This window comes from Streptomyces pinistramenti (genome assembly GCF_020564935.1).
GTDB classification, from domain to species: domain Bacteria; phylum Actinomycetota; class Actinomycetes; order Streptomycetales; family Streptomycetaceae; genus Streptomyces; species Streptomyces pinistramenti.
The window spans coordinates 1-57,671 of record NZ_JAJCXB010000019.1; the positions used below are offsets into that span (position 1 = coordinate 1).

The following is a 57,671-nucleotide window of genomic DNA, read 5'->3' on the forward strand; positions in this document are numbered from 1 at the left end:
GCCTGGAAGAGTGCACGCTGCCGGGCGTGCAGGACGCGTTCCAGTGCGGCGCCGTGGCTGGTCAGATGCAGCTCCTTGCGCCGGCGGTCCCGGGTGCCGGCGGCGACTCGTACCAGTTCGTCGCCGATCAACCGGCGCAGTGGCCCGTTGATGGCCTGCTTGGTGAGGTCCAGGGTGTCGCAGAGCTCCCCGACGCTCATGCCTGGTGAGTAGGCGAGGAACGTGAGGATGCGGTGGTGGGCCCGGCCCATGCCGTGTTCGGCGAGCGCTTCGTCGGCGGCGCCGGTGAAGGCCCGGTAGGCGAAGTAGAAGAGCGTGAAGTCATGATCGAAGGCATCCGGGCGAGAAGGGTCAAGCATGTTGACATATTAGCCCGGCGCTCCGTACGCTCGCCACCTAGGTCAACAACCTTGACCTATTTCTCTCGCGTCGTCGGCCACCCAACCGGTGCTCCGGCGCAACGCTGAACGCCAGAAAGGCCGGTGACCGTGATGCCGGACATCACCGTCGGCGAATACCTCCTCCGCCGCCTGCGCGAACTGGACATCGAGCACGTCTTCGGCGTGCCGGGCGACTACAACCTCGGCTTCCTCGACCAGGTCCTCGACTTTCCCGGCCTGGACTGGGTGGGCACCTGCAACGAACTCGACGCCGGATACGCCGCCGACGGCTACAGCCGGCTCCGCGGCGCCGCCGCGGTGGTGACCACCTTCGGCGTCGGCGAACTGTCCGCCGTCAACGCCGTCGCCGGCTCCTACGCCGAGTCCGTACCCGTCGTCGCCGTCACCGGGATGCCCGCGACAGCGGTGGCGGCGGCCCGCACACCCGTGCACCACACCCTCATGGACGGCGAGTACGACCACTTCGGCCGGATGTTCGCGGAGGTGACCGTGGCCCGCGCCACCCTCACCACGGAGAACGCGCCGGCCGAGATCGACCGCGTCCTGCGCGCCCTGCGCCGACACCGCAAGCCGGTCCACCTCAACCTCCCCACCGACGTCGTCCTGGCCCGCGTCCCCGCACCCGCCGCGCCACTGCCCGCCGCCGACACCCCGACCGACCCGGACCTGCTGCGCGCCTTCCGCAGCGCCGCCGCACACCTGCTGGCGGACGCCCGGACCGTGAGCGTCCTCGCGGGGCACGAGGCGGACCGGCACGGACTGCGCGGCCCACTGGCCGACCTGCTCGACGCGGCCCCGGTGCGCGCGGCCGTGTACTCCACCGGCAAGGGCCTGGTGGACGAGCACACAGCGGCCTTCGCCGGCGTCTACACCGGCGAATTCAGCACAAAGCCCGCCCGTATCGCCGTCGAGGACACCGACTGCCTGATCCTGGCAGGCGCACCCGTCACCGACACCGTGACCGGCGGCTTCTCCCACCATTTCCCCGCCGGCCGCACCATCGACCTGCGCCCCCACCGGGCCACGGTGGGCCGAGCGGAGTTCCCGGGCATCATCATGGCCGACGCCCTGCGTGCGCTGACCGGCCTGATCCGCGAGATGCACCTGCCCGAACCCCCCGGATACGGACAGCCGGTCAATTCCTCACCCCAAGACGAAACAGCGCAGCCGACTCGCGGCACGGCAACCCAAACACTCACCCAGGACCAACTCTGGGCAGCCGTAAGCGACTTCCTTCCCAAATCGAGCGTACTCGTCGCGGAACAAGGCACCGCATTCTTCGGCGCGCAGGAACTCCCCCTCCCCGAAGACACCCGGTTCATCGGACAACCGATGTGGGGCTCGATCGGCTACACCCTCCCGGCCACACTCGGCACCCAACTCGCCGCACCCAATCGACGGTCCGTCCTCGTCATAGGCGACGGCTCACTGCAACTGACCGCACAGGAACTGGGAACCCTGACCCGGCACAGCCTGTCCCCAGTGATCATCATCATCAACAACGACGGCTACACAGTCGAGCGCGCCATCCACGGCGCCACCGCCTCATACAACGACATCGCCCCCTGGAACTACACCGCCCTCCCGGCGGCCTTCGGCGGAGACGACCGCTGCGTCACCCGGCGCGTCACCACACCCGCGGAACTGACGGACGCCCTCTCCCTCGCCACCGCCACCCCGGACCGGCTGGTGCTCATCGAAGCGGTACTGCCACGCAACGACGCACCCGAACTGCTCACCGCCCTCGCCGGCCGCTTCGCCGAACAGAACGACTACGGCGCCTGAACACACCCCGACGGGAAGACACAAGCACCCACGTCCACAACCACCCGCAACCGCCCAACGCACAACACACCGCAACCACATCACCTCGAACCGATCACGCCAAGCGACATCAGGACGCATCAGCGCCGCCACGGCCCGCCCGCACCGTCAGCCGCGGGCGGGCGGGCGGATGCCGTGGTTCCCTCCCCCCGTGGCGGCATGCGTGTCTACGGTGGTGGGGCACGGTGGTACAGAACGTCGGACGGAGGCTCAATGCAGCGACGTGAAGCGGGAGTTGTCCGATGGGGGGACGATCGGCAGTCGGGCGACGGCCAGGTCGGCGGGCCCTACTCCAGTCCCGGTGATCCAGGGAACCCGGCACCCCAGCCGGACGACGGTGACGAGGACTAGCGGCACCATGGCGACAACAGCGCACAGCCTGCGTCAGGCATGTGCCGACGAGATGAGCCGGCACCCACGCGGGTTCGGCGACTGCGACTGGCTGCGCGAGGCGTTCTTGAGCGTGCCGCGCGAGCACTTCGTCCCGGACCGGGTGTGGTGGCCGGCCCCGGGCGAGGACGGCCTGCACACTCTGCTCGACCGGACGGTGCAGCCGCAGGACTGGCTGACGCGGGTCTACGCCCCGGGAGATCCGCTGATCACGCAGATCGACGATGGCGCGGTGCCGCCCACCGGCAGGGCGAAGGGAGCATTCACCTCCAGCATCTCCGCCCCCGGCGTCATCATCGAACTCCTGCGACACCTGGCGCCCCGGCCGGGCGACCGGGTACTGGAGATCGGGACCGGCACCGGCTACACCACAGCCCTGCTGGCCGCCCGCGTCGGTGCGGCGAACGTGGTGACCATGGAGATCGATGGCCGCCTCGCCGACCGGGCCACCGAACGGCTCGCCACGCTGGACCTGCACCCGCACGTCATCACCGGCGACGGCGAACCGGGCCACCTGGCCGGCGGACCGTACGACCGCATCGTAGCCACCGCATCGGTCCGCCGGATTCCCCAGGCATGGCTGGACCAACTGCGCCCCAGCGGCCTCCTGGTGGTGCCACTGGACTCCCCGTTCGGCTGGGACCTGCTGCTACGACTGGAGAGCAACGGCCGGGGCGCGGCACACGGGAAATTCCTGGAACGGGTCGAGTTCATGCGGGTCCGCGGCCAGCGCAAGCCACTGCCCTACGACGGCCTCGGCTGGCCCCCCGAGGCAGATCCCGAGGCGTGGCGGGATCTCCGTGTGACTGCCGGCCCGGAAGGCCAGCAGATCGGTCTCCGTACGGGCGGACAGGAGCCCGGCTGACTGCCACCGGCGTCACGGTCGCCGGGACGGACGCGCCGAGAACACCAACGAGGTGCGGTTCTTGGCACCTTCGGAAAGCGCTCCTTCGGCGACCGGCGAAATGCCGCTCCATGGCGCCGGTAGACGGGGAACTCGGCTGCCTGCCGTCAGCCGGCCGACGATCTCGTCCAGTTGACTACAGCCAGGTCTGCAGGCAGAAGGCCAGGTGGGTGGCGGCCTCGCTCAGCTCCTCTTTGGTCAGCCCGTTGTCCATCCCCGGCTTGAGGCGGAATCCGAGCTGATCGCTGCGGTACAGGGCGATCAGCGCCGTGACCGTCACCAGGCCGCAGCCCACGGCGAGAGCCCGGGGCACTCCCATACGTCGCCGAAGAGGACCAGGTCGGTGAGGTCGGCGAGCTTGGGAGTGACGCCGCCGATCGCCTTCTGCGCTGCGGACTGTTCTTCTGCCATGGCGGCTGCTCCTCATCTGATATTGGTTGGCCGATCACTGGGCTATGAGGCCGGGCCGCCAGGGTGAGGCGGTCGAGCTTGCCGATCTGCTCGGCGGACAGCGCAAGGCCGTCGGCGGCGGGGTTCTCCTCCAACCGCGAGCCCCACTCGGTTCCCGGGGTGGGGGGCAATACCGAGTAAGTCTTGGCTCAGCAACGCGTATGGCACGAAGCCGATGCCCAGCTCACGCACCACGGGCAATTCCTGTGGCTCCACCGTGGCTCGGCTCGATGTGCTGCACAGGGTTCCTCGCTCCATTTTCCGGATTCCCGACCGACCAACCGCCGCGTTCTGCGCCCGCACAGATGTCGGCCAGTCACCGAGAAATCGCACGGTGGGGGCCGCCCCGAAAGCGACAGGGCGGTCAGGCCACGGTCGAGATGTCGATGACGAAGCAGTACCGGACGTCGGAGGCGAGGGCGCCGACGTTGACGAGTGTGCCGCCGACAGCCAGCAGCGACTGGCTGGGTCTCTGGTGGCGTGGTTGCGGTCACCATCCAGAGCGGGACCGGCATCCTTTCTGTTCAGGCTGCGAGAGAGGACGATGGCCTCTCTCGCAGCCTGGGCGATCATGACGGCTACGCGGCCAAGACTGCCGAGCCCGACGACGGCTACACACCTGTCGGGCCCGGCGCCGCAGCGACCCAGGAGGGAGTACGCGGGAATGCCCGCGCACAGGAGCGGGGGCACAGCTTGCGCCCGCTTCCCTCGGGGGCAGTCCGCAGGCACGTACGAGGTGCCTTATCGGTCAACGCCGGAACGGCCCCGGAACTCCCGGTGCGGGGACCACGGTGTGTCCGGGTTCTACCGTCCGTTTTCCTCACCGGTGCCTTCTACCAGGGCAGCCATGCGGGCTTTGTATTCAGCCGGCGGAATCTGCCCAAGGACCGCGAGACGTTCCAGTTCGGCGGCTTCGGTTTTATGGGCGATACTGCGGCCCTGTGCCACTTGCTCTCTCGCATGCTTGACGGCCTTAGCACGCTGCCTGGAGCGGTTCTTCTCCATCTCCTCTGCTATTGCTTTTGCGGTTTGCTCCAAGTAATTGTGATGCCTGCCTGACCACATGCCGCCCCCTCAAATCAGAACCCGGAGTCCCGTTCGTTCTGCCCAAGTCCCCCTCTGCTCACTCTCCTTGAGAGCAGCAGATACTCCACACGCCACTCACTTCACCCAGGAATACGGAGTCTCACCCGGCAAGGACTTCGGGCAGCAGCTCCCATTCGAAGGTGATCGCCCGGCAGGCCATGACTACCGTTACCCAGTGATCCGGCCGGTGCACGATCTCGACCGGATCGCCGGCACGGATCTCGCCGGGCGCGATCACCCACAGCCGCCCTTGAACCCGCCACCGAGTGTGCGCCGCCCTTGCCGTACGTCCCCTACTGGGAGCGCCCCGGTGAGAGCAAAACCAAGACGAAGAAGGGGCCTTCCGTCCCGCCGGGCACAGCGCCGACAAGGCCGGTGCCCTTCGCCCCGGCTTCCCATGCGGCGACACCGCGAGCCTGCGATACCCGGCCGCACCATGAAAGACCTTCCGTCACAACCATCGTGGACGGCGAGGATTCGACCAGGTGGCCCGGCCGGGAATCCAACAACGGGAGCATCGGTGAGCCACAACCACAGGTTGTGCGCCCGTAGGGTCTGGGCGTGGACATCGAAGCCGTGCGCACCTTCGTCGCCGTCGTGGATACCGGGCAGTGCCAGGAAGCCGCCGTGGACCTGCACATTTCTCAGCAGGCCGTCTCCAAGCGCGTGGCGAACCTGGACCGCACTCTCGGCGTGACGTTGTTCGCCCGTACCGCCCGCGGTACCCGTCCCACCCTGGAAGGGCAGGCATTCCTCCCGCACGCCCGCGAAATCCTTCGGGCGGTGGAACGTGCTGCCGCCTCGGTACGCCCCGGTGAGCGGGCGCTGCGGGTGGACGTGCTCAACCGGCGCATCGCCCCGGCCCTGGCCTTGCAGGACTTCTACCGGTCCCACCCGGGCGCGGGCCTGGACGTGATCACGCTCTCGGACACGAACGTGAGCAGGGCCATCGAGGCCGTACTGGCAGGCGAGGTGGGTGCGACTTTCCGTGCCGTGCCCGCGGGTGACCTGCCTGAAGGAATCAGCGCCGACCGCGTCCTGGACGACCCGCTGCAACTGCTCGCGGGACGGGGCCACCCGCTGACCTCGGCCAAGACGCTGACCCCGGCGGACCTGGTCGGGCACCGTATCTGGATCCCGGGCATCAAACAGGGCACCGAGTGGGCCGCCTACTACGACGAGCTCACCGAAGCCTTCGATCTGCGCATCGACGCGATCGGCCCCGACTTCGGGACCGAAGCACTGATGGACGCAATCGCCGACTCCGCCGCGCTGGCCACGCTCGTGGGAACCGGAGACAGATACGTATGGCCGGCAGCCCACGGCCTGCGGCGGATCCCGATCGAGGGTCCTGCGCCGGTCTACCCGCACTCCTTCCTGTACCGGACGGACAACCCGCACCCGGTTCTCGCAGCGCTGCGCAGGCACCTGATCCAGGCACGGCCGATCCTGCCGGCTGAGGTATGGACACCGAGCTGGGCCGGCTCACACTCCTGACGCCGCAGGTCTCCCCGCGCAACTTCGCCGGCGAACCGGTGCCGGTAGGTGCCATCCACATCGACGACGACCGGGGCCGAGCCGAAGGCCGGTGCCCGAACGCGACGGCACCGAGGGCTTCTTCGACCCCACCTTTGCCCTTCCGCCCGCCCGGTGCCGAGGTCCCCGGGCGGGCTCCGGACATCACGCTCCCCTCCTTCGGAGAGCAGTCGCTGTCGGAGCGCAGTGCAGCGGACCGTCCGCCGACCATCGAAGATCACCTGGGGTGCAGAATGACCCACGTGCCGATAACGAACATTCCGAAGGTGGCGACGATCGACGACGCCCAACTGGTCAGCCGCACGCTGGCCTCCGCCTTCGACGACGACCCGATGATGCGCTGGTTCTTCCCCGACGCTTCCTCTCGCGAGGCAGGGCTGGGCCGTTACTTCACGACGCTCTTCACCCGGCAGTACGCCCGTCACGGCGTGTGCGAGCGCACCGACGCGGCGGCCGCCTTCTGGGTACCGCCCGAGGGGCAGGCAAAGGCCGTTCCTGACGCGAACACCATCCAGGAGCTCCAGGAGATCCTCGGCGATCGGGCTCTGCTGTTCCGCGATGCCGCCGAGGCAGCGGCCGAGCACTCAGCGCAGGAATCTCACTGGTATCTGGCAGTGATCGGCGCCGACCCGGCAGCCCGGGGCCAGGGACACGGGGCCGCCCTGCTGCGCTCGGGGCTGGCCAAGGCCGACGCGGCGGGCCTGCCGGTCTGTCTGGAGTCCTCCAAACCGTCCAACCTCCCCTTCTACGAGCGCTTCGGCTTCACCGTGTGCGAGGAGTTCCAACTGCCGGGCGGCGGACCGGTGCTGTGGGCCATGCGGCGCGAGCCCTGCGCCCCGGCTGTCCTCTAAGGATCGTCGGCGGGCTCTTGAGTGCTCGACGGGCCGGGCCGTCGTCCGTGGACCGGGACAAGCCGGGCTCCACGCCGCGTGCCCTGCCCCGACGGCCATCCGCGGTGTGGCGTCACCGAGATCAGGAGTCCCCAGACCGAGTTGGCCGCGGACGTGGGGGCAGGACGTCGGCGCGGTCGGATGGCATGTCGAGGAAGGCAGTGGCCGGCGGATCGGGGTGGGGCGGTACCTGGACCTCCCAGCGCCCCGGCCGGGGGCCGACGGCGAGGTCGCACACCCAGCAGTCATCGCCGCACGGAGGCAGGCCGCGCCGCGCGGGCCGGCCCCTGCCCCCTGGCCACCTTCTTTTCCTGGGCCGTCGACGGATCAGGGGCGGTCCGACACCTACAACGCGCCGAGAGACCTGGCATCCGGTCCGACCGAGCGCGCTTGACCGTCGGCGCAGACGCCATCCCCCACAGCGCCTCCCATGCCTCGGTGCACGCCATGCCCCACAGCCTCGCCCTTGAGTACGCACCCCAGGGCGTCCTCATCAACGGCGTCGCCAACGTCGCACTGTTCATCGCGTCCGACGTGTCCGCGTTCATCACCGGATCCGTCCTCCCGGTGGGCGGCGGATTCACTCTCCGGGCGGGAACCCGCTCAGGGCGTGCACATGATGAACGTGTTGCTTCCGTTGGGGGGCGTTGGTGCGGTACGGGCAGACCGCAGGTGAGTAAGCAGCAACTCGCCGCAAAGTTCGGGGTGTTGTGGCCGCACGTGTGGATGAGCGGCGGCCGCGCCTGTTGCGGGGCGCGGAGGCCCGGCCCCGGGAACTCGCCCCACCGATGGAAAGCATCGTGCGACCAGCCGCCCCCCGACTGCGGCGCGATGGAGCCGGGGCCGGCGCGCAGGACACCTCATCAAGTCCGCGCCCCGAGCCACCGCCACCAAAGATCACCCCCGCGTGTGAATCATCCACACGCCCAGACCCTGCACATCCGTGCCATGCCCCGGATGCAATGATCGAGCCATGTCACGGGACACACGGAGCACTCGCAACAAGGCGTACCTCCTGGACAATCGCCAGGCCGAAGCGGGGAAGCGGTTCACCGCGCTGTCGGCGCTCTTCGACCCGTCGACGTTCCGGCATTTCGAGACGGTTGGGGTCGGCGAGGGATGGCGGTGCTGGGAGGTCGGCGCCGGCGGGCCCACCGTGCCGGCCTGGCTGGCCGAGCGCGTCGGTCCGACCGGGCACGTGGTGGCCACCGACATCGACACCTCCTGGATGCGGGAGACAGTGGGCTTCGAGGCACTGCGCCACGACGTGGCGGCCGAGGCGCCCCCGACCGGGGGCCCGTTCGACCTGATCCACGCCCGGCTCGTCCTGGTACACGTCGCCGACCGCAACAAGGCCCTGCGGTCGATGGTCGAGGCGCTTCGCCCTGGCGGGTGGCTGGTCCTGGAGGACGCCGACCCGGCGTTGCAGCCGCTGATCTGCCCCGACGAGTACGGATCCCAGCAAGAGCTGGCCAACAGGCTGCGCCGCGGCTTCCGCGAGCTACTACAGCAGCGCGGCGCTGACCTGGCGTACGGGCGCAAGCTGCCACGGCTGCTGCGCGAGGCCGGACTGTCCGACGTCCAGGCCGACGCCTACTTCCCGATCACCTCGCCCGCCTGCGCCGTACTGGAGGAGGCCACCGTCCACCAGGTCCGCGACAAGCTCGTCACCGCGGGGCTGGCCACGGACGAGGAGATCGACCGCCACCTGGCCAACATTGCTGCGGGCGTCCTCGACCTGGCCACCTCGCCGATGATCTCCGCCTGGGGCCGGCACCCGGCGGCCTAGGGGCTCTCGAAAGCGGATCCTGATCGCGAGATGGCTCGGGACGCAGTTGAAGGCGGCATCAGCCGCCTCAAGCGGCACCGCGCCGTAGCGACGAGGCACGGCAAGTTCACGATCCGCTGTCAGAAGACGGTCCTCGTCGCGGCCATCGACGAGTGGCCCTTTGCAGTTCGAGACAGGCTTTAAACCAGCCACTTCCCATCACGCATAAGGGTCCGCCCGGTCATCTCGGGAACCGTTCCCCATGCCTGCAGTACCTCGGGGATGACCTGGAAGAAGACGTAAGAGGGGTGATCCCCCCGAGGATCCCAGCCGTCCTTGGCGGCGAAGGCATCGCCCACCTCGGCCGGAAGCTCCTGGCAGGTCAGCATGCGCGCGGTGCCGTGGACCAGGACCACGTCCCGGGTATGGCCGAAGCAAAGGCGGATCTGTCCCGTGGCAGACAGGTTGCGCCCAGTCGGGTTGGAGACGCGGGTGGACAGCCACACAGCCTCGCCATCCCACCAGAAGGCAAGCGGAACGAGGCACGGCTCACCGGTGGCGTCGGCCGTAGCGACCCATACATCGTTGTCCCGCGTGAGCCGTTCCAGCGCCTCGCGCTTGCGCTGCTCTGGGCTGCGGGGTCCGCTGGGACGATCATCAACTGATGCCATGGAGCGAGGCTATGGCTTGAAGCGCCACACGACATCCGCCAGCGGAACTAGGACGCAGGTCCGAGAATCGGCCTCATGCCGGCCGACGGACTCTGCAACTGGCGTGCCAGTACAGCTGGTTTGAGGCCAGGCTCTTGCAGATCTGCCTCTCGAAGATCGGAATCCGCCGCCGCCTGCTGCCGCGCCGGACTTGGCAGGGTCGTTCGGGGATCGTGTGACCGACGCCCGACGACGGAGCCAGGTACGGACCGCGTTCGCGCCGCAGCCCTTGCCGAGGATGTCATGGAGCAGCCTGGTCCGGGGACGGTCCGGACCGATCCGGTTGACAACGGACGGGGGAACTCCCGCTTGGCATCGGTTAGTTCATGATGGTGGCCCAACAGACCATGCTCTGGCCAAAGCCAGTACGCTCCCTCACCCGACCGCTCTGGTCCGCGGAATCGCACAGCGGGTCGTTCCTCCCCGCACCGGTGACCGCGCCTTCGGCCGGGGTGCCGAACGTGCCATCGCGGACGCCGGATTCCTCGCCGAGCGGGCGCGCATGTCGGTTCCTGGTCCAGGTCAGCTACCTGTGAGGGATGCGCCGTCGCGCGCGCCGGCTCAGGGCCGGCAACCCGCATATGACCCAAGTCCGGCGCGGTGAGCCGCGAGAAGATTCCCGCGATGCCGGTGCTCCGACTGACCGACCGCCTTTCCCGTCGGTCGCGGACGTGGGTGTGCGTGTCGGCGGCGGACGTCAGCAACGAGGTAGTTCCTGTGCACGCGCATTGCCTTGCGGAAGGTGTCGCGACGCCCGGCAGGTCGGGGCATGATCCAGCCGAGCGCAGGGCTTCCGTCCATCGAGGTCGAACTCGTCGGTGAACTTGGCTGGATGTGTCGCTCTCCGGGGGCCGAAGGCGGCGTCCCGGCCGTCGCGGATGCCGGTGGTCGGCCGCCTGCTGCTCGACGCTGACGTCGACGTCAGCGTCGATGCCGATGCCGATGTTGCTGTGCATGACGGTCTCCCCTGGCGGCGGCAGGAGTGCACCCCTTGCCTGAACACCTACGCCCGCTTTTGTCTGACGCTCGTCAAATCAGGTCTCGGCGAAGGAAAGAGCGCAGAGTAGGGGGCCACGACGCACGCCTGCCCGTGTTTTCGATCAAGTAGTCCGGATGTTTTCGGTTATCCGGATAAACCTCATGTGGAACAAGATCACTGTATCGAGGTAACAGTCACGGCCTCGTTTGCGTGAGCCGGGCGTATCGGCCCTTTACTGGTCCCCGGAGCTGGACGGGATTCCTGAGCTCCGCCCTCTTTCCTCTTTCATTCGGTTTGGCCCGCGTACCCCGATTCCCCCTTCCCGAAGGAGAGTTCGCCAGATGACCGTTGAGACCAGCCCGGAAGCGCAGCTGGAGCCGCCGCAGACCAGTCTGAGCACTGCGGCTGCCCGCAACCTTGCGACCACGACCAAGTCCGCTCCGCAGATGCAGGAGATCACCTCCCGCTGGCTGCTGCGGATGCTCCCCTGGGTGGAGACCAAGGGCGGCACGTACCGGGTGAACCGCAGGCTGAGCTACACCGTCGGCGACGGGTACATCGAGTTCGTCCAGGACGGCGCCGACGTCCGGGTGATCCCCCGCGAGCTGGGCGAACTGGCCCTGCTGCGCGGCTTCGAGGACGTCGAGGTGCTGACCGCGATTGCGGACCGGTGTGTTCAGCGCGACTTCCGCGCCGGTGAGGTGCTGGTCGAGCGCGGCACCCCCGCCGAGCAGATTCATCTGATCGCCCACGGCCGGGTCAACCAGATCTCCGTCGGCAAGTACGGTGGCGAGGTCTCCGGTGACGTGCTCGCCGACGGTGACCACTTCGGTGAGAACGCCCTTCTGGACGGCGATGCCAAGTGGGACTACACCGCCACCACCGCGACCACCGGCACCCTGCTCACCCTGTCCCGCGCCGACTTCGCCGCCGTGCTGTCCACGGCGCCGAGCCTCCAGGCCCACGTCGAGCGGTTCAGCTCACTTCCCCACCAGCGGCAGAACCGTCACGGCGAGGCCGAGATCGCGATGTCGGCCGGACACACCGGCGAGCCCGAGCTGCCGGGCACGTTCGTCGACTACGAACTCCGCCCGCGCGAGTACGAACTCTCCGTCGCGCAGACGGTGCTGCGGATCCACACGAGGGTCGCGGACCTCTACAACGGGCCGATGAACCAGACCGAGGAGCAGCTCAGGCTGACCATCGAGGCGCTGCGCGAGCGCCAGGAGCACGAGCTGATCAACAACCGTGAGTTCGGTCTGCTCCACAACGCCGCCTTCAAGCAGCGGATTCAGAGCCACTCCGGCCTGCCGACCCCGGACGACCTCGACGATCTGCTCTCCCGCCGCCGCGGCACGAAGCTCTTCCTCGCGCACCCCAGGACGATCGCCGCGGTCGGGCGCGAGTTCAACGCCCGCGGGCTCTACCCGGACCACGTCGACCTCGGCGGGCAACAGGTCCCGGCCTGGCGCGGGGTTCCGATCCTGCCCTGCGGCAAGATCCCCATCAGCAAGGCAAACACCAGCTCGATCCTCGCCATGCGAACCGGCGAGGACAACCAGGGCGTCATCGGGCTGCGCCAGACCGGCCTGCCGGAGGAGTACGAGCCGGGCCTGTCGGTGCGCTTCATGGGCATCAGCGAGCAGGCGATCATCTCGTACCTGGTCAGCACCTACTACTCCGCCGCCATCCTGGTGCCCGATGCGCTCGGCGTGCTGGAGAACGTGCAGATCGGCCGCAGGCACGGCTAGCGGAACCGTTCGACGGCCACGACGGCCCGGACCTTCCCGGGCCGGGCGAGCACCCCCGGGATCCGGGGCAGCCCACCCCATCTCACGAAGGAGCTATGGATGCCCGATCCTGGGCCTTCCCCTCTGCAGTCGAGCCTGCCTGCCGCTGCCGCCCGCCTCGAAGTCGGCACCCGGCCTGCCCTGCCCGGCCCGCCCGCCGTCCCCATCCCCGCCGCAAGGGCCCTCCCCGTGGACGTGTCCGCGCCTGACGGCGGCCCGGGTGGTGACCCGGTGGCGCGGCGCGTGCGGGAGGGTTCTGCCGCGGTGCGGCAACCGCATCCTGCTCTGGAGCGGATCCTGCGCGGCCCCAGTGGTTTGGGTACGGCGAGCCTGCACCCGTGCAGGTCCGAGGTGTCTCCGGCTCCTGCGGCGGCCGAAGCGCCGGTGGAGGGCACGCCGGTCCCGGGCCTCTACCACCACCCGGTGCCGCAGCCCGACCCGGTGCGGGTGGAGGAGGTCAGTCGCCGGATCAAGACCTGGGCGGTGCACGAGGTCCAGGCGTATCCCCCGGAGTGGGAGGACCAGTTCGACGGTTTCTCCGTCGGCCGCTACATGGTCGCCTGCCATCCGGATGCCCCGACCGTCGACCACCTGATGATCGCCACACGGCTGATGGTCGCCGAGAACGCGCTCGATGACTGCTACTGCGAGGACCACGGCGGCTCCCCGGTCGGTCTCGGCAGCCGCCTTCTGCTGGCGCACACGGCTCTTGACCCGTTGCACACGACAAGCGAGTACGAGCCGGCGTGGGTGGAGTCGCTCCGGTCGGACGCCCCTCGGCGTGCTTACCGCTCCGCCATGGAGTACTTCCTCCAGCAGGCCGGCCCCTCGCAGGCCGACCGGTACCGGCACGACATGGCCCGTCTGCACCTGGGGTACCTCGCCGAGGCCGCGTGGGCCCAGACGGATCACGTTCCGGAGGTGTGGGAGTACCTGGCGATGCGTCAGTTCAACAACTTCCGCCCCTGCCCGACCATTACCGACACCGTCGGCGGCTACGAGCTGCCGGCCGACCTGCACGCCCGGCCCACCATGCAGCGGGTCATCGCGCTCGCCGGTAACGCCACCACCATCGTCAACGACCTGTACTCGTACACCAAGGAACTCAACAGCCCCGGCCGGCACTTGAACCTGCCCGTGGTGATTGCCGAGCGCGAGGGGGCGTCCGACCGGGATGCCTACCTCAAGGCGGTCGAGGTCCACAACGATCTCATGCACGAATTCGAAGCCGAGGCCGCTGCCTTGGCCACCGCCTGCCCCGTTCCGAGCGTGCTGCGTTTCCTGCGGGGGGTGGCCGTCTGGGTCGACGGCAACCACTACTGGCACCAGACCAATACCTACCGATACAGCCTGCCCGATTTCTGGTAAGGAGTGGACTTCTCAGTGACCAGCACCGAGCTCACCACCGACACCTCCGTGTTCATCCCCGCCTCCGCGTCGCCCTACCAGGGGGACATCGCCCGTTACTGGGACAAGGAGGCCAGGCCCGTGAACCTGCGTCTCGGCGACGTCGACGGGCTTTACCACCACCATTACGGCATCGGCGACGTCGACCACGGCGCCCTCGGGAACGCCGGTGACAGCCAGTACGAGAACAAGCTGATCGCCGAGCTTCACCGCCTGGAGTCGGCGCAGGCCGAAGTTCTCCTGGACCACCTCGGCTCCATCGGGCATGACGACACGCTCGTGGACGCCGGCTGCGGCCGGGGCGGTTCGATGGTCATGGCCCATCAGCGGTTCGGTTGCAAGGTCGAGGGCGTCACCCTGTCGCCCAAGCAGGCCGATTTCGCCAACCGGCGCGCCCGCGAACTCGGCATCGCGGACGACGTCCACGCCCGTGTGTGCAACATGCTCGACACGCCCTTCGAGACCGGGCAGGCCGCGGCCTCGTGGAACAACGAGTCGAGCATGTACGTCGACCTGCACGACCTCTTCGCCGAGCACTCCCGCATCCTCGCGGTCGGCGGCCGCTACGTGACCATCACCGGCTGCTGGAACCCGCGTTACGGCCAGCCCTCGAAGTGGGTCTCCCAGATCAACGCGCACTTCGAGTGCAACATTCACTCCCGCCGGGAGTACCTGCGCGCCATGGCCGACAACCGTCTCGTACCGCAGACCGTCGTCGACCTGACCGCCGCGACCCTGCCCTACTGGCAGCTGCGGGCCACGTCGTCCCTGGTCACCGGCATCGAGGAGGCGTTCATCAACTCTTACACGGACGGTTCCTTCCAGTACCTCCTGATTGCGGCCGACCGCGTCTGACCGACCGTCGGATGGAAGGGCCCGGATCTGCCGCTGGACGGATCCGGGCCTTTCGCGCAGTGCTTGGCCGGGAGGGGCGGGCGCCGTCCGGGAACGGCGCCCGGCGGGATGCGTCGGCTCAGGAGAGCATGTTGACCTTGTACTGCATGAACCGGTAGTTCCTTGAGTCGTACCACTGGCTGACGACGATGTGGAAGTTGCCGAACGTCGAGCCGGGGACGACGAATCCGCCGTACGGGCTGGCGACGAGGTTGGCCGCCTCCTGTCCCGGGGCGCAGGGCAGGATCATCGTCTGCTCCAGCGTCCTCGTCAGGTCGGACGTCGGGAGCGGGAAGACCATCGCGCGGATCGACAGCGCGTTCATGTTCAGCCAGGTGAAGACGTACTTGCCGTCCATGGCGCGGAAGCAGATCTCGCCCCACTTGCGGGTGCCGAAGACGGTCGTCGGGGGCGCGCCCCACCGCCAGCCGCCGTCGGCGTAGCCCCACGGTTCGTAGGCGTCCGCGTTGCCGAGGCTGTCCTTCCGTACCCGGTGCAGCAGCATCCCCGATTCCACCTCGCGGTTGAAGACCGAGGACAGGACGTAGCAGTAGCCGTCATCGGCCACGGCGTACGTCTTCTGCTGGAACTGGCCGCCGTGCAGGTCGCCCGGCCACTGGCACAGGTACTCCCAGGTCTCGCCGTTGTCGGTGGAGCGCCAGAAGTCCGTGTGGTGGGTGTCGTAGATGACGCCGCGCATGAGGTGCATGTACATGACGCCGTCGACAACGAACACGTCGGACGGGATGGCCGTCGTCGCCTTGTCGCCGACCGGGTTGTGCGGCTCGTCGACGAGGCTGTTGGCGTGGCCGCCGCCGACACTGCCGTCGATGTGCAGGTTGTTCGGGTCCGCGCTGCTGGAGCGCAGTCCGACCGGGGCGCGCCAGTCGTCGGCGGGCTCGCCGGGCTGCGGTACGTGGTCGCCGTTGAAGGTGTCGCCGCCGACGAACAGCATGGTGCCGTTCGGACATCGCACGGGGATGCCGAGGTCGGTCCACGGCGAGGCGAACGGGCCGGTCTCGGCCGGGCCGCTCAGGTTCTTCACCTTGACGGCGAGCGTCGGGCTGGTGGGGTCGTTCGGCCCGCCGGCCGTCGCCACCCCGGTACCCGAGCCGAGGGCCGCCGCGCCTACGGCGGCCCCAATGCCGATCTTGAGGAGCTTACGGCGGGAGTACCCGTCGGCCGTCGTGTCGTTGTCGTCCGTTATGGGTGTCATTGTGTCGTTGCCTTTCAGGGTCGGCTCGCTTGTCCCGCGAGAGGCCCTCGGTGCCGCGGTCCGTGGCGAGGGTCGTGAGACAGGATCCCGTCCTTCTGCGGGCGGCGCGGGTGGTTCGGGAGGAATTCCCGGAGGGGCCGGGCGCCATCGGCTCCGCGTGGTCGGGGCGCGCTCTCCGGGGTGGCCCCCTCGGGTGCACGACAGGCGCAGATACCACCCCCGGTACGGCCTGTTGGGCGGGCCGTGCGGATGCGAGGGTGAGCGGGCAGCTGTTTCCGAGACCTCTGGAGCAGGAGACGTGCAAGTCCCTTTGACGGCAAGTCAGTTGGAGATCTGGATATCCCAGATCTTCGAGCCGGCCAGCCCGGTCTACAACGTGGCCGACTATTACGAGATCACCGGCGCCGTCGACGCGGACCTCCTGGAGAGGGCCGCGCGGGACGCCGTGGACGACGCAGGGTCGCTGGGCGCACGTTTCCTGGTCGCCGCCGACGGGACGCCCTACCAGGAACTGTGCCCGGCACAGTGGTCGTTCGAGGTCCTGGACATGAGCGGGCGGCCCGATCCCGACGGGGAGGCGGTGGCCTGGATGCGGGCCGAGATGGCCCGTCCGGTCGATCTGACGCGCGGATCGCTGCTGGCCGGCGCCCTGATCAAGGTGTCGGCCGACCGGCACCTGTGGTACCGGCGCTTCCACCACATCGTCACGGACGGCCACGGCACGGCGGCCGTCGCCCGCCGCACCGCGGATCTCTACCAGGCGAAGGTCACCGGCGTCCCCGCGGAGCCCAACCCGTTCGGCCCGGTCGGCGCCGCCGTCGAGCACGACCGTGCCTACCGGGCGGGCCGGCTGTACGAGGCGGACCGGGAGTTCTGGGAGCGGATCGCGGTCAACTGGCCGACCGCGGGCCGGCTTCGTGCCGATGCGCCGCCCGCTCCCGCCACCTTGCAGAGCACTCACTTGCTGCCGCCGCCGGTGGTGGACTCCGTCGAGGCGCAGAGCGCGCGGCTCGACGTGTCCACCGCGCGCTTTCTGATCACCGCGGCCGCCCTGTACCTGTGGCGGGCCACCGGCGCCGACGAGGTGACGTTCGCGTGTTCCGCGACCGGTCGCCCCACCCGTGCGCTGCGCCAGGTGGCGGCACCGATGGCGAACCTGCTGCCGTTCCGGGTGGCCGTCGAACCGGAGCGGACGGTGGCCGAGACCTTCCGGTGGATGAACACCCGTGTCGGGCAGGCGCTGCGGCACCACCGTTACCGCTACGAGGAGTTCCGCCGGCTGCTGGCGGACGGCGCGGAGCGGCCCGGTGTCGGGCCGGTGGTCAATGTCATCAACTTCGCACGCGAGCTGCGCTTCGGGGAGGCCACCGGCGTGGTGCACACGCTGGTCACCGGCCCCATCCCGGACCTCGGCCTGTACTTCGACGTGCTGTCGGACCGGGCCGGAACCCGGGTCGGCGTGGAGGCGAACCCGGCCAACTACACGGCGCAGGAAGCGGCCGGGCTCGTCGACGGCCTCGGCGAGCTGGTCAGGGAACTCGCCGAGATCGATCCCGCGGCGCCCGTACGGACCCTGGGCGGGCCGCGGTGAGGTGCGGTGGCCGCCCTCCGGGTCACTGCCGGTGCTGTTCGGCGGCGTGCAGCCGTCCGAGCTCGTATCCGGCCTGGAACCGGCTCTTCGCTCCGACCGCCTTCATGATCTCCGAGGTGTGACGCTGGCAGCTGCGGAGGGACATGCCCAGGCGTCGCGCGATCGACTTGTCCTCCAGCCCCTCGGACAGCATCACGACGATCGACTTCTGGATCTCGCCGGAGATCCGGACCGCGGTGGCGGTGTCGAACGTGACCGGGAAGGGCGAGGCACCGCGCCACAGGAAGTCGAACAACACCCGTGTGTAGTGGACCATATGGGGCTCGCGCACCACCAGCGCGGCCTCCGGGTCGTCCCGCAGTGCCAGCACGGCCACCCGCTGGTCGAAGACCAGCATCCGGCACAGGCCGTCGGTCCGGGTCCGCACCTCGGCCCCCAGACTCATCATGTGCCCGACGTGGTCGATGGTCGGCTGGTCGTAGCGGGCCGGATGCTGGTAAAGCGTGCGCATGACCACGCCGCGGGCGAGCATCCGTCTGTCGCGGGACGCCGCCTCTTCGAGCACGCGGGCGGATCTGGCGCCGCCCGGCTGGACGGTGAGCACTTCCTCGCGTGCGCCGTCCGTCAGGTCCTCGATGGTTTCCTGAACGGTCCTCAAGTCCGTGATCAGCTCGATCGGTTCGGCTTCCGCGTACCAGGCGCGCGCTGCTTCGTAGGTGGGCAGGAGCGAGACGAACACTCTCTGGAGCCGCTCGATCTCCTCGTACTGCTCGCGGGCGCCGCGTTCCAGGGGACGCAGCAGGCGTTCGGCGGCGATCCGGGGCGAGACCACCGTGAGCCAGCCTGCGCCGCCTTCGGCACGGCACAGCAGCCGCATTTCCACGAGTTCCTTGACCGCGCGCTCGGTGTCCGCGCTGTCGAGCCCGATGGCGGTGAGTTCTTCAGCGCTGCAGATGGAGCGCTGTGCTGCATAAGCGAATACGCGGGTGGCGTGGTCGCTCAGTTCCGATTGCCCGAGTGATGTCGATGTGTTCATCGTCCCTCTCCCGCATGAGAGATATCCCCCGATCGGAAGGCACGTTATCCATGCGTGATCAACAGCGAGTCAACGCGGAACGGCCGGGAGCGCACCGATGGCGGTGAACCCGGTGACCCGCGCCGCCCGCGGCGGACTGCTGCGCCGGCACCGGGACTTCCGGCAGCTGTGGTACGGGGAGACCGCCGGCAAGTTCGGCGCGTCCGTGACGAGCGTGCTGCTGCCCCTGACGGCCGTATCCGTGCTGCACGCCGGGACGTTCGCGGTGAGCGTGCTCAATGCCGCGTCCTGGGTGCCCTGGCTGGTCATCGGGCTGCCGGCCGGTGTCTGGGTGGACCGGCTGCGCCGCCGGACGGTGATGCTGGTGTGCGATGCCGTCTCGTGTGCGCTGTTCCTCAGCGTGCCGGCCGCTGCCTGGCTCGGTGCTCTCGGCATCGGCCAGCTGCTGGTGGTCGCGCTGCTCGCCGGAACGGCGGCGGTCTTCTTCCAGACCGCCTACACCGCCTATCTGCCGTCCCTGCTCGACACTGCGGACCAGGCCGAGGGGAACGCGAAGCTGCACGGGAGCGCGGCCGCCGCACAGATCGCCGGCACCGGCTCCGGAGGGCTGATCGGACAGGCCGCCGGTGCCGTCGGGGGGCTGCTGACCAACGCGGTGACCTTCCTCGTCTCGTTCGTCTGCGTGGCCCGCATCCGGCACCGGGAAGCGGCGCCGTCCGGGCCGGGGCCACGGGAGCCGCTGGCCGAGGGCGTACGGGCGGGGGTGCTGCTGGTCGCCCGCGATCCGTATCTGCGCAGCCTGACGCTTTTCGGCGCCTGCTCGAACCTCGTGCTGGGCGGCTTTCAGGCCCTGCTCGTGCTCTTCCTGGTGCGCGAGGTCGGTCTGTCATCCGGCGCGGTGGGCGTGCTGGTGGGAATCGGGGGTGCGGGCGGTGTCCTGGGGGCGCTGCTGGTGCGCCGGGTCGCGGCCGGTATCGGCACCGCGCGGGCCCTGCTGCTGTTCGAGCTGGGGGTGCCGGTGCTCGCCCCGCTGATGGCGCTGGCCCGGGACGGCGCCGGGCTGGCGTTCTTCGTCATCGGCTACGGGGCGGTCTCGCTCGGGGTGGTGGCGGGCAACATCGTCAAGGCGGGGTTCCTCCAGGGGTATTGCCCTTCGGACGTGCTCGGCCGGGTCACCGCCTGTTCCTCGTTCCTCAACTACGGGACGCTGCCGCTGGGTGCGCTGCTGGCCGGGGCGCTCGGGACGCTGCTGGGGGTGCGCCCGACGATGTGGCTGCTGACCTCGGGCATGCCGCTGGCGGCGCTGATCCTGTGCGGTGCGCCGATCCGTTCCCGTCGGGACCTGCCGGCACCGGTGACGGCGGCGGAAGCGGACTGAAACGGTCCGACCAGTCGAGACCCGAAACGTCCGATTGATCCCCTCTCCTTTATGCGACAGGCGCGAACACCATCCCCGGAACGGTCTTGGTGCCGTGTCCTTTCCGGTGACACCGTGAATCGCGTCGCCGTGAGAGTTCCGGCGAATACTTTCCGCGCACCCGCCAGGAGCCCGGAAGGAATACGCATAAGAATGCGCCCGAAGGAATTCTGAAAGCCATCGAAAGGAACTGGAAATGAAGGAATCCCTGTCGCTGTTACCTCTCCCCGGCTCCGCGCGCGCCGCCGCCCTGCTGCCTCGGGGGCAGCACGACACCGGGTGGGGCGGCCGCACCGGGCGCAGGAGAAAATCCGTCGGATTCGGCACGAGAGGCAGGGGACGGTCATGAGTTCTTCCCGGTCCGTCACCGCGGACGCACCCGTGTGGATCCACGAAACCGGCCGGCCGGCGACCGCACAGGTCCCGCGGTGTGCCGACGCGGCGGAGGCGGCCGCGTGGCTGGTCTCGGTCCAGGCGGAGTTGCGCACGGCGCTGCACCGCTACGGCGCCCTGTATCTGCGGGGCCTGCCCGTCGAGGATGTCGACGACTTCGCGAAGATACGCGACGTCCTCGTCCCGCAGCGCACTCCGTACCGTGAAAAGGCCACCCCGCGCAGCAGTTACGGCAACGATGTCTTCTCCTCCACCGATCTGCCGCCGAACCAGCCGATCCGGATGCACAACGAGAACAGCTACACGCTGACCTTTCCCGGACTGCTCCTGTTCGGCTGCCTGACGGCGCCGGATGAGGGCGGCGCGACGCCGGTCGCCGACTGCCGCGAGGTGCTCCGCCTGATCCCGCCGGCGCTCGTCGCACGGATGCGCGCCGCGGGCTGGCTGCTGACCCGCACGTACTCGGAGCACATCTCGCTGGACTGGCGCACCGCGTTCGCCGCCGAATCCCGGGAGCAGGCCGAACGGTACTGCGCGGACAATCTCATCTCCTGCGAGTGGGATGCGTCGGACGGGCTGCGGACCCGGCAGTTGCGTCCCGGGATCATCCGGCATCCCTCGACGGGCGAGGAAGTGTGGTTCAACCACATGGCGTTCTGGAGCTCCTGGTCGCTGGACGAGGAACTGCGCGAGGCGTTGCTGGACGAGTTCGGTCCTGACGGGCTGCCCTTCGAGACGGGCCTCGGTGACGGCGAGCCGCTGACCCGCGACGAGCTGGATGCTGTCAACGCCGCCTACGAAACGGCGACGCGGCGCGCTCCGTGGCGGCCCGGCGACGTGATGCTGGTCGACAACGTGCTGACCACGCACGGCCGTGACCCCTTCCGGGGTGACCGCCGCATCGTCGTCGCCATGGGCGACCCGGTGGATCTCGCGGACTGCCGGCCCACCGTGTCCCCCGCCGCACGAGGGGGCCGGACGGCATGACCGAGCTCCTCGAAGGCCCCCGCCACACCGCACCGGGCCCCGCCACCGACCTGCTGGTCCGCTTCCAGCAGGCCGTTGCGGCCACTCCGGACCGCCACGCCGTCCGCCATCCCGACCCGCTGACCTTCGCCGAACTCGACCGGCAGTCCGCCCGGTTGGCCCGGGTGCTGGCCGGACACGGCGCCGCGCCCGGCCGGCACGTCGGGGTCAGCCTGCCCCGGGGCACCCGGCTCGTCGTCGCGCTGCTCGCCGTCTGGCGGGCGGGCGCCGCGTACGTCCCGCTGGACCCGGCGTATCCGCCGGAGCGCCTGCACGCGATGGCCCGTGACGCGGGTGTCGAGGTGGTGCTGACCGACGACGGCGGCCCGGCGTGGCCGCGCGACGTCCTCTCCCTCCCCGTCACGCTGACTCCGGCGGCCCCGGACGCCGCCGCGACGCCGCCCGTGCAGGTCCGCGCGCAGGACCCGGCGTACGTCATCCACACCTCCGGCTCCACCGGCGTCCCGAAGGGCGTCGAGACCACCCGCGGCGCGGTGGCCTCGCTCGTCGACGGTCTGGAGCAGGCGGGCATCTACGACGGGCAACACCGGGTGGTCGCCTGGAATGCCAGCATGTCGTTCGACGCCTCGGTCCAGCAGTGGGCCCGGGTGTGCCGGGGCGACAGCCTCGTCGTCCTGGACGAGGCGGAGCGCACCCAACCGGAGCGGCTGGCGGCGGTGTTGGACGAGCACGGTGTGCACGACCTCGATCTGACCCCGTCGCACTGGCATCTGCTGCGCGAGGAACTGCTCGCCCGCGCGGCGGCGGGGCGGCGGCTGCGCCTGTTCGTGGGCGGCGAGCCGGTGCCGGTGCACACCTGGCGGGAGCTGGCGGCGGAGCGGGAGGCCGGGCGGCTCGACGCGGTCAACCTCTACGGGCCCACCGAGTGCACGGTGGACGCCACCGCGGCCTGGATCGCGGGCCCGGCTCCGCACATCGGACGTCCCCTGCCGGGGGTGCGGGCCCACGTCCTCGACGCGGCGCTGCGGCCCGTGCCGCTCGGCGAAGAGGGTGAACTGCACCTCGCGGGACCGCAGGTCGCCACCGGCTATCTGCACCGGCCCGCGCTGACCGCGGCGCGGTTCGTCGCCGATCCGTTCGCCGCCGACGGCACCCGGATGTACCGCACCGGGGACCGGGTACGCGGCCGCGCCGACGGTTCCATCGAGTACCTGGGGCGCGCGGACCGTCAGGTCAAAATCCGTGGCTACCGCGTGGAGTTGGGCGAGATAGAGGCGTCGCTGGCCGGCCACCCCGGGGTGGCGGAGGCTGTGGTGACGCTGCACCGGAACGCGGCCGCCGGCGAGCAGCTGGCCGCGTACTACGTCGCGGCACCGGCCTCGGGCGACGGCGGTGCGGCCGCCGATGCCCCGGACGCCGACGCGCTGCGCGCCCATGTGGGCGCCGTTCTGCCGCAGTTCATGCTGCCGGCCGTCTACACCGTGCTCGATGCGATGCCGCTGACGGTGAACGGCAAGGTCGATGTCGCTGCGCTGCCCGCACCCGAACCGGCTCCGGTGGCCCCTGGCGGTGTTCCGGAGGGCGAGGTGGAGACACTGATCGCGGCCGTGTGGGCGGAAGTCCTGGGCCGGCCGCAGATCCGCTCCGACGACGACTTCTTCGCCATGGGCGGGCATTCGCTGATCGCGCTGCGGGTCGTGAACCGGCTGAAGAAGAAGTTCGGGGTCGCCATGTCGGCCCGCGAGGTCTACCGGCATCCGCGGCTCGACGATCTGGCCCGGCACGTCGAGAGCCTGCGCGCCGGCCGCTGACCGGCCCTGCCCCCGGCCACCGCACCCGTCGCCGCCCGCCGTTCCGGCGCCGCGGCCCGTGACGATGGCCTCGTTCCGCCGCGCTTCGCGGCACCGGACAGTCCCAGGGAGATGGCCACGATGGCCGGACAGCACGACACCACCGTCATTCGCATCACACCGCCCGACCACCGCACCGTACGCACGCTCGTCTGCCTGGGCTTCTGCGGCGGCGGCACCGGTCCCTACCACGCCTGGAGCGACAGCCTGCCTCCCGGGGTGGCCCTCACCGCCATCTGCTACCCGGGCCGGGAGGGCCGGTTCCTGGAGCCGTGCGCGAGCGACTGGGAGGAGCTGGCTGCCGACGCCACCGCCGCCGTGATCGCCGCGGCCGACGGCCCTTACGTCCTGTTCGGCCACAGCATGGGCGGCTGGATGGCGTTCGACGTGGCGACGCGGATCGAGGAGGCGGCCGGCCCGGCCCCGGAGGCTCTGGTGGTCTCCTCGTGCAATGCGCCCGACCGCGGGCTGACCCCGCGGGACATGTTCCCCGCGCGTCAGGACACCGACGCACAGCTGCTGGACTGGATGAGCTCCAACGGCCTGCTCCCCGGGCACGTCCTGGCGGATCCCGGTCTCCAGGAGATGGCGGTGGAGCTGATGCGCGCCGACATCCAGGTCCGTGACACCTTCCGCTACCTGCCGGGCACCACGGTGAGCGTGCCCGTGCAGATGCTCTCGGCGACCGATGACGAGGTCATCGAGCGGGAGGCCGGAGAGCAGTGGCGCCGGGTCGCGCGCGGCGCGTACCGGCACGACGTGCTGCCCGGCGGCCACTTCTACACCCCCGACATCTGGCGGCAGCTGCCGGTCCACATCGCGCCGCTCACCGCGCCCGATCCGCGCCTCACCGTCTGAGCCACCGGCCCGGCTCTCCCCGCGTCCTCCGTTCCGTCTCCCGGCCGCGTCCGGCGGCCCGAAAGGACTCCCCGTGTCGAACCCCTTCGAAGACCCCGAGGGCACATATCTCGTCCTGGTCAACCAGAACCGGCAGCACTCCCTCTGGCCGGAGCACCTTGAGCCTCCGCAGGGCTGGACGGTGGCGCACGGCGCCGACGGCTACCAGGCGAGCCTCGACTACATCGAAGAGCACTGGCGGGATCTGTCGCCGCAGCCCACCGCCGGCCACTGATCCATCGCACAGATCCGAGGGAGGAGCACCATGTCGCACACTCAAGGCCCTACGACCGCGGAGCGGGCCGCCGGCGGTGTCGGGGGGCAGAACGGTCACGGCCGCACGGACGGCGAAGGGCGCGGGCCGCGGTCGATGCGGGAAGAGCTGCTGTGCGAGCTGTTCGCACGGGTCCTGGACGTACCGGCGGTGGGCGTGACGGACAACTTCTTCGCCCTCGGCGGCCATTCGCTCAAGGCCGCCCAGCTGCTGAGCCGGATCCGCGCGGTGCTGGGTGTGGAACTGGGTGTGCGGGAACTGTTCGGCGCGCCGACGGTCGCAGGGGTGGCGGAGCTGCTGGAGGCCGGGACGACGGCCCGTCCGGCGCTCACAGCCCGGCCCCACCCTCCTGTCCTGCCGCTGTCGTTCGCCCAGCAACGCCTGTGGTTCCTCGACCGCCTGGAGCAGAGCCCCACCTACAACGCGCCCTTCGCCTTCCGTCTCGACGGCGTCCTCGACACCGACGCCCTGCAAGCCGCCGTCAACGACGTCGTCGCCCGCCACCCGGCACTGCGCACCGTCTTTCCCACGCACAACGGGGAGCCCCGTCAGCACGTCCTGCCCCCGCAGGAGGCGACGGTGAAGGTGCCCGTGGTGCCCTGCACGGAAGAGGACCTGTCGACCCTCTTCCACGATGCCGCGTTCACCCCGTTCGATCTCGCCACCGATCTCCCGGTGCGGGTCACCCTGTTCACCACCGGCCCTGACGACCATCTTCTTTTGCTGACGTTGCATCACATCGCTGCGGACGGCTGGTCCTTGACCCCGCTGCTGCGCGATCTGTCCACCGCCTACCGCGCGCGCCGCACGGGGGCAGGACCCGACTGGGAACCCCTCGCCGTCCAGTACGCCGACTACACCCTGTGGCAACGCGACCTGCTGGCGGACGTGGGCCCCACCCAGACCGGCTTCTGGACCGAGGCGCTGCGCGACCTGCCGGCGGAACTGGCCCTGCCCGCCGACCGGCCGCGCCCGGCAAGGCCCACCCACTCCGGCGGCCTCCTCTCCTTCCGGCTCCCCGCCGACCTGCACGGACGGCTCCGCTCCCTGGCCCGCGACCACGGCAGCACGCTCTTCATGACCCTCCAGGCCGGCCTCGCCGCGCTGCTCACCCGGCTCGGCGCCGGCACCGACATTCCCCTCGGCACCGCCACCGCGGGCCGCGCCGATCATGCGCTGGACGAGGTCGTCGGCTTCTTCGTCAACACCCTCGTCCTGCGCACCGACACCACGGGCGACCCGACCTTCGCCGAACTCCTGAGCCGGGTCCGGGAACACGATCTGGCGGCCTTCGGCCATCAGGACCTGCCCTTCGAGCAGCTCGTGGAGAAGGTCAACCCGGAGCGGAGCACGGCCCGCCACCCCCTCTTCCAGACCATGCTCACCCTCCAGAACACCACCGGAGCCGCCCTCGACCTCCCCGGCATCACCCCCGCATCCGAGCCCCTCCGCACCGCCCCCACCAAGTTCGACCTGGTCTGGAGCTTCACCGAGGAACAGGGCGACGACGGCCTCGCGGGCATCTGCGGCATCCTCCAGTTCGCCACCGATCTCTTCGACCCGGCCACCGCCGAAGCCCTGGCCGTGCTCCTCACCCGGCTGCTCGATGCCGCATCGGCAGCGCCGGACGCCGCCATCGGCTCGCTGGAGATCTTCGCGTCGCCCGAGCAGGAACGGACGCTGCTGAGCCGGACGGACGCGCACCGGCGCCGGGCCCGCGACGGCGGTGCCGCGGCCGGCGGTACCGGGCGGGACGGCGCCGGCGAGGCGCAGCGCCCCCGGTCGGTGCGCGAGGAGCTGCTGTGCGAGCTGTTCGCGCGGGTCCTGGACGTGCCCGCGGTGGGCGTCACGGACAACTTCTTCGCTCTCGGCGGCCATTCCCTGCTCGCCACCCGGCTGCTGAGCCGGATCCGCGCCGTGTTCCACGTCGAACTGGGTGTCAGGGAGTTCTTCGGTGCACCGACGGTCACCGGGGTGGCGGAGCTGCTGGAGCGCGGAGCGACGGCCCGCCCGGCGCTGGCCGCCCGGCCGCGCCCGCCTGTCCTGCCACTGTCCTTCGCCCAGCAACGCCTGTGGTTCCTCGACCGCCTGGAGAGCGGCCCCACCTACAACGCGCCGGTCGCCTTCCGCCTGCACGGCACCGTCGACACCGACGCCCTGCAGGCCGCCGTCAACGACGTCGTCACCCGCCATCCGGCGCTACGCACCCTCTACCCCACCCACAACGGCGAACCCCACCAGCACATCCTGCCCCCGCACGCCGCGACGGTGAAGCTGTCCGCCGTCCCGTGCACGGAAGAGGAGCTGCCCGCCCTCTTCCACGACGCCGCCTTCACACCCTTCGACCTCGCCACCGACCTGCCCCTGCGGGCCACCCTCTTCACCACCGGAACGCACGACCATCTTCTTCTTCTGACGCTTCATCACATAGCCAGCGACGGCTGGTCCCTGACTCCCCTCCTCCGCGACCTCTCCACCGCCTACCGCGCCCGCCGCACCGGCACCCGTCCCGCCTGGCGTCCGCTCACCGTCCAGTACGCCGACTACACCCTGTGGCAACACGACCTGCTGGCCGACACGGGCGCCGCGCAGACCGACTTCTGGACCGAGGCCCTGCGCGACCTGCCACCCGAGATCCCCCTCCCCGCCGACCGGCCGCGCCCCCCGCAGCCCACGCACACCGGTGGACTCATCCCCTTCCAGCTCCCCGCCGACCTGCACGGACGGCTCCGCTCCCTGGCCCGCGACCACGGCAGCACGCTCTTCATGACCCTCCAGGCCGCACTCGCCGCCCTCCTCACCCGGCTCGGCGCCGGCACCGACATCCCTCTCGGCACCCCCACCGCGGGCCGCACCGACCACGCCCTCGACGAGGTCGTCGGCTTCTTCGTCAACACCCTCGTCCTGCGCACCGACACCTCCGGCAACCCCACCTTCGCCGAACTCATCGGCCGGGTCCGGGAACACGACCTGGCCGCTTTCACCCACCAGGACCTCCCCTTCGAGCAGCTCGTCGAGAAGCTCAACCCGGAACGGACCGCGGCCCGCCACCCCCTCTTCCAGACCATGCTCACCCTCCAGAACACCACCGAGGCCGCCCTCGACCTCCCCGGCACCGCCGCCACCCCCCAGCCCTTCCACTCCGCCCCCACCAAGTTCGACCTCGACTTCGTCTTCACCGAACGCTCCGGCGCTGCGGACGCACCCGGCGGCGTCGACGGCCTGCTGCACTACGCGGCCGACCTCTTCGACCACGCGACCGCCGAAGCCCTGGCCCGGCGGCTGCTGCGCCTCCTCGACGCCGTCAGCCACTCCCCCGGCACCCGCATCGGGTCGGTGGACCTGCTCTCGTCCGACGAGCGGGTCCGCGTCCTGGAGCGATGGAACGACACCGCCAGGCCGCTGCCGGACGACCGGCCGGCGCACGAGGTCTTCGAGGAACACGCACGCGCCACCCCCGACGCCACCGCGGTGGCCGACGTCGAAGGTGCGCTCACCTTCCGGGAGTTGAACACCCGGGCGAACCGGCTGGCCTGGCTGCTGCTCGGCCAGGGCATCCGGCCCGAACAGCGGGTCGCCACCCTGCTCCCCCGCACGGCCCGGCACCTGGTCGCCATGCTGGCCGTACTGAAGGCGGGCGGCTGCTACGTGCCCGTGGACCCGGAGTACCCGCCAGAGCGGATCGCCCTGATGCTCGCCGACGCCGCGCCCTCGTTCCTGCTGACCGACACCGCGACCCTCCGGGCCACCGATCCGGTCCTGCCGGACGACGTGCCCGCGCCGCAGGTGCTGGCCCTCGACGACCCCGGCACCCGGCAGACCCTCGGCCTGCACCCCCTGGTCGACCCGCAACGCAAGGACCGGCCCGTACCGCTGCGCCCCGACCACCTCGCGTACGTCATCTACACCTCGGGATCGACGGGGAAGCCGAAGGGCGTGGCGGTCGAACACCACAGCCTGCGCAACCTGCTCCACGCCCACCTCCACGAGGTCTTCGCGCCCCAGCGGGCAGCGGCGGGCGATCACCGCATCCGGGCCCTGGTGACCGGACCGCTGACCTTCGACTCCTCGTGGGAACCGGTGCTGTGGCTGCTGGGCGGCCACGAACTGCACGTCGTCCCGGACGAGATCCGCCGCGACCCCGAGGCGATGGCCGAGTACATCGAGGCCGCCGCGATCGACTACATGGAACTCTCGCCGACGTACTGCCGGCAGCTGCTGACGGCCGGGATGCTGTCCGAAGAGCGCTCCTCGCGGCCCCGCATCATCGAACTCGGCGGAGAAGCCGTCGACCAGGCCCTGTGGACCGAGCTGCGGGGCACACCCGGCATCGAGACCTTCAACACCTACGGACCGACCGAATCCACGGTGTACGTCTCGCACTTCGCCGCGGCGGAACACGAACGGCCCGCGATCGGGCGGCCGTTCGGCAACATCCGGATGTACGTCCTGGACGCCCAGTTGCAGCCGCTGCCCGCCGGAGTGACCGGCGAGCTGTATCTGGCGGGGGCCGGCGTGGCCCGTGGCTACCTGAACCGGCCGGGTCTGACCGCGCAGCGTTTCGTGGCCTGCCCGTTCGGGGAGCCGGGCGAGAGGATGTACCGGACCGGGGACCTGGCACGGTGGCGGGCCGACGGAGTGCTGGACTACCTGGGTCGCACCGACGACCAGGTGAAGATCCGCGGCTTCCGGATCGAGCCGGGCGAGGTGGAGTCCGTGCTCGCCGCGCACCCCACGGTCGGCCACGTCACGGTCGTCGTCCGCGAAGACCGGCCGGGCGAGCGCCGCCTCGTGGCCTACGTGGTCCCCGCCGACGGGAGCAGGACCGACGCACGGGAGCTGCGCGCCCACGCGACGCGGGCCCTGCCCCGCCACATGGTGCCGACGTCCTTCGTGTCCCTGGACGCACTGCCGCTGACCTCGCGCGGGAAGCTGGACCGGCGCAGGCTTCCGGCCCCGGACGACGCGGCGGCGACGGAACGGCGCGGTCCGCGGACGGTGCACGAGGAGCTGCTGTGCGGGTTGTTCGCCCAGGTCCTGGACGTACCCGCGGTGGGCATCGACGACGACTTCTTCGCGCTGGGCGGCCACTCCATGCTCGCGACCCGGCTGATCGCGCAGGTACGCGCGGTGCTCGGAGCGGAGCTGAGCATCCGGACGCTGTTCGACGCCCCCACCGTCGCCGGACTGGCCGAAGAGCTCACGCGGGACACGGCCGGCGACGACTCCCTGGCCGTGCTGCTGCCGCTGCGCTCCGCGCAACGGGCGGGCACGGCGACCCGGGTCCTCGGCACCACACCGCCCGAGCCGCTCTTCTGCGTCCACCCGGCGGCGGGCATCAGCTGGGTGTACTCGGGGCTGCTCCGCCACCTGGCCCCCGACCAGCCCGTATACGGCCTCCAGGCGCACGGGCTCACCGACCCCCAGGCGGCTCCACGGAGCATGACGGAGATGGTGGAGGCGTACCTCACGCAGATCCGGTCGGTGTCACCGGAAGGACCGTACTCGCTGCTCGGCTGGTCGTTCGGCGGGATCGTCGCGCACGAGATGGCGGTACGCCTCCAGGAGGACGGGCAGGAGGTGCGCTCGCTCGCCCTGATGGACTGCTACCCGCCGGCACCGGCCGACTGCGGGCTGCCGGGAGCGGAAGAGGAAGATGCGGAGGAACTGCGGCGGGCGTTGTTCGACTCGCTCGGACACCGGCCGGACACCGCGAGCGGGCCGCTCGCGCTGCTCGGGGAACAGGGCCTGGCGGCCATGGTCCGGGTCTTCGCGCGCAACAGCGACCTCCAGGACGGCTTCGTGCCGCGGCGGTTCCGGGGCGATGTCCTCTTCTTCGAAGCCACCGATGGCCCGATGGCGGGCAGGCAGCGGCCGCAGGACTGGCAGCCGTACGTCACGGGCCGTCTCGCCTCCACTCCCGTACGCGGCACCCATGGTGAGCTGACGCGGCCGGACCAACTGGCGCAGATCGGGCCGGTACTGGCGGACTGGTGCACCCGCCGAAGGGGATGAGCCGCACCGGCCGGGCGTGCGCAGCGGATGGGCGCCCGGCCGGCCGCCCCCGGCCGGGGTCACCGGCCGGGGGCGGTCGCCGCGGCTCCCGCATCCGTCCGCGGTGCGCGCGTCCGGCGCAGACCAACCGCCTTGTACGGACGGCCGGTCGCCTCCCCTTCGACGGAGCCGGGCGCCGGGCCCCCGTAGGTCCCGGCCCGGTCGATGCCGGCCGGCCGCACGGTGTTCTGGAGCACCGGCGGAACGGGCCGGTGGCCGCCGGGGACCGCGCCTTCCGGCGCTTTGCGCGGCGGGGCCGGTGCCTCGCCTGCGCGGCGGTGGCGGTGGATCAGCTCGGCAGCGCGGCGGGCGCGGTCCACCACACCGGGCCGGCAGTGCGCCTGCGCGGCCCGGACCAGGGCGGTGGCCGCCGGTGCCAGCACCCCGAGGGGCAAGGTGTCCCCGAAGCAGGGCAGGAGCGAGAGAGCCTCGACCGCGAGCGCCACCGCCCGCGCGTCCCCGCCACCGGCCACCTGCCCGGCCACCGCGGCGACGGTGGGCAACGCGTCCCGGATCCACGTCGCCGCCGCTCCGGCCGCCGCGTCCTCCGCTGCCGGCAGCCGGGCGCGCTGCCGGCTGCCCGGCGGCCGGGATTCCTGGACCGCCCTGGCGATGCCGGTGCGCAGGAAGCCGGCCGCCCTGCGGAGGACCTGGCGGTGCTCCTGCTCGCTCAGCTCGGCCCTGGCCACCGATCGCGCGTACGCCGCGATCAGGTCGTGGTAGCGGTAGCGACCGGGCGTCCCGGGCTCCAGCAGCACCGCGTCGACCAAGGATTCCAGTACAGTCTCCGCCTCCCGTTCCGGCAGGCCGATGACCGCCGCCGCCCCCTGCACGCCGAACTCGGCGCAGTGCGTGAGGGACAACGCCAGGAAGGCGCGGGCCTGTTGGGGGGAGAGCAGGCGGTACGACTGCTCGAAGACGGCCTGGACGGTCAGCTCTCCCGCCCGGAGTTCGCCCAGCAGCCTGGTGTCGTCCGACATCCGGGACAGCAGCGTGCCGACGCTCCAGGCGGGCCGGAGCGCAAGCCGGGCGCCGAGCGCGCGCAGTGCCAGGGGCAGGTGGCTGCCGGCCGCGGCGAGTTCGGCGACGGCGGCCTTCTCCTTCTCGATCCGCCGGGCACCGGCGATCTTGCCGAGCAGTGCCACCGAGTCCTCGGGGGCGAGCCCCTTCAGCGGTACCTTGACGGCGGCCGGCATCGCCGCCAGGGCACGGGCCGTAATCAGTGCGGCGCACCGGTCGGCGCCCGGGAGCAGCGCCCCCACCTGGGCGATGTCGGCGGCGTTGTCCAGCACCACCAGTACGGCACGGTCCGACAGCAGGGTGCGGAACAGCGCCGCCCGGTCGCTCACCGCGCGCGGCAGACGCTCGTGCGCCACGCCCAGCGCGGTGAGGAAGCCGGCCAGGACATCGGCCGGGTCGGCGGCCGCTCCGCAGGGCGAGTGCAGGTCCGCGTACAACTGGCCGTCAGGGAAGGACTCCATGACCTGGTGTCCGGCGCGCAGCGCGAGCGCCGTCTTGCCGATGCCGCCCATGCCGGTGATGACCGCCACGGGATGAGCGGTGGGCCCGCTCAGTGCGGCGACCAGAGTACGTATCTCTTCATGCCGGCCGGTGAAGTCACAGGGAACGGAGGGGAGTTGGGCGGGTACCGGCAGCCCGGGAGCGAGCTGCTGCGCGGCGGCCGAGGGGCCTGCGGCGGCACCGGGGACGGCGAGGAGCGTGCGGTCGCCCGTCAGGATCGCGGCGTGCAGTTCATCGAGGTCGGGCCCGGTGCCGACGCCCAGCTGGTCGGCGAGGGCCCGGCGGACGCGGTCGTAGGCCAGCAGGGCGTCGGCTCTGCGTCCCGACCGGAACAGCGCCAGCATCAGTGCGCCGTGCAGCCGCTCCCGGTACGGGTACCGCTCCAGGGCGGCGTGGATCCCGGGCACCGCCTCCTCGTGCCGTCCGCACGCCAGCAGCAGTTCGAGGTGGTGTTCCACCGCGGAGGCCCGCTGTTCGGACAGGGCCCGGCGCTGCTCCTGCGCGTAGGGGCCGGGCAGTCCCGCGAGCGCCGGTCCCCGCCACAGGGCGAGCGCTTCCTGGACGGTGGCGCAGGCGCGGGCGGGATCGCCGCTCGCGGATTCGCGCCGGGCCCGGGCGGCGAGCCGGCCGAACCGCAGCGCGTCGACCCGGTCGGGCGGCATGCGCAGGACGTAGCCGTCGGCCGTGGTCCCGATGACGGCGGCGCCGCCCGTTTTGCCGCCCTCTTGAGCGTCCGCCTGGCTGAAGTGGGCCCGCAGTCGGTGGACGTAGTTCACGATGACCCGCCGGGCGGAGGCCGGCGGATCGTCGGCGTAGAGACCGTCGACGAGTTGGTCGAGAGTCACCAGGCTTCCCGCCCGCAGTGCCAGTGCCGCCAGCACGGCCTGCGGCCCCGGGGCACCGGGGCGGCCTGCCGCGCCCTGGGCCGAGACGTATTCGACGGGGCCCAGCAGGCGTAAATGACCCGCTTCGCGTATTGCCGACAACTGTGACATCGCCCATATATATCAACCCGTCACGTGAGTCCCACTGGTTCCATACGGCTGGGGACGCAGGGCCGGGACAACTGCCGGTCATCGGTCGGTAACCCTGCGCGCCAGGGGGCCGCACCGGGCCATCCGCGAACACCGGCCGGAAGCCATCGACGAGACGTGGCCCAGCCGTTGAGTCCGCGCGGGGAAGCCGGCACCGGTGAGATCACAGGATCCACAAGGACCGCAGGTGGCGAACCCGGCAGGGTTCAGGCGCGCCCCGAAAACCGGCTTCACTCCTGGCAGGGGAGGGCGGGACACCCACCAACCGTGTACGCCCTGGGCTGTCTTCGCGTCCCGGCCCGAGCCATTACATTGCTCGGGTACGCGAGCAGCCGGCCAAGGGGGTAACGACGCTGGACACGGGCAACGGATGCGCGGAGGAAGCCGGGACCGTCGGCCGGGACGGCGAGGGCCGGTCGGTCGCCGGCCGGTACCGGCTCGTCGAGCGGCTGGGCCATGGCGGGATGGGCACGGTCTGGCGGGCTCGCGATGAGATGGTGCACCGGGATGTCGCGGTGAAGGAGCCGCGGATTCCCCACCGCCGCTCCGCATCTCACGGCCAGCGGTTCATCGAGCGGATGCTGCGGGAGGCACGGGCCGTCGCCAGCGTCACCCACCCCAACGTCGTGACACTGCACGACGTCGTCATGCACGAGGGACAGCCCTGGCTCGTCATGGAGTTGGTGCGGGGACGTTCCCTGGCCGACCTGCTGGACGAGGGCACGCTCACCCCGCCGGAGACGGCGAAGATCGGCCTGGCGGTGATCGAGGCGCTGGCCGCGGTGCACGCGGCGGGTGTGCTGCACCGCGACGTCAAGCCCGCCAACGTGCTGCTCGCCGAGGACGGCCGGGTGCTGCTCACCGATTTCGGCATCGCCCACGTCGAGGGCGCCACGCCGCTGACGGAGACCGGCGCGATCATCGGGTCACCGCAGTACATCGCGCCGGAGCGGGTGTCCGGCCTGCGCCCGGATGCCGCATCGGACATGTGGTCACTGGGCGTGCTGCTCTTCTTCACGGTGGAGGGCTGGTCGCCTTTCCGGCGGTCGAGTTCGGTCACGACGATGCTTGCCGTGCGCGACGAGAGCCCGCCGCCCCCGACGCGAGCCGGGGCGCTGACCCCCCTGATCACCGCACTGCTGCACAAGGACCCTGCGGCGCGTCCGGACGTCGCACGGATCCGGGAAGAACTCCGCGTGGTGGCGGACGCGCAGACGCCGGTCCCGGAACAGACCGGCGGGCGGCCGCCGATACCGGGCGTCGCCGCCTCCACCACGGGGATCTCCCGTGCCGTGGCCGTGTCCCGGCCGTGGTACCGCACCGTACGGGCACGGGTGATCACAGCCGTGGCAGGAACGGCGGTGCTCGCGGCACTGGTCCTGGCGAACACCCTGCCGTCCGACGCCCCGCCCCACGTGCCGGCCGCAATGCCCGCGCACTGGCAGACGGTCCACGCCAGCGCGGTGCAGGTCACCTTGCCCGCGCCAACCGGGTACCAGCGCGGAACGCCCAACGACACCATCAACCCCGCGGTCCAGTACCAGTCGCCGGACTTCGACACCACGTCCGTAGGGGAGAAGCCATCGAGCGGACTCCGGTTCAAGATCCAGGTCTACCGGAATCCGCACACCTCAGACACCACACCCGGCGAAGGCTCGGACAACGACCTCACCGGCTTCTACCACGCCGACGGCCGCGCTCTCCTCCACTACACACTCAACAACCACGCCGCATTCGGCGGCCGGCCTGCCTCCACGCTCGACGCCCACTACTACGACCGAGGCGACGAGGCGGCAGGAACTCTCAGCCGCGGACTCCAACTCAAGGTCATCACCAAGGACTCCGAGGTCGAGTACTCCCTCTACGTCTGGGTGAGAGGCCCCAAGAAGGCCGTCGAGGGGGACGCACCCATGGCTTTCTACAACAAGATCGTCGCCGGACTGCGGATGCCCGACATCCCAGGGGGCCGGTCCTGACGGGCCGGACAAGCGATAGCGCTCGGAAAGCGGTTGCTCCAGCCCCTGGCCGTCGGCCGCCCCGTGGTCATCCCTCCGGCACCACCGATCACGGCAACAAGTATTCTCCTCCTCACACGTGCCGGCCGCGTCCGGGGACAGAAGAAACCGCGGCCGTGCGGTCCTGAGAGGGCGAGGGGCGACCCGCGCCCGGGAACACACGAGTGGCACCAGCGAACGGAGCGCTTCCCATGGCCGAACGCGGCACCCCCGCCGAGGAGATCGACACCAGCAGGCCGCATCCGGCCCGCATGTACGACTTCTTCCTGGGCGGCAAGGACAATTACGAGATCGACCGGATCGCGGCTCACCGCATCATGGAGACCGCCCCCGAGGTGCTCGTGAGCGTCAGGGAGAACCGCGCCTTCATGCAGCGTGCGGTCCGCTTCCTGGTCGGCAACGGCATCCGGCAGATCCTCGACATCGGCACGGGACTGCCCACTTCGCCGAATGTCCACGAGGTCGCGCACGAGATCTCGTCCGATGTCCGGGTGGCCTACGTCGACAACGACCCCATCGTGAATGTGCACGCCAACGCGCTGATGTCCGGCAGGGGTGTCGGCAACACCAGCATCGTCATGGCCGATCTGCACGATCCGCAGGCCATCATCGACCACCCCGACGTCCGCAAGGTGATCGACTTCGACCAGCCGGTGGGACTGTCCCTCGTCGCCATCGCGCACTTCATCGCCGACGCCCAAGACCCCTGGGGCATCGTGGCCACCCTGCGCGACGCGCTGCCGGCCGGCAGCTATCTCATGCTCTCGCACACCGCCAACGACATCTACCGCGACCGTACCGACGCCGAGGCCGTCTACAACAGCTCCACCGCCGCCCTGAAGCTGCGCAGTCACGCCGAGATCCTGCGTTTCTTCGACGGCTTCGACCTCTTGGAACCCGGTCTGGTGCAGGTCCCCTTCTGGCGTCCTGACGGGCCGCTGCCGGGCGACGCCCGCGGCGTCGGCTACTACGGCGGGGTCGGCCGGCTCTGACCGGCCGCCTGCGCGGCGCCAGTTGCGGCCGGGACGATCAGCGGGGAGCGAGGGCCGAACGCCCGGCCTGCCGAGGTGGGGGCCACGGCCGGGCGTCGGATACCTGATCAGTCCTCGTAGTAGTTGTTGACGACCACGTCGGGCTCGTCGTCGTCGAACGCCTCGTTGAGCAGCGCGCCGCCGACCAGACCGGCCGCGCCGGCCCCGATGAGCGCGCCCGTGCCGAAGCGGCGCCCCTGCTGCTGGCCCTGCTGCTGCGGGTAGTCCTGCTGCATCGGCTGCGGGTAGCCCGGCTGTGCCGGCTGCGGGTACCCCGCCTGGGGCGCGGTGTAGTACGGCGGCGGCGTGGTCTGCACACGCTGGGCGCAGCCTCCGCACGCCTGGATCTGACGCGGTACACCCCACTGCGGGGACCACATCACGGGCGCCGTTCCGGGGCCGTGTTGGGGGTCGAAGAAGCACGTCATGGGGGAACTCCCTGTCGGTTGCTGTGATGTGGCGGCGGAGCCCTGCCCGGACATCTCCCAGCCGTTGACGGTCCCCGCTACCGGCGGAGCGGGGGGCTCGGGGGGCGAGGCGGGAACCGGGGGCTGGGCCGCGGCGGGCGGATCGGCACGCAGGACGTCGACGCCGAAGTCCTGCGCGATGCCTGCGAGTCCGGATGCGTAGCCCTGGCCGACGGCGCGGAACTTCCAGTCCGAGCCGTGGCGGTACAGCTCACCGAAGACCATCGCGGTCTCGGTGGCGGCGTCGCCCCGCAGGTCGTAGCGGGCGATTTCGGTGCCGCTGGTCCGGTCGACCACGCGGATGTGGGCACTGCGGACCTGGCCGAAGTTCTGGCCGCGCTGCTCGGCCTCGTAGAGGGAGACCGGGAAGACGATCTTTGCCACCTCGGAGGGAACTGCGCCGAGTTCGACGTGGATCTGCTCGTCGTCCCCGCCGCTTCCGCCGTTCGGTTCGCTCCCCGAGTGCCGCACCGAACCGTCGGGGCTGCGGAGGTTGTTGAAGAAAACGAAGTGCTGGTCGGAAAGGACCTTTCCGTACTGGTCACACAGCAGCGCACTGGCGTCCAGATCGAAACCGGCCCCGCCGACGGCTCCCACCTGCCAGCCCAGCCCGACGCTCACCGCGGTCAGGCCGGGGGCCTGTTTGCCCAGCGACACATTGCCGCCCTTGGTCAGGGCCACACCCATCTGCTTCCTCCACAACTGTCCTGGCTTCCGGCGTCCTTCGGCTTCAACGCGGCGGAAATCTCCATGGTTCCTGGCTTGCGCAAAGCCTAAATTATGCCCGTGCCGCGGATCAGCGGGCGACGGCTCTCCCGGCGCCGCCCCAATTCTCGTGCAGACGGTCCAGATACGAGCGGGCCTGCCCTCCGGGTGTCACGCCACGCGCGAAGGCCAGCATGTTGCCCACCCCTGTGTTATAGCCCAACGCCAGCAAGTCCTGGCGCGAGTACGAGGCGGGCCACCGCGCGGGCAACTGCCGCGCCAGGTCGTGCAGATGCCAGGCAGCCGCCTCAACGGCCAGGCCCCGGTCATCGGGCAGCTCGTCCCACCGCCGGCCGGCGAAATCCCGTCCCCGCCGGGCCTCGTCGAAGGCGGCGCGGTGCATGTTCGCGATGCCGAATGCCGCATCGGGCTTGTAGCGCTGCCAGGCGCGCTCCAGGTCCGGGTCGTGCGGCTTGTACGCCTCGCAGTACAGGATCGCCATCAGCAACTGCGGCTCGATGCCGGCCTTCGCGGCGTACTTACGGACCTGCGGGCCGTAGTCGGCAGGGTCGTAGGACGAGGAGGGTTCGGGGGTGCCGTGGTTGCCGGCACCGGGCGGGGCGGAGGAGGAGGCGGTGGGTGCCGGCGTATGGGGCGCGACGGGATGCTGTGGGGTGTGATCCGTGTGGGCCACGGCCCAGACGGCCAGGGCGCAGGCCGGCACAGCGAGCCAGCGCCACCGCCCCCGCGATTCAGCCATATGCCGCTCTCCTCCGCATACGCCCCTCCCACGCCTCGGCTTTGATTCCATGATTGCGCAATGGATGAATTATGGCCCAGCACGAACCACCGCCGCATTGCCGCGTGCAGGACGGGCGCAGGAACGCTGCACCGGCTCCGGCGAGCGACCGTCCCGATCCGCTACGGGCGCGCGGACGCGTCCGCCGTGCCGCTGCCCGCTTCGTGCCCCTCTCTGGCTCTCGGCAGCTGCACGGCCACGCCACTGTCCTCGGCGAGCACCACGATGGCGTCGCCCTCCCCCAGTGACAACGGCGCGGTCTTGGAAGGGTTGAGGAAGACTCCGTACGCCGGAGGTTCGTCACTCTGCCGTGCGATCCGGTAGCCGATGGCCGTCTCTCCCCGCTGCCTGGCCGCCTCGACGACGGTCGCGAAATTCGCCGTTGTGCCCGGCGTGAGATAGCTGGAGGCGGGCTTGAGGTAGATCTCCGATCCCGCCGGATCGAAGAGGTCGGTGAAGACGGCGTACAGGTTGCGGTCCTCGACCAGTTGGGTCAGCAGGAGGCTGATCACCTTGGTGCTGACGATGAAGTCGTCCGCTTTGGTGACCTGGGCGATCTCACGGTTGGCGTCGCTGTTCATCTCGGTGACGATCGAATACGGGGTGCCGGACCGGATCGCGATGTCCCGCAGGTGCAGGAGCGTCACCAGGGTGTGGTCGTCGGCCCGTTCGGAGTCGATGTCGTCGTCGGTCAGCACGATGATGTGGCGGTAGCCCTCCAGGCCCAGCGACTCCAGCGAGGGCCGGAGGGTCGGCTTGCAGGGCTTATAGCCCACCGTGAGGTTCTCCAGGTGCTCCTGGAAGGCATCCTCGGGCTGTCGGGAGGCCGCGATGTCGAGCAGCGAACCGGGCTCCACCAGGCGGTCGAGCAGCCTGATGATTTTGGGCGCACGCGAGTTCCAGCCGATCACGAGCGTGCGGTCCGGTACCGGCAGCGTGCCGGGGGACGAGGTGATCGCCGACTCGATGACGGGGGGCCGGGTGTCCGACAGCGTGATGAGGAGGTCGTCCTCGGCGACCACCAGCACTTCGTCACCGGCGGCGATGACCGTATCCATCGGGGGGTTGACCAGAACCTCCCCGCTGCTCCTGCGCAAGCCGGCCGGAATGCCGAGATCGAATCTGTTGAGTGCTTCCCCGTACGTGGTGCCGGTCAGCGCGGTCGCGGTGCAGGGGTAGAACTCGTTGCCGACGAAGCTGAGCAGTTCGTTGAAGACGGTGGACAGGCCGGACTGCCGGTGCGACTGGACGATCAGGCGTACGGCGATGTCGTCGGCGTCGATCACCAGAGCGGTCTCACCCGCCGCCAGCCGGGCCGCCGCCGTATTGGCCGAACTCTGCACGGCCGCCACGACATGCGGGCGCGCGCCCTGCCACCGGCGGCTGTTGAGGAGCAGCAGCACCTTGATGACGTCGGTGTCGCTGTCGTCCCCGACGGGAGGCAACACCATGATGGACTTGGCCGCGTCCAGGCTCACCAGCTCCAGATCCGCCCGCTGAAGAGGGCTGCCGGACCGGCAGACCACCCGCGTGCGGCCGGTTTCCGGGATCCGCCTGCGGATCTCGCCCTCCATCTCGACCTTGTCCCGGTCGGCGAGGATGACGACACACGAGCGCCGTTCGCTCTGGTTCGCCTCGACCAACTCCGCGATCACCGTGAACACTTGCTCCGACCAGCCCAGCACAATCGTGTGCCCACGCTCGATCAGCCGTGATTTGCCCCGGCGCAACTCCTGGATCCTGGCCTCCAGACCGGTGGTCAGCACACCGATGAGCGCACTGACGATGAAGATCCCGCCGATGGTCACCGTCAGCATCAGGCCCAAAAACAGCGGCCCGCCGGCGTCCCCGCCCATCGTGCCGGGATCGAGCGTGCGCAGCAGGCTCATCCAGGCCACGCCCAGCCAGCCGCCGTTCTTCTCGGTGTCCTCGTCGGTGAGCAGAACCACCAGGCCGGTCACAACGGCGATCAGCACGACCGACGCCAGGCCCAGCCAGCCGATCAGGGCCGGCGTCCCCCGGTCCATCGTCGCGTCGAACCAGTACCGCAATCGGTCCCGCAGTCTCGCACGCACTACAGAAGACCTTCCCTCCGCCACCGGAACCACCGAACCTCGGCGGCGCCGTCATCACTACCGCCCGGAAGATCATTCAACCCTGATGCGCTGCGCCCGGTGCACCGGGCGCACGAGTGGACGCATGCACGAATGCACGAATGCGCGCCCTCATGCCCTACGTATACCTTCTTGGATTCCCTTCAACGGAGCGCGCAGCCCGCGGAGTTGGCACAGCCACTCCCCCGGCCCCGCAGGCCGGGCACCACCTAACGCGGTGGCGCGCCATGTACCCCCGCTACCGGGTCAGTTCGCCGTCCGGGTCAGCCGCGGAGGAAGTACAGGACGGTCGTGGTACCGGCGGACGTCACCAGAAGCCACCGCAGTACCCAGGCGGGGAGGCGGCGGGCGAGGTGGGCGCCGCCGAAGCCGCCCACCGCCGCGCCGACCAGCATCGTGACGAGGATCAGCGGAGAGCCCAGGGCGTCCGACGTGACGAGGAGGAGCACGGTCGCGCTGACGTAGATGGCCGCGAGCTGAGTGACCCGCATCGGGTTGCTGACCGCCGCGTCGAGGCCGAGGCCGACGCTCCACACCGCCAGCATCATGATGCCTACGGCACCGCCGAAGTATCCGCCGTAGACGGCAAGGACGAACTGGCCGATCAGCACGGCCCGCGCGCTCATGCCGACCGGGCGGTCGAGCGCGTTGCTCAGTGCCCGGGAAAGGTGGCGTCCGAAGGCCACGAGCAGCGTGGCGAAGGCCAGCAGCCAGGGCACCGCGGTCTCGAACGACGCCGCGGGCAGCGCCAGCATGAGCCCGGCGCCGACTCCGCTCCCGGCCATGCTGATCAGGGTCAGCGCCTTCGTGGACACCCCGCCCACCGGGGCGAGTTCGCGTCGGCAGACCGATGCGCTGACCACCGCACCGGGCACGAGGGCGATGGTGGCCGACGCGTTCGCCGTGACGGGCGGCAGGCCGGCCGCCACCAGAGCGGGCAGCGCCACGAACTTGCCACCGCCGCCAATGGCGTTCAGCACTCCGGCGCCTGCGCCTGCCAACAGGACGAGCAATATCTCTGACACCCGCCGATGATCGCCCTGTGGCCGGTGGGCCCACAATGCGTAATCGACGTACCTGGCATTAGGCAGTGCCATAGGCTCAGAAGGGTGCGTTACGACTTGGACGACCTGCGGCTCTTCCTCGGCATCGTGGCGGAGGGGTCGATCACGGCGGGCGCTCGCCGGATGCACCTGAGCCTGCCGTCGGCCAGCGCCAGGGTGCGTTCGCTTGAGCACCACGCGGGCGTGGCCCTGCTGATCCGCGGCCGGAGAGGGGTCCGGCCCACCCCGGCGGGGACGGCCCTGGCCCGGCACGCCCGCGACGTCCTGGCCCAGACGGCACGCCTGGAGAGCGCCGTCGCGAGCTACACCCGGCCCCCGGGCGCTCCGCTGACCCTGCTGGGCGGCGGCTCCGCGATGCACCGGCTCGTGCCGCAGGCCCTGGTCTCGTTCCTGCAGGCGCATCCCGATGTCGACGTCACGGTCTCCGAGAGCCGCACTCCGCAGACGGTCAGGACACTGGCCGACGGCGAGGCGGACCTGGGGGTCGTCCTCGACGACGAGGCCCGCGACTGCGGTCTGGTCATGGAACCCCTCGGCGACGACTCTCTCGTGGCGATCGGCCAGGCGGGCGGGATTCTCGCGGGCCGCACCGCGGTGGCCTACAGCGAAGCCGCTGAGCACCCTCTCGTCGGGCTCGATCCCGACTCCTCGCTGCGGCGCTGGATCGAGAGGCATCTCGGCCCGCACACCCCGGCCGTGCGGTACCGCACCAGCGTCGCCGACCTCAACGTCCTCATCGGCCTCGTGGCCGCCGGAGTCGGGCTCGCCGTCGTACCGCGCCGCGCCATCGACCCCAGCCAACCACTCGACGTGTGCGAACTGCAGGAGCCCTGGGCCCGCCGCCGCCACCTCCTCGCCTGGGGCACCAGCGACCGCGCACCGTCGACGGCTACGGAAGCACTCGCCGAACACCTGCGGCAGGCGGCACTGTCACTGCCGACATCCCCTGCGACGGCCCGGCCCGTATAGCGGCCACTCCGGCCCGACTTCGGGGCCACGGCAGACGGGCGGGCGGTGACGGCAAAGAGGAATACCCACTCCTTGCCACTTTCAACTTATAGCGCACAGGGGGGCTTGCGGCAAGGCCCAGGTCCTGGGGCAGAATCGCGGGCCCAGGTCAGAACCTGCAGAAATAGGAGATTCACGAAGTGCGTGCGTTCTTGTCGGTTTATGGGTGGTGCGGTGGCGTCGAACCGGGGGTAGGACGCACGCTGCGGGTGCGGGCATTCGGCACCGGGATGCAGATATGCGCGCGCCCCGCGGCCGCGACCGCGGACCGGAGCCGATGACATGAACCCCCTGACCACCAGCGCGTTCGGCCTCCCCGACCACCTCTCCCCCAAGGCCGACCCGGCGCTGATCGACGGCGACGAGCAGCACTTCGCGGCCCTCGCAGAGAGCCTTGCGCAGACGATCGCCGAACTGTCCGACCGTCTGGATGCGGAGCGCAGGGCGCCCGGCGGCATCGGCCGGCAGGCGATGGACCGGGACGCGGAGATCCACCGGCTGACCGGTCGGCTGCGCGCCTTGCGCCGCTTCGGCCTGGACCTGTGCCTGGGACACATCGTCCGTACGGACAACCCCGAGCCCGTATACATCGGACGCCTCGGCCTCACCGACAGCGCGGGGCGTCGGCTGCTGCTCGACTGGCGCTCCCCCGCGGCCGAGCCGTTCTTCGCGGCGACCCACGCCCACCCGATGGGTCTGGCGAGCCGTCGCAGGTATCGCTGGGCCCGCGGCCGGATCAGCGACTACTGGGACGAAGTGTTCACCGCCGACGGGCTGGAAGGGCACGCCGCGCTCGACGACCAGTCCGCGTTCATCGCGAGTCTGGGCAGCAACCGGTCGTCCCGGATGCGCGATGTGCTCGCCACCATCCAGGCCGACCAGGACGCCGTCATCCGCGCGGGATCCCGCGGCGCTCTCGTCGTCGACGGCGGTCCCGGCACGGGCAAGACGGTCGTCGCTCTGCACCGCGCCGCCCACCTCCTCTACTCCGACCCCCGCCTCGGTCACCGTCGGGGCGGCGTGCTGTTCGTCGGCCCGAGCCGGCCCTACCTGGCCTACGTCGCCGACGTCCTGCCCAGCCTCGGTGAGGAGGGTGTGCAGACCTGCACCCTGCGGGACCTCGTGGCCGAGGGCGCCGGAGCAGCGGGCGAGACCGACCCGAGCGTGGCTCTTCTGAAATCGTCCGCGGACCTGGTGAAGGCGATCGAGCCGGCCGTCGGCATCTACGAGGAGCCGCCCACCGCGGGGATGACGGTTTCGAGCCACTGGTCCGACATCTGGCTGAGCGCCGACGACTGGGCAGCGGCGTTCGAGGCAGTGGAACCCGGTACTCCGCACAACGAGGCGCGTGACCAGATCCGGGAGGAACTGCTCACGATCCTGAGGGACAAGGACGACAGTGACGCCCCGCCCGACCTGCTCCGGAGGTCGCTGCTGCAGGACCGGGAGTTGATCAGGACCCTCAACCGCGCGTGGCCGATGCTCGAAGCGAGTGACCTCGTCGGAGATCTGTGGTCGGTGCCCGCCTACCTGCGCAAGTGCGCTCCCCGGCTCGGCCCCGACGACGTTCGCACGCTGCAGCGTGAGGACGCCCAGGCATGGACGGTGTCGGACCTGCCGCTCCTGGACGCGGCACGGCAGCGGCTCGGCGACCCGGAGGCGTCGGCACGCAAGCGCCGGCACGCAGCCTCCGTCGCCTCCGAACGGGCGCGCAGGGCCGACGTCATCGATGGCCTGCTGCAGAACGTCCTGATCGACGAGAGCGAGGGCGCGGTGGGGATGCTGCACGGACAGGACCTGCGGGACACCCTGATCGACGAGAGCGCACTGCCCGGCACCGAACCGGACCTGTTCGCCGGCCCGTTCGCGCACGTCATCGTGGACGAGGCCCAGGAACTGACCGACGCCGAGTGGCAGATGCTGCTGCTCCGCTGCCCGTCCCGGAGCTTCACGATCGTCGGGGACCGCGCCCAGGCCAGGCACGGGTTCACCGAGTCGTGGCAGGAACGCCTTGAGCGGGTCGGGCTCGACCGGGTCAGCGTGGCCTCCCTGGGCATCAACTACCGCACACCGGAAGAGGTCATGACGGAAGCCGAGCTGGTCATCAGGGCCGCGCTCCCGGACGCCAATGTGCCGGTCTCCATCCGCAGCAGTGGCATCCCCGTCGTGCACGGCTCTGTTGCGGATCTGGACTCGGTCCTCGACACCTGGCTCGCTGCGCATGCCGACGGGATCGCCTGCGTCATCGGCGATCCCACATTCCGGGCGACGTCCCGCGTCCGGTCGCTGACCCCGGAGCTGTCGAAGGGCCTTGAGTTCGACCTGGTCGTCCTCGTCGACCCGGAGGCGTTCGGCGAGGACGTGGAAGGAGCGGTCGACCGCTATGTCGCGATGACCCGGGCGACCCAGCAACTCGTCATCCTCACGAGTACCTGACGTCGGCCTGGACAACCTGACGGAGTGGCCCGATTCACGATCACCTGGCAGGAGTTGCCAGGCTTGTCCGATGACTCCTGCCCGGCTCGTGCCGGAGGGGCGAGCACGGTGACGCGGCGTCAAGGGGCAGGTCAGGCACCGATGTCAGTAGTCGCCGCTACGGTGCCTGCCATGACCGACAACTCTTTCTGGACGTGCCCGCCCGAGACCGTCGTCCGGAGTGCGAACTCCGACGAATACACCCTCACCCTCCTGGACCCGCCGCAGCCCGAGAGCACCGCCGAGTTGCCGCCTCACGACCGCGTGCGGGCACGCGCGTTCGCCGAAGCCTTCCCTACGGTCGACGCGGTGCTGGAAGAACTCCCTCCCATGCCCGCGTCCGAGGCTCTGTATGCGGAGACGCTCTCAGACCTGGACCTGATCACGATCGGCTGCTGGGGCCACGTGACCCGCATATCCGATCCGGCCCTCGCCACCTACGACGCCGGCATGACCCCGGTCCTGCATGAGGCCACAGCCCTCCACAAGCGCCACCCCGGTGCCCTGATCGTGGGGTCCGCTGCGCCCGACTTCGGCGAGACGCACACGGAGGACGTGATCTGTCTTCCCGACGGTCCGGCGCTCTCCGCTTCCGGGTTCCCCGCTTACGAAACCCCGTGGCACGTCGACGGCGACCCTCACACCATCCTGGACGCTCTCGGCATCGACCCGGCCGACCTGACCGATGAAGACCGCGAGGACCTCTCCCTGGACGAAGAACCCCACCTCACCAACTGGGGGATGCTGGGAGGACTGGTCCTCGATCACTGCGGCCGCAGGCTCCGAAGCGGGCTGGAGATGTCCGTCTTCCGCGTCCGCCACACCGAGGGATACACCTCGCTGATGGAGGAGATGTGGATGTGGACGCGCTAGGGACGGTCCGGCGGGTCAGGGGTGGAGCCGGAGGCGTGGCAGCTGCGGCCACGGTGCCGGGGAAGACGTGCGCCCTCTCGTTGAAGCGTGTGGCCACGGCCCAGTAGCTCTTCAACTGGCCGATCAGTCGCTTGTCTTCGTTCCTGCGGGGCTGGTGCGCCGGGGCGGAGCTGGTGGGCCTGCCGACCGCTCCCCGTTCGATACGTCGCCCCGTCTCATGCCGAGGCGCCGGGTCGGTGGTGACCTGGCGGTGGGCCCGGGTGGTGCTGCCTGCGCAGGGCACGCCGGTGGCGAGGGCCGGCGAGACGGGCGGCTTCGTGCTTATGGGTGAAGAGTGCGGCAGGAGGGGCGCGTCCGGATGGAAAGCTGGACCGACTGTCCAACTTATTGCGTTATGACCGATCCCGTAGACATGGCAATGGTGCTGCTGGGTGGCTTCCCTGCGGTGCCGGTGGAAGGCAACGGGGAGGAGTGCGGCACAGCGACCATGTGCGGCGACGGCTCCCGGGGCAAGGAGCCGTCCGGCTCCGGGCTCACCGCACGGTCACCCGCAGACACTCCCGGAAGTCCCTGACGTGCGGGTTGCTTTGGTAGGGCACGAAACGGCGGGCGAGGTGAGGCAGCATGCCGTGGGCGGAGCCCGCGGCCAACTGCCGGTGATGCCGCAGGGCCTGGAAGGAGTGGTCCACCGCCGCGTCGATCTCGTGCAGGGCGAGCAGGGTGTGCGCGAGCTGGGCGTGCAGCAGGGCGCGGGCCTTGTGGTGGTCGACGGGCCGGCAGGCCAGGGAGTTCTCCAGCTCGCCCAGGGCCGACTTGTGCTCGCCCAGGCGCGAGAGCACCTCGGCCCGTTGGTAGCGCAGGGCGGTCTCCGGATAGCTGGTGAAGGGGCCTTCCGGGCCCGTGGCACGCGCCAGGTGCTTCTCGGCGGTGAGCAGGTCCGCAGCCGCCTCGCGGTGCCGGCCGGCACCGGCCCGGACGACCGCGCGCCCGGTGTGCAGGAAGGCACGGACGGCGTGGGGCACCGCGGCCCCGGCGAGATCGACGGCTCCCTCGGCAAGGACGACGGCCCGGTGGTGATCGCCGAGTTGGTGCGCCTGCACGCTCAGGCAGCGCAGGATGATCGCGTAGGAGCCGGTCTCGCCGGCGGCGTGGGCGAGGTCGAGGGCGACGTCGTAGTAGTGCTGGGCGAGCGCCGGGTGGCCGGTCTCGCCGGTGCGGCCGGCGAGCAGCAGCGTGAGCTGGGCGGCACCGGTGAGCAGGGAGCGGCGGGCCGCGGGGCGGGCCGGTGCGGTCAGCAGCGGCACCACCCCCGTGGCAAGAAACCCGGCCAGCGCCGGACGGCCGTGGGCGCCGCCGTACCGCTCCCCCATGAGGGCGGTGCGGATCGCCACCGCCTCCAGCCGTGCCGGGGCGGCGGCGGACGCCTGGGGGGCGCCCGGGTCGGCCGGAGGAAGTTCCGCGGGCCGGCTGCCCCGCCTGGTGAACGCCGGGGGCGGGGTGGCGCGAACGGCCCGCGCGAGGGCTCCGCGTCGGGTGGGGTCGGCGTCGGCGTGGCAGAGGGCCGCGAGGCGATGAACCGGGTCGCCGCCGCGCAGCACGGCGCTCAACGCGCCGGCGGCAGCGGGGTCGGTGAGCCCGGTGTCCCGGGGGGTGATCCTGCGGCCGAGGCGGTGGCTGAGTACCTGGCCTATCAGGTGGACGACCGGAGGGCGGGGGCGTGCTCCGTTGAGCCAACGGGTCACCGAGATGCGGTCGTAGCGCAGCCGCAGTCCCCTTGTGGTGCCCAGAGCGTTGACGGCTCGGGCGAGGTCGGTGGCGGTCCAGTCGGCCTCGGTCAACAGGGCCGCCAGCATGCGGTTGGGGTGGCGCGGGGGCGTCATGGGCTGTGTTCCTCGCTCACTGGTCAGGCCGGATAGTCTCAGCGAGCACCTGGTGTCACAGCAGCGACTTTCAACACTTTCACGCTTCCCGCTGGGATCAGGCGTTCCACCTCGGCTCGATTCATGGTTCCTTTGGTGCACGGCCCTTGTCTACGGCTGAACGATTCGCAAGGGTGCCTATCGGCCACCGTAAGGACGCCCCGGAAGAATTCCGCAGACACCGTCACGGAGCGGTGGCGGTGGTCACACATCCAGCAGACTCAACAGCATTCCCAGCAATGGACAGCACTCTCCATGAACTTCCTTCGCCACATCAGTTTCCCCTGTTCCACTCCTCCCGTCGCACTCAGTGGAGCAGGGGGATTTCCGTCGAATACCGCGGGCCTGACCGTCGGGCCGGAATCCGAGCCTCGGCGACGGGAGCCGTAAGTGGCGCCGCCCCGTCGCCGGAACGAGACCTTGCGGGCCTTGCTCGCCGAGGCCCGCTGGCCCCAGGCCGCGCTGGCGCGCGCGGTCAACGCCCTTGCCGCGGAAATCGATCTCGACCTGAATTACGACCGAACGGCCGTTGCCCACTGGCTCAGCGGAACACGCCCGGCGCCCCCGGTACCGGAGCTGATAGCCGAGGCGTTCACCCGCCGCCTGGGCCGCGTGGTCTCCCCGGCCACCATGGGGCTCGCCGGTGGCTCCGCCACTCCCGCGGCCGGTCGGCGCCCCGGCTTCAGCACGCCGATAGGGGCCGTGCTCACCGAGCTGTGCAGCACGGAGAACGATCCGGCGCGCCGGGCCGCCGCCCGGCTGTTGCCGTACCGGGAGGCGGAGTTGGCGCAGTCGGCCCGGTCCGCGGGCCCGGAGCCGAGGGCGCCGCACGGAGCGTTCGACGCCGACGGCGACCTCGGTGTCGTCCGGCTCGCAGTGCGGTTCTTCTCGGCCTCCTTCGACGGGCACGGCGGGCAGCGGACGCGCTCGGCACTGGCGGCGTACCTCGCGGATGACATCGCGCCGTTGCTCCGCGAGCAGGGCGACGGCGCGCCGCGCCGAGGGCTGCTGGTGGAGGCGTCCCGGCTGTCGTTCCTGCTGGCGCGGATGCACCAGGACGCCTCCGTCCACGGCCTCGCCCAGCAGCACTTCACCACCGCGCTGCGGCTCGCGGACGAGTCCGGGGACGCGACGGCGCGGGCCGTCGTCCTGCGCGGGCTCAGCGCCCAGGGGCTCGCGCTGGGACACCGGCAGAACGCGCTGCACGCTGCCGAGGCGGCGGCCGCCGCCACCCGCGGTGGGCCCGATGGCCCGGCCAGGGCGTTCCTGCTGTCCCAGCTCGCGGTGGCGCAGGCGGCCTGCGGACGGCACCGGTCGGCGCGTGCGTCGATGGCCGATGCCGAGGGCGCACTGGCCAAGGGCGCGGGTGTCGGCACCGCGGAGCCCTTCACCGCGTACTCACCCGGTTCCTTGGAATTCCAGCAGTCGGAGGCCCTCCGGTACACGGGCGACCTGCCGGCCGCGCGCACCGCGCTGGCCAACTCCCTGGCGCACCGGTCCACGGCGGACCACCGGGGAATGGCGCTCAGCCACGCCCAGCTCGCGGAAATCCTCGTCGGGCTCGGGCACGTGGAAGAAGCCTGCGCCGCCTGGAATTCCTTTCTGGACCACTACGCCCAGCTGCACTCGGGCTCGGCGGACCAGGCCGCGGGCCGCATGCGGCAACTTCTGACGCCGTTCCGCAAACTCCCGGCGGCGAACGCGGTGTTGTACCGGGCATTCGCCATGACGTCACCTTCAGCACACTCCTGATACGGGCCCGTGGTCTGCGGTTTCACCCCCTTCAACAGTCCCGTTCGGGAAATCGCGGACATGACCCCGGCAGCCGATGTTGAATGACATGACATCGACCGGAAGCCACCGGAAATGGGGTAGGAGAAATGCGTGGCCATACCGTGGTCACCCCTGGGAATGACGACCTTGCACCACCGCAGATCGTCCATGTATTCCCTGGACAGGGTGACTTCGCGATAAGCCCGTTGGTACGGGCACTTCGGGCGCATACCGCTGTGCGGAATGGTGTGCGCGAGGTATTCGAAGAAACCGATGAGGTGGGCGCCGAATTCGGAATCCCGCCCTTGGCGAAGGAAATGCTGGGCGAGGATCCGCCCACGGGACGGGAGCTGGCGGCCCGGCCCGTCGGAACGTTACAACTGGCCCTGTTCTGCTCGTCGGTGGCCGTGCACCGCGCGCTGCGCTCCGTCGGGTTCGGCCCGGACCAGGTGCTCGGGGTGAGCTTCGGCGAGATCGCCGCCCTCACCGCAGCCGGGGTCTTCACGCTCGCCGACGGCGCCCGGATCGCGTGCCTGCTGGCGCGTCAACTCGCCTGCTGTGAAGGGGGGATGACGCTGATCGGTGCCGGGGAGGACATCGCGCGGGAGCTGTTGCGCGCGGCCGGTCGCGCCGATCTGGCGGTGGCGTGCGTGAACGGGCCCGGCGAGACCATCGTCAGCGGCCCGCTGCCTGGCCTGTGGACGCTGGAGGAGCAGGCCGCGCGGCGTTGCGTCCCGGCGTCCCGGCTGCGGCTGCCGTTCTCCTCCCACCACCCCGCGCTGACCGGGCCCGCGGACGCCTTCGCCGCCGCGATCGGGCCGCTCGCCGCACGCCCGGCGCGGCTGCCGGTCCTCTCCGCGGTGCACGGCGGACGCTACGGCCCCGGGGACGACCTCCACCGGGGCATGGCCAACTGCCTGGTCCGCCCCGTGCGGATGCCGCCGGTGGTCCGCCAGGCGGCATCCGGCGGCCGTGTCGTCTTCGTCGAGGCGGGCACCGGCCAGGCCCTGACCCGCAACATCCGGCAGATCCTGCCACCCGGCGTGGCCACCGCCCACGCGCCGCTCGCCGACGCCGCCTTCCCCTGGCCACCGCCCGGAACCGGCCCGGCCGCCCGCCCCTCACGCACCACCCTCTGGAGCCACCACGATGACCACCCGCACCACGCCACCCGGTGAACTGGCCGACCTCATCGGCGGTTCCGGCCCCCACACCGCACTGCGCAACCGCCTGCTGACCGCCCTGGCCGCCGACCGCACACACTCCGCCGACGTCACCGAGGACCGCGCCCGCCGCGTACACCGGCGGCTGCGGCTGCTCGCCGGCAACCTGCCGACGGTCGCCGAGCTGTTCCGCGATCCGGAGCAACTGGCGGTGCTCAGCGAGTGCGCGGCGCTCGCCGACCCGCCCCTCTACATGACCGTCGTCAACCACTACGTGCTGTGCCTGGGGTCCGTCATGGCCCTGACCGACGACCCGGCGGGAATCGGCGCGCCATGGCGCGCGCTGGCCGCCGGCCGCTCCAAGGGCGTGTTCCTGGTGACCGAGATCGGGGACGCCAGCAGCCACCTCGGCACCCGGACCACCGCCCGATTCGACCCGGCCACCGGGGAGTTCGTGCTCAGCACGCCGTCGGCGGGCGCGGCGAAGTTCTCCGGTGTCGGCGGGTCCGGCGTGCCGCAGACGGCCGTGGTGTGCGCCCGCGTCCAGGCCGGCGGGAGCGACCGCGGGGTGTTCTCGTTCGTGGTGGAACTCACCGACGACGCGGGCCCGCTGCCTGGTGTGACGGTCTCGCCCACCGTCGAGGCGCCGTCGCTGCCGCTGGATTACGCGCTGGTGCGGTTCGACAGCGTCCGGGTGCCGTACCGCCAGTGGCTGCGCGACGGGGCGCGCATCGACGCGGACCACAGCTTCCACGATCCGCTCGGTGGGCAGGACGCCCGGCTGGCGCGGACCCTGTCCGTCGGCCAGGCCCTGTGGGCGACGCTGCCTTCGGCGGTCGCCACCGTGGCCCGCCAGTGTTCCGTGCAGGCGCTGCGCTTCTCCGCGCACCGCCGGGCGCACGGCCGGCTGGCACCCGGCACCCGTGTGCTGGACCTGCGCAATCAGCAGCACGCCCTGCTCGGGGCGCTGGCCGAGTCGTTCGCGCTGACCTGTGCCGGGCGGAGCGCGCAGGACCTGTGGGCCCGCTCGCGCGCCGCCGGTGCCCGCCACACCCCCGCGCCACGCACGGAGGGAATGACCTTCTCCCCGTGGACCGTCGTGGACCGGCCGCTGGCGGCACTCAAGGCGGTCACGGTGCGCGGCGCCGTCCGGGTGGCCGGCGAGTGCCGGCACCGCTGCGGGCTCGCCGGATTCCTCGGCCCCAACGGGCTCGACGGCTACCACGGCTTCGCCGACGCCTTCGAAACCGCGGGCGGCGACAGCCAGTTGATCCTGTTGGACGCCGGGCGCGCGCTCGCCCAGGAGACGGACGAGGGCCGGCCGGCCGGGCCGCTGCCCGACGCGCCTGCGAACCACTCCGGGTGGTGGCCGGCCGTCGCCCGCGCCCAGGAGGCACGGTTGCGGAGCGACCTGCACCGCACCGTCCAGCAGCGCACCCGGGCCGGCCTGACCGGCCTGGCGCTGTGGAACCCACTGCTGGCCACGGCCCACGAACTCGGCGAGGCATACGGCACCCGGCTGGTCGCGGACGCGGTCGCGGCCACCGTCGAAGCCGTCCGTGATCCCGAACTCCGTTTCGTCATCGAGACGTTGGCGGCCCTGCACGGTGCCGTGGCGGCGCGCCGGTCGGCCGGTGGACTGCTGACGGCGGGCACACTCGCGCCGGCCGCCGTCCGCGCTCTGCCCGAGGTGATCGACGGCCTCTGCGACCGCCTGCTGCCCCAACTCCCCCTGCTGTGGGAGGCGATGGGCGCGCCGCCGGGCGCAGTCGATACGCCGCTGGGCGCCGACGACTACGCCGCCGCCCTCCACGCCCATCTCGCCCGGTGACCGGAAAGGCCGTCATGTTCTCCTCTCCCTCCCCCGCCCCGCGCATCGGTGTCCTGGGCACCGGCACCTACCTGCCGCACGGCACCCGCAGCAACGAGGACGTCGCCGCCGAGGCCGGCGTCACCCCGGAGTGGATCGCCCAGCGCACCGGGGTCCACACGCGGCACGTCGCCGCCGCCGACCAGGCCGCATCCGACCTGGCGGCGCGCGCGGTCCGCGCCGCGGTGGCCGCCGCCGGCATCGACATCGACCAGCTCGACGTGCTGATCGCCGCCACCTCCACCCCCGACGAACTGGGCCCCTCCACCGCCTGCCGCATCCAGGCGCTGACCGGTGCCCGGAACGCGGTCGCCCTCGACGTCAGTGCCGCCTGCGCCGGGTGGCTGTTCGCCGCCAGCGTGGCGCACGACTGGCTGCGCGGCAGCGGCGGCGCCCGCTACGCGGCAGTCGTCGGCGTGGAGGCGTACTCGAAGTTCCTCGACCCCACCGACCGGGGCACGGCGGTGCTCTTCGCGGACGGCGCGGCCGCCACGGTGCTGGGGCCCGTCCAGGACGGCGCCGGCTTCAGCGGCTTCCGCCTCGGCTCGGACGGCACCGGCGCCCACCACGTGCTGATCCCGGCCGGCGGCAGCCGCGCCCCCGCCAGCCCCGCCACCCTCGACGCGCACCGGCACCACGTCCACATGGACGGCCGCGCGGTCCGGGACTTCATCGCCGACGTCTTCCCCCGGCTCGTCCGCGAGACCCTGACCCGCAACGGCCTGCGCCTGACGGACATCGACGCGTTCATCACCCATCAGCCCAACCCCGTCCTGCTGCGCGACCTCGGCGAGCGCATCGGCATCCCGGACGGGCGGCTGATCATCGTCGGCGACGAGGTCGGCAACATCGGTGCCGCCAGCGCCCCGTACGCCCTGGCCGGGGCCGCCGCCGCCGGACGGCTGCCGCTCGGCGGCCGGATCCTGCTGGCCGTCTTCGGCGCCGGGATGACCTGGGGCAGCGCCCTGCTGACCTGGACCGGCGCGCCCACCATCCGCATCGCGCCCGCCCGCACCCACGCGTGAGCGCCTCCCTCCCGATCCACGCACGGCAAAGGAGTTCCGCATGACGACGAACCATGACCCGTTCCGGCTGGACGGTGCCCGCACCCTGGTCACCGGCGCCTCCCGGGGCATCGGCAAGGCCACCGCGCTGGCCCTCGCCCGTGCCGGTGCCGACCTGGCGCTGTCCGCGCGCAGCCGGGGCGCGCTCAAGGAGACCGCCGCGCTGGTGGAGGACGAGGGGCGGCCCGCGGTACTCGTTCCCGGTGACCTCGCCGAACCGGGCGCCGCTGAGGCGGTGGTGGACGAGGCGGCGGCCGCGCTCGGCGGACTCGACGTCGTGGTCCACAACGCCGGTGTGCTGCCCTGCCAGGAGGACGGCACCCCCACCCTGGTGCCGCTCCAGGAGTCCGACCAGGCCGATTGGGACCATGTGCTGTCGGTCAACCTCAACGCCACCGCGGCACTGTGCCGGCGGGCCCACACCCACCTCACCGGTTCGTCGCGGGCCAGCGTGGTGCTGATGTCCTCGCTGGCCGCGGTCGTCGGCACCCCGCGGATGGAGGCGTACGGCGCCTCCAAGGCGGCGCAGATCGCGTTGGCCCGCAGCCTGGCGGTGGGCTGGGCGCGCCAGGGCATCCGGGTCAATGCCCTGTGCCCCGGCTGGACCCGGACGGACATGACGTCCTTCGCCTATTCCTTGGCACCTCTGTCGGACTGGCTGACCGCACACGTTCCGCTGGGCCGCTGGGCGGAGCCGGACGAAGTCGCCCACGCCGCGCTGTTCCTCGCCTCGCCGGCCGCGTCCTACCTCACCGGGCAGGCGCTGGTGCTCGACGGCGGGGTCTCCGTCCCCGACGGCGGCCTGGCCGGCATCGCCAAGCCGCCCTCCCCGTTCCCCGCCTGACCGCCCGCGTACCAAGGAGCGTCCGCCATGACAAAGGTGAGCCCCACCGCCGTGATCAACGGCCTGGGCAGTTGCCTGCCGCCGCGGGTACTGACCAATGACGACGTCCGGCGCCGCGGTGTACTGGACACCAGCGACGCGTGGATCCGCTCCCGCACCGGAATAGCCCGGCGCCGGGCGGCCGATGACGACATCAGCACCGGCGACCTCGCGGTGGCCGCCGGCCGGGCCGCGCAGGAGTCCGCCGCGGCCCGCGCGGACCTGGTGCTGGTGGCCACCACCACCCCCGACCGGCGCTGCCCGGCGACCGCGCCGGAGGTCGCCGACCGGCTGGGCCTGGGCACCGTGCCCGCCTTCGACCTGTCGGCGGTCTGCTCCGGCTTCCTCTACGGCCTCGTCGTGGCCACCGCCCTGATCCGCACCGGAGTCTGCACCCGGCCGCTGGTGATCGGCGCCGAGACCTACTCCCGGATCATCGACCCGTTGGACCGGGACACCGCGGTGATCTTCGGGGACGGCGCCGGCGCGGTGCTGCTGCGTGCCGGCGACCGCGCCGAGCCGGGCGCACTCGCCGGCACCGACTGGGGCGCCGACGGCACCGGCGCCGACCTCATCGCGATCACCGCCGGCGGCGCACGGCAGCCCGATCCGGCGCACCGGATGAGCCGCGAGGAACGCTACTTCCGGATGCGCGGCCGCGAGGTCTACGGGCAGGCGGTGCGCCGGATGACGGAGTCTTCCCGCGCCGTGCTGGCGAAGGCCGGCTGGCCGCCGGCCTCGGTCGGCGCGTTCATCGGCCACCAGGCCAACCAACGCATCCTCGACTCGGTCGCCGACCGGGTCGGGATCCCGCCGCGGCACTGCTACGGCAACCTCCACGACGTCGGCAACACCGCCGCCGCGTCCATCCCGCTGGCCCTCGCCGACACCGCCGCCCACCGCCGTGTACGGCCCGGCACCCCCACCCTTCTGACCGCTTTCGGCGGCGGCCTGACCTGGGCCTCGGCCGCTATGACCTGGCCCGCGGCCCGTCCCTGCGACCGCCCCCCGGAACCCCGCGCCACCGGTTCCACAGCCTCTCCCACCGCCCGATCCACACACCGGAGGAACCCCTCATGGCCGCTGTCTACGACCACCTCGTGACCGTCCTCACCGACAAGTTCGAGGTGGATGCCGAGGAGATCCGCCCCGATATGACGCTCGCCGGGCTGGAGTTGGACTCCCTCGCCATCGTCGAGCTGTACGTCACCCTCCAGGAACACTGGGGCGTGCCGTTGGCGGAGGACGACTCCGCCGCCGACCTGACCGTGGAGCAGGTGGCACAGGCCGTGACCGCCCAGCTGCCCGCCGGCGACGCCGACCGCGACGGAGCCCCGCGGTGAGCGCTCCCGACGACGGCGCGGGGCTCGTGGTCACCGGAATCGGCCTGGTCACCCCGGCCGGTTCCGGCGCCGCCGCCACCTGGGAAGGGGTCTGCGCCGGGCGGGGCACCGCGGCAACGGACCCCGAACTCGCCGGCCTGCCGCTCGAATTCTCCTGCCGCGTCCCCGACTTCGTCCCGCGCACCCAGGTGCCGGGCCCCCGCCCCTGGCAGCACGACCGCGCCACGCAGTTCGCCCTGGCCGCAGCCCACGAGGCGGTCACCGCCGCCGGGCTGGCCCCGGCCGCCCGGGAGGACGCCCGCATCGCGGTGGTCCTGGGCTCCGCGGCCGGCGGCGTGGGAACCTACGAGGACCAGTTCCGCAAGCTCACCGGCAACGGCCCGCAGGCCGTCTCCCCGCTCACTCTCCCCGCCTTCCTGCCCAACATGGCGGCCGGTCAGGTGGCCATCGCGCTCGGGGCCCGGGGCCCGGTGCTGCACACCGCGACAGCCTGCGCTTCGGGCGCGTCCGCGGTGGCGCTGGCGGCGCTCCTGCTGTCCGCCGGGGCCTGTGACGTCGCGGTGGCCGGCGGCGCGGACGCCATGGTCACCCCGCTGTGCGCGACCGCCTTCGCGCGGATGGGCGCGCTCTCCCGACGTCGGGACGCACCCGCCCGTGCCTCCCGTCCTTTCGACGCCGACCGGGACGGCTTCGTGCTCGGCGAGGGCGCGGGCGTCCTCGTCCTGGAACGCGCCGCGGACGCCGCGGCCCGCCGGGCACCGGTGCAGGCTCACCTGGTCGGCTACGGCATGTCCGCCGACGCCCACCACCCGGTGGCCCCCGACCCCGAGGCCGGTGGCCTGCGCCTGGCGACGGCGGAGGCACTGCGCTCAGCCGGCGCCACCGCAGCCGACGTCGGCCACGTCAACGCCCACGGCACCAGCACCCCACTCAACGACCGGACGGAGACGACCGCGCTGGCCCAACTGTTCGGCACCGACGGCCCGTCGGTGACCTCGTCCAAGGGCGTACTCGGCCACACCATGGGCGCCGCCGGAGCGATCGAGGCGGCGCTCACCGCCCTGACCGTCAAGCACCAACGCGTCCCGCCCACCGCCAACTTCCACCGACCCGACCCGGAATCCCCCGCCCTCGACCTGGTCACCGAAGCTCCCCGCACCCAGACCATCCCCCTGGCCCTGAGCAATTCCCTGGGCTTCGGCGGCCACACCACGGTGCTCGCCTTCCGGCCGGACACCTGACGGAACCGGGCCGGGAGAAGGTCTGCGCCCGGCTCCACCGTGTCGTCCCCGAGCCGGGCCGGGGGCGACATGTCCGGCCGCCGCGACGCACCGGCGTTGCAGGAGCCACCCCTGGCACGCGTCACATGCCCGTTCCCCTGCCGGCCCGTGGCGAGACAGGGGTCGGCAGGGGAACGGCGACTGCGGCGCGTCTGCGTCAGACTGCACCGGAGTTCTTGTGGAAGTCGGCGTTGAACGCCTTTTCGATGCCGTTGATGACCGCGGAGTCGCTGACGATGAGGCCGAGTTCGCGGTTGTGGTTGAGAGAGTTGTCGGAGAAATTCTCCGATCCGGCGAATACCTTCGCGGAGGGCGTGCCGTAGTCGACGACGATCGCCTTGGCGTGGATGTAGAAGCCCGTGGAGCTTGTGTAGGTGGTCACCTTGCCACCCGCCGCAGTGACTTTCTTGAGCTTCTTGCTGTACTTCGATGACTGGTTCTCCGCGACGACGCGAACGGCAACGCCACGCTTCGCGTCCGCGACGACCGCATTCACCAGCGCGGCGTCACCGAATTCCTCCTGCTG

At 71.1% G+C, this 57,671-nt stretch carries 40 protein-coding genes and 3 pseudogenes (1 of these 43 running past the window's edge); 29 read left to right on the forward strand and 14 right to left on the reverse strand.

Translation table 11 applies throughout. The annotated features are described in order from the left end of the window. Window positions 1-359, reverse strand: a 359-nt coding sequence (locus LIU39_RS15600; protein WP_227047315.1) for a MarR family winged helix-turn-helix transcriptional regulator, incomplete at its 3' end; no start/stop codon positions are given. 132 nt (window positions 360-491) lie between these two features. Between LIU39_RS15600 and LIU39_RS15605 the strand changes: the two genes are divergently transcribed. After that, window positions 492-2,186, forward strand: coding sequence for an alpha-keto acid decarboxylase family protein (locus tag LIU39_RS15605; RefSeq protein ID WP_227047403.1), 1,695 nt, complete (start codon window positions 492-494; stop codon window positions 2,184-2,186). A gap of 397 nt (window positions 2,187-2,583) precedes the next feature. Then, the gene (locus LIU39_RS15610) at window positions 2,584-3,480 is read left to right on the forward strand and encodes a methyltransferase domain-containing protein (protein WP_227047316.1); all 897 of its coding nucleotides are present in this window, start codon (window positions 2,584-2,586) and stop codon (window positions 3,478-3,480) included. 196 nt (window positions 3,481-3,676) lie between these two features. Here the strand turns inward: LIU39_RS15610 and LIU39_RS35575 are convergent. The 3 genes and pseudogenes from LIU39_RS35575 to LIU39_RS15625 all read right to left on the reverse strand — a co-directional run. Further along, a pseudogene (locus LIU39_RS35575) lies at window positions 3,677-3,930 on the reverse strand (carboxymuconolactone decarboxylase family protein); the annotation flags it as partial. A gap of 843 nt (window positions 3,931-4,773) precedes the next feature. After that, window positions 4,774-5,007 carry a hypothetical protein gene (locus LIU39_RS15620; protein ID WP_227047318.1) on the reverse strand — a complete coding sequence of 78 codons (234 nt, stop codon included), beginning with the start codon at window positions 5,005-5,007 and terminating at the stop codon, window positions 4,774-4,776. Window positions 5,008-5,161: 154 nt separating this feature from the next. Then, a pseudogene (locus tag LIU39_RS15625) lies at window positions 5,162-5,299 on the reverse strand (MOSC domain-containing protein); the annotation flags it as partial. A gap of 317 nt (window positions 5,300-5,616) precedes the next feature. Between LIU39_RS15625 and LIU39_RS15630 the strand changes: the two are divergent. From LIU39_RS15630 to LIU39_RS15640, 3 genes are all read left to right on the forward strand, one after another. Beyond that, complete coding sequence (locus LIU39_RS15630; protein WP_227047319.1) at window positions 5,617-6,552, forward strand: LysR family transcriptional regulator; 936 nt, start codon at window positions 5,617-5,619, stop codon at window positions 6,550-6,552. 272 nt (window positions 6,553-6,824) lie between these two features. After that, the gene (locus tag LIU39_RS15635) at window positions 6,825-7,442 is read left to right on the forward strand and encodes a GNAT family N-acetyltransferase (protein ID WP_227047320.1); all 618 of its coding nucleotides are present in this window, start codon (window positions 6,825-6,827) and stop codon (window positions 7,440-7,442) included. Between the two features lie 1,012 nt (window positions 7,443-8,454). Next, on the forward strand, window positions 8,455-9,270 hold the full coding sequence (locus tag LIU39_RS15640; protein WP_227047321.1) for a methyltransferase domain-containing protein: 816 nt from the start codon (window positions 8,455-8,457) through the stop codon (window positions 9,268-9,270). A gap of 179 nt (window positions 9,271-9,449) precedes the next feature. Here LIU39_RS15640 and LIU39_RS15645 read toward each other — a convergent pair whose 3' ends face one another. After that, window positions 9,450-9,920 (reverse strand): pyridoxamine 5'-phosphate oxidase family protein, encoded by a 471-nt coding sequence (locus tag LIU39_RS15645; RefSeq protein ID WP_227047322.1) that lies wholly within the window; start codon window positions 9,918-9,920, stop codon window positions 9,450-9,452. 923 nt (window positions 9,921-10,843) lie between these two features. Here LIU39_RS15645 and LIU39_RS15650 point away from each other — a divergent pair. The 4 genes from LIU39_RS15650 to LIU39_RS15665 all read left to right on the forward strand — a co-directional run bounded on the left by LIU39_RS15650 (window position 10,844) and on the right by LIU39_RS15665 (window position 14,990). After that, window positions 10,844-11,026 (forward strand): hypothetical protein, encoded by a 183-nt coding sequence (locus LIU39_RS15650; RefSeq protein WP_227047323.1) that lies wholly within the window; start codon window positions 10,844-10,846, stop codon window positions 11,024-11,026. A 253-nt stretch (window positions 11,027-11,279) separates the two neighbouring features. Next, window positions 11,280-12,689, forward strand: a complete 1,410-nt coding sequence (locus LIU39_RS15655; protein WP_227047324.1) for a family 2B encapsulin nanocompartment shell protein — start codon at window positions 11,280-11,282, stop codon at window positions 12,687-12,689. A 99-nt stretch (window positions 12,690-12,788) separates the two neighbouring features. Next, window positions 12,789-14,096 carry a family 2 encapsulin nanocompartment cargo protein terpene cyclase gene (locus LIU39_RS15660; protein WP_227047325.1) on the forward strand — a complete coding sequence of 436 codons (1,308 nt, stop codon included), beginning with the start codon at window positions 12,789-12,791 and terminating at the stop codon, window positions 14,094-14,096. A gap of 15 nt (window positions 14,097-14,111) precedes the next feature. Continuing rightward, on the forward strand, window positions 14,112-14,990 hold the full coding sequence (locus LIU39_RS15665; protein WP_227047326.1) for a geranyl diphosphate 2-C-methyltransferase: 879 nt from the start codon (window positions 14,112-14,114) through the stop codon (window positions 14,988-14,990). 118 nt (window positions 14,991-15,108) lie between these two features. Here the strand turns inward: LIU39_RS15665 and LIU39_RS15670 are convergent, their stop codons facing one another. Then, a complete protein-coding gene (locus LIU39_RS15670) occupies window positions 15,109-16,245 on the reverse strand; it encodes a DUF4185 domain-containing protein (RefSeq protein WP_227047327.1) in 1,137 nt (378 codons plus the stop codon). 310 nt (window positions 16,246-16,555) lie between these two features. Here LIU39_RS15670 and LIU39_RS15675 point away from each other — a divergent pair, with 310 nt between their 5' ends. Continuing rightward, entirely contained in the window at window positions 16,556-17,836 is a 1,281-nt protein-coding gene (locus LIU39_RS15675) for a condensation domain-containing protein (RefSeq protein WP_264482834.1), read from the forward strand. Window positions 17,837-17,858: 22 nt separating this feature from the next. Here the strand turns inward: LIU39_RS15675 and LIU39_RS15680 are convergent, their stop codons facing one another. Further along, on the reverse strand, window positions 17,859-18,872 hold the full coding sequence (locus tag LIU39_RS15680) for a helix-turn-helix domain-containing protein (RefSeq protein ID WP_227047329.1): 1,014 nt from the start codon (window positions 18,870-18,872) through the stop codon (window positions 17,859-17,861). Window positions 18,873-18,969: 97 nt separating this feature from the next. Here LIU39_RS15680 and LIU39_RS15685 point away from each other — a divergent pair, with 97 nt between their 5' ends. From LIU39_RS15685 to LIU39_RS15710, 6 genes are all read left to right on the forward strand, one after another. After that, the gene (locus LIU39_RS15685; protein ID WP_227047330.1) at window positions 18,970-20,250 is read left to right on the forward strand and encodes an MFS transporter; all 1,281 of its coding nucleotides are present in this window, start codon (window positions 18,970-18,972) and stop codon (window positions 20,248-20,250) included. A 384-nt stretch (window positions 20,251-20,634) separates the two neighbouring features. Then, complete coding sequence (locus LIU39_RS15690; RefSeq protein WP_227047331.1) at window positions 20,635-21,669, forward strand: TauD/TfdA family dioxygenase; 1,035 nt, start codon at window positions 20,635-20,637, stop codon at window positions 21,667-21,669. Further along, a complete protein-coding gene (locus tag LIU39_RS15695) occupies window positions 21,666-23,480 on the forward strand; it encodes a non-ribosomal peptide synthetase (protein ID WP_227047332.1) in 1,815 nt (604 codons plus the stop codon). Before LIU39_RS15690 ends, LIU39_RS15695 begins: the two co-directional genes overlap by 4 nt. Window positions 23,481-23,600: 120 nt before the next feature. After that, window positions 23,601-24,377 carry a thioesterase II family protein gene (locus LIU39_RS15700; RefSeq protein ID WP_227047333.1) on the forward strand — a complete coding sequence of 259 codons (777 nt, stop codon included), beginning with the start codon at window positions 23,601-23,603 and terminating at the stop codon, window positions 24,375-24,377. Window positions 24,378-24,450: 73 nt separating this feature from the next. Continuing rightward, entirely contained in the window at window positions 24,451-24,651 is a 201-nt protein-coding gene (locus tag LIU39_RS15705; RefSeq protein WP_227047334.1) for an MbtH family protein, read from the forward strand. A 30-nt stretch (window positions 24,652-24,681) separates the two neighbouring features. Further along, complete coding sequence (locus LIU39_RS15710) at window positions 24,682-30,705, forward strand: non-ribosomal peptide synthetase (protein WP_227047335.1); 6,024 nt, start codon at window positions 24,682-24,684, stop codon at window positions 30,703-30,705. 59 nt (window positions 30,706-30,764) lie between these two features. Here the strand turns inward: LIU39_RS15710 and LIU39_RS15715 are convergent, their stop codons facing one another. Further along, entirely contained in the window at window positions 30,765-33,260 is a 2,496-nt protein-coding gene (locus LIU39_RS15715) for an AfsR/SARP family transcriptional regulator (protein WP_227047336.1), read from the reverse strand. Between the two features lie 392 nt (window positions 33,261-33,652). Between LIU39_RS15715 and LIU39_RS35580 the strand changes: the two genes are divergently transcribed. Then, window positions 33,653-35,275 (forward strand): serine/threonine-protein kinase, encoded by a 1,623-nt coding sequence (locus LIU39_RS35580; protein ID WP_372463911.1) that lies wholly within the window; start codon window positions 33,653-33,655, stop codon window positions 35,273-35,275. Window positions 35,276-35,505: 230 nt separating this feature from the next. Then, window positions 35,506-36,306: an SAM-dependent methyltransferase gene (locus LIU39_RS15725; RefSeq protein ID WP_227047337.1), complete on the forward strand. Its 801-nt coding sequence runs from the start codon at window positions 35,506-35,508 to the stop codon at window positions 36,304-36,306. A 620-nt stretch (window positions 36,307-36,926) separates the two neighbouring features. On the opposite strand, the pseudogene LIU39_RS15730 reads toward LIU39_RS15725, so the two are convergent. The 4 genes and pseudogenes from LIU39_RS15730 to LIU39_RS15745 all read right to left on the reverse strand — a co-directional run. Further along, window positions 36,927-37,499: pseudogene (locus LIU39_RS15730) on the reverse strand (TerD family protein); the annotation flags it as partial. Window positions 37,500-37,608: 109 nt separating this feature from the next. Next, window positions 37,609-38,277, reverse strand: coding sequence for a lysozyme family protein (locus tag LIU39_RS15735; protein ID WP_227047338.1), 669 nt, complete (start codon window positions 38,275-38,277; stop codon window positions 37,609-37,611). A gap of 161 nt (window positions 38,278-38,438) precedes the next feature. Beyond that, window positions 38,439-40,391 (reverse strand): CASTOR/POLLUX-related putative ion channel, encoded by a 1,953-nt coding sequence (locus tag LIU39_RS15740; protein WP_227047339.1) that lies wholly within the window; start codon window positions 40,389-40,391, stop codon window positions 38,439-38,441. 302 nt (window positions 40,392-40,693) lie between these two features. Continuing rightward, a complete protein-coding gene (locus LIU39_RS15745) occupies window positions 40,694-41,455 on the reverse strand; it encodes a sulfite exporter TauE/SafE family protein (protein ID WP_227047340.1) in 762 nt (253 codons plus the stop codon). An 84-nt stretch (window positions 41,456-41,539) separates the two neighbouring features. Here LIU39_RS15745 and LIU39_RS15750 point away from each other — a divergent pair, with 84 nt between their 5' ends. The 3 genes from LIU39_RS15750 to LIU39_RS15760 all read left to right on the forward strand — a co-directional run bounded on the left by LIU39_RS15750 (window position 41,540) and on the right by LIU39_RS15760 (window position 45,850). After that, window positions 41,540-42,463: a LysR family transcriptional regulator gene (locus LIU39_RS15750; protein WP_227047341.1), complete on the forward strand. Its 924-nt coding sequence runs from the start codon at window positions 41,540-41,542 to the stop codon at window positions 42,461-42,463. Window positions 42,464-42,784: 321 nt separating this feature from the next. Next, the gene (gene helR, locus LIU39_RS15755) at window positions 42,785-44,938 is read left to right on the forward strand and encodes an RNA polymerase recycling motor ATPase HelR (RefSeq protein WP_227047342.1); all 2,154 of its coding nucleotides are present in this window, start codon (window positions 42,785-42,787) and stop codon (window positions 44,936-44,938) included. Between the two features lie 171 nt (window positions 44,939-45,109). Further along, window positions 45,110-45,850: a DUF6333 family protein gene (locus LIU39_RS15760; protein WP_227047343.1), complete on the forward strand. Its 741-nt coding sequence runs from the start codon at window positions 45,110-45,112 to the stop codon at window positions 45,848-45,850. A gap of 533 nt (window positions 45,851-46,383) precedes the next feature. Here the strand turns inward: LIU39_RS15760 and LIU39_RS15770 are convergent. Continuing rightward, on the reverse strand, window positions 46,384-47,730 hold the full coding sequence (locus LIU39_RS15770) for an NsdA family TPR-like regulatory protein (RefSeq protein WP_227047344.1): 1,347 nt from the start codon (window positions 47,728-47,730) through the stop codon (window positions 46,384-46,386). A 429-nt stretch (window positions 47,731-48,159) separates the two neighbouring features. On the opposite strand from LIU39_RS15770, the gene LIU39_RS15775 reads away from it, so the two are divergent. The 8 genes from LIU39_RS15775 (at window position 48,160) to LIU39_RS15810 (ending at window position 57,106) form a co-directional block, all read left to right on the forward strand. Then, window positions 48,160-49,521 (forward strand): NsdA family TPR-like regulatory protein, encoded by a 1,362-nt coding sequence (locus LIU39_RS15775; protein ID WP_227047345.1) that lies wholly within the window; start codon window positions 48,160-48,162, stop codon window positions 49,519-49,521. Window positions 49,522-49,820: 299 nt separating this feature from the next. Continuing rightward, entirely contained in the window at window positions 49,821-50,720 is a 900-nt protein-coding gene (locus LIU39_RS15780; protein WP_227047346.1) for an acyltransferase domain-containing protein, read from the forward strand. Beyond that, a complete protein-coding gene (locus LIU39_RS15785; protein WP_227047347.1) occupies window positions 50,692-52,536 on the forward strand; it encodes an acyl-CoA dehydrogenase family protein in 1,845 nt (614 codons plus the stop codon). Before LIU39_RS15780 ends, LIU39_RS15785 begins: the two co-directional genes overlap by 29 nt. 14 nt (window positions 52,537-52,550) lie before the next feature. Next, window positions 52,551-53,600, forward strand: coding sequence for a 3-oxoacyl-ACP synthase III family protein (locus LIU39_RS15790; RefSeq protein ID WP_227047348.1), 1,050 nt, complete (start codon window positions 52,551-52,553; stop codon window positions 53,598-53,600). A 40-nt stretch (window positions 53,601-53,640) separates the two neighbouring features. Continuing rightward, window positions 53,641-54,483, forward strand: coding sequence for an SDR family NAD(P)-dependent oxidoreductase (locus tag LIU39_RS15795; protein WP_227047349.1), 843 nt, complete (start codon window positions 53,641-53,643; stop codon window positions 54,481-54,483). 27 nt (window positions 54,484-54,510) lie between these two features. Beyond that, window positions 54,511-55,626 carry a beta-ketoacyl-ACP synthase III gene (locus tag LIU39_RS15800; RefSeq protein ID WP_227047350.1) on the forward strand — a complete coding sequence of 372 codons (1,116 nt, stop codon included), beginning with the start codon at window positions 54,511-54,513 and terminating at the stop codon, window positions 55,624-55,626. Beyond that, window positions 55,599-55,865, forward strand: coding sequence for an acyl carrier protein (locus tag LIU39_RS15805; RefSeq protein WP_227047351.1), 267 nt, complete (start codon window positions 55,599-55,601; stop codon window positions 55,863-55,865). Before LIU39_RS15800 ends, LIU39_RS15805 begins: the two co-directional genes overlap by 28 nt. Next, window positions 55,862-57,106: a beta-ketoacyl-[acyl-carrier-protein] synthase family protein gene (locus tag LIU39_RS15810; protein WP_227047352.1), complete on the forward strand. Its 1,245-nt coding sequence runs from the start codon at window positions 55,862-55,864 to the stop codon at window positions 57,104-57,106. Before LIU39_RS15805 ends, LIU39_RS15810 begins: the two co-directional genes overlap by 4 nt. Window positions 57,107-57,302: 196 nt before the next feature. Here LIU39_RS15810 and LIU39_RS15815 read toward each other — a convergent pair whose 3' ends face one another. Continuing rightward, window positions 57,303-57,671 carry the 3' end of a phospholipase D-like domain-containing protein gene (locus LIU39_RS15815; RefSeq protein ID WP_227047353.1) on the reverse strand. It continues 555 nt past the right edge of the window, so the window shows 369 of its 924 coding nt (coding positions 556-924); the start codon falls outside the window, past its right edge — the gene reads right to left on this strand; the stop codon is at window positions 57,303-57,305.

Excerpts from the sequence above, each read along its gene's own strand:
- LIU39_RS15605 (WP_227047403.1), top strand. The coding sequence starts at position 492 with ATGCCGGACATCACCGTCGGCGAATACCTCCTCCGCCGCCTGCGCGAA.
- LIU39_RS15610 (WP_227047316.1), top strand. The coding sequence starts at position 2,584 with ATGGCGACAACAGCGCACAGCCTGCGTCAGGCATGTGCCGACGAGATG.
- LIU39_RS15635 (WP_227047320.1), top strand. The coding sequence starts at position 6,825 with ATGACCCACGTGCCGATAACGAACATTCCGAAGGTGGCGACGATCGAC.
- LIU39_RS15640 (WP_227047321.1), top strand. The coding sequence starts at position 8,455 with ATGTCACGGGACACACGGAGCACTCGCAACAAGGCGTACCTCCTGGAC.
- LIU39_RS15645 (WP_227047322.1), bottom strand. The coding sequence starts at position 9,920 with ATGGCATCAGTTGATGATCGTCCCAGCGGACCCCGCAGCCCAGAGCAG.
- LIU39_RS15655 (WP_227047324.1), top strand. The coding sequence starts at position 11,280 with ATGACCGTTGAGACCAGCCCGGAAGCGCAGCTGGAGCCGCCGCAGACC.
- LIU39_RS15660 (WP_227047325.1), top strand. The coding sequence starts at position 12,789 with ATGCCCGATCCTGGGCCTTCCCCTCTGCAGTCGAGCCTGCCTGCCGCT.
- LIU39_RS15670 (WP_227047327.1), bottom strand. The coding sequence starts at position 16,245 with ATGACACCCATAACGGACGACAACGACACGACGGCCGACGGGTACTCC.
- LIU39_RS15680 (WP_227047329.1), bottom strand. The coding sequence starts at position 18,872 with ATGAACACATCGACATCACTCGGGCAATCGGAACTGAGCGACCACGCC.
- LIU39_RS15685 (WP_227047330.1), top strand. The coding sequence starts at position 18,970 with ATGGCGGTGAACCCGGTGACCCGCGCCGCCCGCGGCGGACTGCTGCGC.
- LIU39_RS15690 (WP_227047331.1), top strand. The coding sequence starts at position 20,635 with ATGAGTTCTTCCCGGTCCGTCACCGCGGACGCACCCGTGTGGATCCAC.
- LIU39_RS15695 (WP_227047332.1), top strand. The coding sequence starts at position 21,666 with ATGACCGAGCTCCTCGAAGGCCCCCGCCACACCGCACCGGGCCCCGCC.
- LIU39_RS15700 (WP_227047333.1), top strand. The coding sequence starts at position 23,601 with ATGGCCGGACAGCACGACACCACCGTCATTCGCATCACACCGCCCGAC.
- LIU39_RS15710 (WP_227047335.1), top strand. The coding sequence starts at position 24,682 with ATGTCGCACACTCAAGGCCCTACGACCGCGGAGCGGGCCGCCGGCGGT.
- LIU39_RS15715 (WP_227047336.1), bottom strand. The coding sequence starts at position 33,260 with ATGTCACAGTTGTCGGCAATACGCGAAGCGGGTCATTTACGCCTGCTG.
- LIU39_RS15725 (WP_227047337.1), top strand. The coding sequence starts at position 35,506 with ATGGCCGAACGCGGCACCCCCGCCGAGGAGATCGACACCAGCAGGCCG.
- LIU39_RS15735 (WP_227047338.1), bottom strand. The coding sequence starts at position 38,277 with ATGGCTGAATCGCGGGGGCGGTGGCGCTGGCTCGCTGTGCCGGCCTGC.
- helR (WP_227047342.1), top strand. The coding sequence starts at position 42,785 with ATGAACCCCCTGACCACCAGCGCGTTCGGCCTCCCCGACCACCTCTCC.
- LIU39_RS15760 (WP_227047343.1), top strand. The coding sequence starts at position 45,110 with ATGACCGACAACTCTTTCTGGACGTGCCCGCCCGAGACCGTCGTCCGG.
- LIU39_RS15770 (WP_227047344.1), bottom strand. The coding sequence starts at position 47,730 with ATGACGCCCCCGCGCCACCCCAACCGCATGCTGGCGGCCCTGTTGACC.
- LIU39_RS15785 (WP_227047347.1), top strand. The coding sequence starts at position 50,692 with ATGACCACCCGCACCACGCCACCCGGTGAACTGGCCGACCTCATCGGC.
- LIU39_RS15790 (WP_227047348.1), top strand. The coding sequence starts at position 52,551 with ATGTTCTCCTCTCCCTCCCCCGCCCCGCGCATCGGTGTCCTGGGCACC.
- LIU39_RS15795 (WP_227047349.1), top strand. The coding sequence starts at position 53,641 with ATGACGACGAACCATGACCCGTTCCGGCTGGACGGTGCCCGCACCCTG.
- LIU39_RS15800 (WP_227047350.1), top strand. The coding sequence starts at position 54,511 with ATGACAAAGGTGAGCCCCACCGCCGTGATCAACGGCCTGGGCAGTTGC.
- LIU39_RS15805 (WP_227047351.1), top strand. The coding sequence starts at position 55,599 with ATGGCCGCTGTCTACGACCACCTCGTGACCGTCCTCACCGACAAGTTC.